This window comes from Proteus sp. G2674 (assembly GCF_009915195.1).
GTDB classification, from domain to species: Bacteria; Pseudomonadota; Gammaproteobacteria; order Enterobacterales; family Enterobacteriaceae; genus Proteus; species Proteus mirabilis.
Genome location: NZ_JAABLS010000006.1, coordinates 57,672 through 111,573 on the forward strand (window position 1 = coordinate 57,672; position 53,902 = coordinate 111,573).

Consider the following 53,902-nt stretch of genomic DNA (forward strand, 5'->3'; position numbering starts at 1 on the left):
ATCTGCTCATTGAGGTAGTACTCGCGCTGGCTTTTTTCCATCTGCTTTTTAACGCGGTTACGAATGCGTTTTTCAACTTGTAGCAGATCGATTTCTGATTCCATCATCGCCATTAAATACTCTAGGCGTTCTGTTACATCAGACATTTCAAGCACAGCTTGCTTATCTTTTAATTTCAAAGGCATATGCGAAGCAATGGTATCAGCTAACTTCGCAGATTCTTCAATCGCATGCAATGAGGCTAATACCTCTGGCGGAATTTTTTTATTCAGCTTGATATAACCTTCAAACTGATTGATCGCCGTGCGATTTAGTACCTCTTGTTCACGCTCATCAACAACGGGCGTGTCTAGATATTCCGCTTTAGCTTGGAAATACTCACCATTATCAGATAATGTGGTAATTTTTGCGCGGCGAATACCTTCAACAAGCACTTTTACGGTTCCGTCAGGCAGTTTCAGCATCTGTAAAACAGAAGCCACTGTCCCCACAGAAAAAAGATCATTAACACCTGGTTCGTCAGTAGATGCATCTTTCTGCGCAACCAGCATAATTTGTTTGTTGTCGTTCATCGCAGCTTCTAAGCAATGAATAGATTTTTCACGACCAACAAACAACGGGATCACCATATGTGGATATACAACGACATCACGTAATGGCAATACAGGTATTTCAATACGTTCTGGACGCTCAGGATTCATAGAGCTCTCTCTTCGTTTTTAGCTTAACGCTTTTACAGGTAATTTTATTCGCATCTCACCAAATAAAATTAATTCTACGGATTGTCAAAATATATAAGGGCAGTTTTCCGACATTCAATAGCATTCCCTATTAAAAAAACAAAATGAGGGAAAATTCCCTCATTTTTATTGCGTTGGCACGCGTTATCCTATTTTTTTGCCCTAAAAGGGAGAAAATAGATAATATCAGACAAGAGGTATTGCTGATTTTCGCTATATTATTCACCCGATGCCTGATTTTCAGGTTGACTATATATAATCAGCGGTTCAGATTTCCCATTGATTACATTTTCATCAATGACCACTTTCTCCGCATTTTCAAATGAAGGAAGATCGTACATTGTATCAAGTAATGCAGCTTCTACAATGGAACGTAAACCACGCGCCCCTGTTTTACGCGACATCGCTTTTTTAGCAATCGCGGTTAACGCATCTTTACGGAACTCTAAATCTACACCTTCTAATTTAAACAATGCTTGATACTGTTTAGTCAGGGCATTTTTAGGCTCTTGCAGAATTTGAATTAACGCATCTTCATTGAGCTCACCTAATGTTGCAACAACAGGCAAACGACCAATAAATTCAGGGATCAAACCAAATTTAATCAGATCTTCTGGTTCAACTTGCGCTAATAACTCCCCTTCACTCGCTTTCTCATTTTGGCTTTTCACTTCTGCACCAAAACCAATACCTGAATGGGTATTTAGACGTTGCGCAACTACTTTATCCAGTCCGGCAAAAGCACCACCACAAATAAAGAGGATCTTCGAAGTATCTACTTGTAAGAATTCTTGCTGTGGATGTTTACGTCCGCCTTGAGGAGGTACAGAAGCTACTGTCCCTTCAACTAATTTCAATAATGCTTGCTGTACACCTTCGCCAGAAACATCACGTGTAATTGATGGGTTTTCGGATTTACGAGTGATTTTGTCAATTTCATCAATATAAACAATACCACGTTGTGCTTTTTGCACATCGTAATCGCATTTTTGTAGTAGTTTTTGAATGATGTTTTCAACATCTTCCCCTACATAGCCCGCTTCTGTTAGCGTTGTCGCATCGGCCATGGTAAAAGGTACATCAAGATAACGTGCTAACGTTTCTGCTAATAATGTTTTACCACTACCTGTCGGGCCAATCAGCAGGATATTACTTTTCCCTAGCTCAACACCATCGGCTTTATCGCCATTACGCAGACGTTTATAGTGATTATAAACGGCAACTGCCAATACTTTTTTCGCCAGCTCCTGACCGATAACATAATCATCAAGATGTTTACGGATTTCATGTGGCGTTGGCAATTCACTGCGTTCATGATGAGGTGCTAATTCTTTTATTTCTTCACGAATAATATCAACACAAAGGTCGACACATTCATCACAAATATAAACCGACGGGCCAGCGATTAATTTCTTTACTTCATGCTGGCTTTTACCGCAGAAAGAGCAATACAGAAGCTTCCCAGAGCTATCTTTGCGCTTATCTGTCATCAGTTAACCTCACTTAGTTATTCCTCTTATCAGCGAATAAGAGGAAGAAAGACTTTTTTATCTAGAGATTAATAGCAGCTTTCTTTATATCAATCTATAACAAAGAAAACCTGTTAACTCCATAGCTATTACAACGGAATATGACTAGCTGCGTTGTGTATAAACTTTATCAACTAAACCATATTCTAACGCTTCGTTAGCGGATAAGAAACGATCACGCTCAGTATCTCTTTCTATTTCTTCAATAGATTTCCCCGTATGTTGAGCCATTAACTCATTCATACGCGATTTCACTTTCAAAATTTCTTGAGCGTGGATTTGAATATCTGTCGCTTGGCCTTGGTATCCACCTAAAGGTTGGTGGATCATGACACGTGAGTTAGGTAGACAAATACGTTTACCTTTTGCACCTGCAGATAATAAAAATGCACCCATTGAACAAGCTTGTCCCATACAAATAGTGCTAACATCCGCTTTGATATATTGCATTGTGTCATAAATCGACATACCTGCAGTGATCACACCACCCGGTGAATTAATGTACAGGTTAATATCTTTTTCTGGGTTCTCAGCTTCTAAAAACAACATCTGAGCAACAATGAGATTGGCCATATGATCTTCAACTTGGCCAGTCAGGAAAATGATACGTTCTTTTAATAAACGTGAATAAATATCGTAAGAGCGCTCACCTCGTGAAGTCTGCTCTATAACCATCGGCACCAAAGCCATATTAGGTGCGAATTGTTCCTGGGTGTCGTTAAATGACATATCTGTCTCCTATTGCATTCTTATTGGTGCCAATGACAACAATTTTACTTGAGATAATTGATCATGACCATTGCAAATGATCCAATCTCTCACAAGACATTCAAGGCGCCTCGCGAGGAGTGATAAAATGACTATAGAATTATCTGGAGATAATCGCTCAAATTTCAAGACAAAATTTGATAAATATACACAAACTGAAAAAAACCCGTGGTTTTTACCACGGGTTTTTGCTTAAAACCGATATCGCGGTTAAAAATTAACCCATCTGAACTTCATTCATTAGTTCAGTGAAGTTAGTTTCTTTTTCCGTTACTTTAGCAGTTGCTAAGATTTTTTCTACCGCTTGCTCTTCTAATGCTAAATTACGGATGTTATTCATCAGTTGTTCGTTCTTATTGTAGAACTCAACAACTTCTGATGGATCTTCATAAGCTGAAGCCATTTCGTCGATCAACGCTTTCACACGCTCGTCTTCTGCTTTCAGTTCATTACTATTGATCACTTCACCTAACAGTAATCCAACGATAACACGACGTTTTGCTTGTTCTTCGAACAATTCACGTGCTAATTGCAGAGCTTGTTTTTCATCACCACCGAAACGTTGTGCTGCTTGACGTTGCAGAACTTCAATTTCGCTATCTACTGCAGCTGCAGGTACGTCAACTTCGTTAGCTTTCACTAAGCCATCGATAACTTGTGATTTAACACGTGTACGGATCGCATTTTTCAGCTCACGTTCCATGTTTTTACGTACTTCGGCACGTAAACCATCAACTGAACCATCTGCAATACCGAAGCGTTTGATGAACTCTTCAGTTAATTCTGGCAGTTCACGCTCTTCCACTTTTTTCAGGTTGATAGCAAATTGTGCTTTTTTACCTTTTAGGTTTTCAGCGTGGTAATCTTCTGGGAAAGTCACATCGATAGTGAATTCTTCACCTGCTTTATGACCGATAAGACCTTCTTCAAAACCTGGGATCATACGGCCTTGGCCCATTGCTAGTACGAAATCTTCAGCTTTTCCGCCTTCAAATTCTTCACCGTCAATAGAACCATTAAAATCAACAGTTACACGATCTTCTGCCGCAACTTCACCTTCTTTATCTTTCCACTCTGCTTGTTGTTTACGCAGAGTTTCTAACATGTTATCAACGTCTTCGTCTTTAACTGTCACGATAGGTTTTACCACTTCAATGCTTTCCAGATCTTTCAGTTCGATTTCTGGGAAAACTTCGAATTCTACAGAGTATACAAAGTCTTCACCTTCTTTGTATTGCTCTGGTTTGTAATCAGGTGCACCTACTGGGTTAACTTTGTTTTCGATGATAGCGTTGATGAAATTACGCTGCATCAGATCACCCAGAACATCATTCAGAACGGACATACCGTAACGTTGTTTAACCATAGACATTGGTACGTGTCCTTTACGGAAACCATCAATGCGAACAGTTTTAGCAGCTTTTTTCAGTTCGCTGTCTACAGCTTTTTGGATATCAGCGGCTGGTACGGTGATTGTGACACGACGCCCTAGGCCTTGAGTCGTTTCAACAGAAACTTGCATCTTGTTACCTCAAAATAAGTTTTAGTGCTCGGTCTACTTTAAAGGAAGCTAATCTACGGCAAGTAGTATTAGACTTAATACTCCTTTCAGAACCGGGGCCGCCACATTTAAAAAAACGAGGATCCCTGATATCAGAAGCATCCCGAAACCTTACTGAAAATTAGACGCGACATTATAACGATCTAGAGGGGTTGAGTCGAGAAAGAGCCGTTTTATTCCTCAATTTTTTCATAAAAACAAGGTTAACACTGCTTTTTAGCCCCATAAAGAACAAAAAATACGCATCTTAGTCATCATTTACTCACGATTAACAATCTTCTTATTAATCTTGTTGGCTTCCACCACGACATCCTGGAGAGTGTAATGCTTTATCTTGTTGTTCATCCCACTCACTCAAGGTAAAAGTGTGCAGAGCTAAAGCATGAACGCCGTTATCTAATTCATGAGATAACGTTTGATAAACATCACGATGACGTGACACACTGCGTTTATCATTAAATAAGTCACTCACAATAACGACTTTAAAATGGCTCTCCGAGCCTGCAGGTACATTATGACGATGGCTTTCGTTAATGACTTGCAAAAAATGGGGAGAAAAGCGTGAAATCAGCTTATTCTCAATATCATCACGGATCATCTCAGTCCTTATAACATAACAATCAAAAAAAGAAGTTATCTGTTAGTTAAGTGAATAAATAACTTTTAGTAATACAGATAAATGGCTTTCTTGTCTTAAACATTACCTATGATAATCGCTTATTTTTTCTCTTGAGTAAAATGCTCACCTTAACAAGAGAAATGGAGTGAGTTATAAATCTGTTCTTATCACAATAAAACGCATTGATAAAAATCAGATAATTTCGTTCATTAAAGGGATATTAGCTACGCTTTTGCAGTGGTATGATAGGCAAAATAGCCACCCTTATCTGCTGAGAAAACGGCAGAATTACTTAATCGAGACACTATCATGATAAAAAATTTACTTTGTGCCGTGTTTGCGCTCACAATGCTGGCAGGATGTGCAACACCAAGCAATAAATTATCGATTGAGCCAGTGATGTCTGTACCACCATCAGATCCAACTATGCGCCCAATTACACTTAGTATCACCAGCCAAGATAAACGACCTTCGAAAAACTTAGCGGAAATGAGTCGTAATGGTAAGTTAGAGGTTTTAGTACCCACACGTGATTTAGCTTTTCTAATGCAAGAAATCGTTCAAAAACAGATGATGGCACGTGGCTATACTTTTGGCTCTCCAGCCGCAGCTGACGTAATTGTGGTGATAAATAAACTGAACGCAGATATTAGTGAAGGAAGTCTACGCCATAATATTAGTGCTAAAGCAGATATTTCCGTTGTTGTCAGCATGCCTAATGGTAGCACAAACACTAAAACCTATCGTACTAGCTACAATGTACAAGGCCCATTTGGCGCATCCAATGATAAAATAGCGGCAGCGATTAATAATGTTTTATCTGAGCTTGTCAGTGATATGGCAAAAGATCCTTCCGTCAGCCAATACATCAAATCTAACGCTCGTTAATTAATAAAAAAACGGCTTGTAAAGATAGCAAGAAACAAGCCGTTAAAAGGAATTTTGCATGCTTCAAGCCGCCTTTAAACAGACCACTTGGTATAAATCTTTTATTTTACTGTTACTTGGTTTCACTTCGGGCTTACCCCTTGCATTAACAGCAGGAACCTTACAAGCATGGATGACAGTAGAAGATATCGATTTAAAAACGATTGGTTTTTTCTCATTGGTTGGCCAAGCTTACGTATTTAAGTTCCTCTGGTCGCCGTTTATGGATCGCTATACACCTTCATTCTTAGGCCGCCGCCGGGGATGGATGTTGTTAACACAAATCGGTCTTGTGTTAGGTATTGCGGGTATGGGCTTTTTAAATCCTAGCCATCATTTATGGTGGTTAGCCTCGTTAGCCGTCATCGTCGCTTTCTGTTCTGCCTCACAAGACATCGTCTTTGATGCCTATAAAACCGATATCTTAAACGCTGATGAACGAGGCACAGGTGCAGCAGTCTCTGTGTTGGGCTATCGAATAGCGATGCTGGTTTCTGGGGGCATGGCACTATGGCTTGCAGATAAATATATTGGCTGGCAAAACATGTACTGGCTAATGGCTGCCTTAATGGGCATTGGTATTATCGCCACGCTATTAGCTCAGGAGCCAGAAACCGCCTTCAAACCTCCACGTACACTCTATGAAGCCGTTATAGAGCCTTTATATGAGTTTTTCTCTCGTAATAATGCATGGTTAATTTTACTACTTATTGTGCTTTACAAAATGGGCGATGCCTTTGCGTTAAGCTTAAGTACCACATTCCTTATTCGTGGCGCCGGATTTGATGCAGGTGAAGTGGGATTAGTCAATAAAACGCTTGGATTGGCAGCAACCATTGTCGGAGCCTTATTAGGCGGTTTATTAATGCGCCGTTGGACTTTATTCAAGGCGCTGATGATCTTTGGTATTTTGCAAGGAGGTTCAAATATCGGCTATTGGTATTTAGCTATCTCTGAGCAAAATATTTATAGCATGGGAGCGGTAATCGCTTTCGAAAATATTTGTGGTGGTATGGGAACGGCGGCTTTCGTGGCTCTACTAATGACACTATGCCATCAATCTTTTTCAGCAACACAATTTGCCCTTCTTTCCGCCTTAGCGGCTATCGGCCGTGTCTATGTTGGTCCTGTTGCAGGCTGGTATGTAGAATCCCATGGCTGGGAAGCGTTCTATCTTTTCTCTATTGTTGCCTCTGTTCCCGGTATTATTTTGCTGATGATCGCTAAAAATACACTCACTTATACGCAAAAAACTGGCGAATTTTTACAACGAACATTATTTATTAAACAATACCGTTTAGCGATTTATGGTTTACTCTTTGCCGTATTACTATTTTTGTGTAGCTTAATATTACTTATTATTAATTCGTTACCAAATTTAGAGATGTTTCAGTCAGTTGATTTTATACAATCTATTAATAATGAATTATTAAGCGAGCTTACTTCTACACTCTTCTTATATGGTGTCATTATTGGCGCTGTTAGCTTAATTATCGGGACTATTTTAGATTACTTGGCACTGAAAAAAACGGCTAATTAAGTTACTTCAATCTATCATCTATTCAAGGACAGCCTAGGCTGTCCTTTTTCTATGTTATCTCTTTATTCTCAAACAGAAAATAATAGGTGATATAACAAATTATCTAAACAGTCTGACTTTTACTGATTTACCTTTAATTTTACCTTGTTGAAGGCTTTTCCATACCTGTTTAGCAATGGACTGTTTTACCGCTACATAGGCATGAGTTGGATGGATATTTATCTTACCAATATCTTCTCCACTAAACCCTAAATCTCCAGTTAATGCACCAAGGATGTCCCCTGGACGCATTTTTGCTTTTTTACCGCCATCAATACATAGTGTTGCCATTGTCGCAACCAATGGTGTGATTGATAAACCTGAAGGGGCTGATTGCCAATCCAGTTTTATATTCAACATTTCTTCCAGAGCATTGGCGCGAGGGATCTCTTCTGGTGCGCAAAAACTAATCGCTAAACCACTTTCTCCCGCTCTGGCTGTTCGCCCAATTCGATGTATATGAACTTCCGGATCGTGTGATAATTCATAATTAATCACCATTTCTAGCGCTTTGATATCTAAACCTCGCGCAGCGACATCTGTGGCGACTAACACTCGACAGCTACCATTAGCAAAACGGATCAATGTTTGGTCGCGCTCTTTTTGCTCCATATCGCCATGTAACGCAAGGACACTTTGGTTGCTTTCGGTCAAAGCTTCATACACATCTTGGCAATCTCTTTTGGTATTACAAAATACCACACAAGAATTAGGTTGATGATGACTCAAAAGCTTTTGTAATAATCCCAATTTGCCATAACGGGAGATCTCATAAAATTGTTGTTCAACCGCTGGCAATTCATCCGGTGAATTAATCTCAATAGTGACAGGATCGTGTTGAATTTTTCGACTAATTTTAGCGATTTCATCCGGCCAAGTTGCAGAAAAGAGCAAAGTTTGACGTTGTGTCGACATTTGAGAAATGATGTCGCTAATATCATCAAAAAATCCCATATCCAGCATTCTATCTGCTTCATCAAGTACTAATGTTTTTACATCAGCAAGTGTGACAGTCTGCTTGTTTAAATGATCTAACAAACGTCCCGGAGTCGCGACAATAATATGAGCAGCATGAATTAATGAATCCCGTTGAATGCTAAAAGGCACCCCACCACACAGAGTCAGAATTTTAATGTTAGGCAGAAAACGAGCCAGTCGACGTAACTCATTAGCGACTTGATCAGCTAATTCTCGTGTTGGACATAATACTAATGATTGAGTATTAAATTGTTTTGCATCAATACGTTGCAATAAACCTAAACCAAAAGCTGCTGTTTTGCCACTTCCGGTTTTTGCTTGGGCTCGAACATCTTTCCCGGCAAGAATAGCAGGTAAAGACGCTTCTTGGACGGGAGTCATCGTTAAATAGCCAAGCTCATTAAGATTAGTAAGTTGCTCAGCAGGAAGTGCATGAAGATCAGCAAATGAGGTCACAATAAAATTCCGAATTAATAAGAAAAAAACAGTTATCTGTCATGATACTATCCCTTTTTTACGGTGTCGTGAGATATTTCACCTCACCTTCGTCATTTCTATTAATTAAAACTTATTGCCATCATTATTTTTCTTCTCCCACTCTATATTTTTTTCATTAACATACCAAAATAATAAAAACAAACTAATCAATACTAAACTTCCGATAAAGAAAATTCAGATCAATATTCTAGAATGTGATCATATTTTAGATACAAAATACTATAAAAAAACACTTTATAAATTATAGTATCAAAACAAACAGTGAGAATAATTCACACCACAAACAATACAACAGAAAAACTAATTATACGTTATGATAAGAAAATCAATTTTATTGTTTATTACAACAACATGCACTTTACCTGCACAGGCTAATTATCTCGGTGGATTTGCTAATATCAGTATCAATTATCTTGACTGGACGACACATACCACCCATAAAACAGGCCAAACTTCCCATAAAGATGATTTTGCTTATTTAGAACTTGAAGGGGGAGCCCACTTTTCATGGGGTGAGTTTTATGGCTTTTTTGACTTAGAAAATCCTTTTAATAATCGACAAACACAGCCCGGCGATAATCAGCGCTATACCGCCAAAGGAACTAGTCGTATTTATTTAGCTGACAGTGGGTTAAACCTTTATGGCCATGTATATGGTACTTGGTCACTGCCCGGAAAAGAATATGGCGGTAATTTCCATGAGGTTAATACACTTTATGGTATTGGGTATAACACACAATTAGCAGATATCTGGTTTAAACCTTTTATAGCTTTACATTATGTCGATCAAACTTATTATTCAGGAAATAATGGCTATGTGGTTGGCTGGGTCGCCGGTTATGATTTTAACTTGATAAATCAAAAATTTAGTATCACAAATTGGCATGAGATGGAGTTTGATCGTAATAAACGTTATGGCAATGGCGGAAAAAATGGCTTTAATGGAGCTGTCGCTATTTGGTGGCACCCCACGGCTTCCATTACTACAGGCATTCAATACCGCTATGCTTATAAAAAGTTAGGAGAAAACTTTTTACAAGATGGTGTGATCTATAGCTTAAAATATAACTTCTGATGGCTAATTGTTAATTTTTGTGACAGCGAATCACTTTTTATTCGCTGTTTGTCATTTTTAGCAGTTAATAAAAAAATTTCTTCTATAATAGAAATATTCAACAAACAATCAATCTGCGATATAAAAAATCATATAGCGATTAAATAAAGATACGAAACATCAAGATAAAACGAAATTTGCTTTCTAATACTCCTCAGACCTGTATTGTGTTTACTTTTTAAACAAAAAACGTTTTCTTACACTTTTTGCTGTAATTTTTTTTGTAAAAATATGTATTTATTTTAAAAACATGCTACTTTATGAAATTATAGTTAATTCACAATAATTAAATTAACATTTATTTAATAGTTTAATTACTTGTGATCACATTAACACAAAAGACTAACCAATCACTTACTTACCATTACAATTGTTTACACTGTCGCAACCTTACCGTAAAATGTCCTTACTGATACTGATGAAACAACAATAGAACCTTTATCATTTGGGTCGTTGGATGAGACTTATGAAATACATAAAAAGTATTGGGACACTCTCGCTATTAGCAGCCGCTGTTCTTTTAAGTGGTTGCGATATGGCGTTAATGAATCCCAAAGGCGCTATCGGCGCTGAGCAAAAAACATTAATCCTCATTGCGCTTGGTTTAATGTTGATTGTTGTGATACCGGTAATTCTGATGGTGATTGTTTTCGCTTATCGCTACCGTGAATCCAATACTAAAGCAACTTATCGCCCTAATTGGGCTCACTCAAATAAAATTGAGCTTGTCGTGTGGACCGTGCCGATTATCATTATCGTGATATTGGCAACCATCACATGGAAAACAACCCATGAACTTGATCCCTATAAACCACTAGTTTCAGATGAGAAACCGGTTACCATTGAAGTGGTTTCAATGGACTGGAAATGGTTGTTTATCTATCCAGAACAAGGTATTGCAACCGTTAACGAACTGGCTTTCCCAACCAATGTTCCTGTTAATTTCAAAATTACCTCTGATTCTGTCATGAACTCATTCTTTATCCCGCGCTTAGGTGGACAAATCTATGCCATGGCTGGAATGCAAACCAAACTTCACTTAATTGCTAATGAACCAGGTGAATACCAAGGTATGTCAGCAAGTTATAGCGGACACGGTTTCTCTGACATGAAGTTTACCGCCATTGCGACACCTGATCGTGCAGGCTTTGATGCATGGGTTGCAAAAGTAAAACAGTCATCAGATACGTTAAATACCACCGCTGCATTTGATGAACTTGCTAAACCAAGCCAGAAAAATCCAGTGACCTACTATTCAAGCGTGAAGCCGATGTTATTCCAAGAGACCATCTCTAAATTTGGTCATACAGGTCATGGCGCTCACACCGGTAGCAATCAGACTGAACACTCTGATGCAACAATGAATATGAACATGAGCCACGCGGCACATGCAGGAGCAGAGGAATAAAGGCATGTTCGGAAAATTAACTCTCGATGCAATCCCGCTACAAGAACCCATTGTTGTCGTAACCCTAATCGGCATCATTCTTGGCGGTCTTGCTGTTGTTGGCGCTTTAACCTATTTCCGTAAGTGGAAATGGCTATGGAGCGAATGGTTAACCAGTGTTGACCATAAAAAAATTGGTATTATGTATATCATCGTTGCAATGGTCATGATGTTCCGTGGCTTTGCCGATGCCATTATGATGAGAAGCCAACAGGCACTCGCCTCAGCGGGTGAAGCCGGTTTCTTACCACCTCATCACTACGATCAGATTTTTACCGCACACGGCGTTATCATGATTTTCTTCATGGCAACACCTTTCGTTGTCGGTCTGATGAACCTTGTTGTACCTTTACAAATTGGTGCGCGTGATGTGGCATTCCCATTTCTAAACTCACTGAGTTTCTGGTTCTTTGTCGTCGGTGTACTGCTTATCAATATCTCTTTAGGTATTGGTGAATTCGCACAAACAGGTTGGTTAGCTTACCCACCACTTTCGGGCTTGGAGTACAATCCTGGGGTCGGGGTCGACTATTGGATATGGAGTTTACAGATATCCGGTATTGGTACGCTTCTGACGGGGGTTAACTTCTTCGCCACTATCCTGCGTATGCGTGCACCAGGCATGACAATGATGAAAATGCCAGTGTTCTCATGGGCTGCATTATGTACTAACGTACTGATTATCGCTGCATTCCCAATTTTAACCGTCACTATCACACTACTGACGTTAGACCGCTATCTTGGTACACACTTCTTTACCAATGATATGGGCGGTAACATGATGATGTACATCAACCTTGTTTGGGCTTGGGGTCATCCAGAAGTTTATATTCTTATTCTGCCAGTCTTTGGTGTGTTCTCTGAAGTTACCGCGACGTTCTCTAAAAAACGTCTATTCGGTTATACCTCTTTAGTCGGTGCGACCGTTGTTATCACCGTCTTATCATTTATCGTTTGGTTACACCACTTCTTTACCATGGGCTCAGGTGCCAACGTTAATGCCTTCTTCGGTATAGCCACCATGATCATCGCTATACCCACAGGGGTTAAAATCTTTAACTGGCTGTTTACCATGTATCAGGGCCGTATCGAGTATAAAAGCCCTATGCTATGGACAATCGGTTTCTTAGTCACCTTCTCAGTAGGGGGGATGACTGGGGTACTATTAGCGGTTCCTGGCGCAAACTTTGTATTACATAACAGCTTGTTCTTAATCGCTCACTTCCACAACGTCATTATCGGTGGTGTGGTGTTCGGTTGTTTTGCTGGTATGACTTACTGGTTCCCTAAAGCATTTGGCTTCACGCTTAATGAAAAATGGGGTATCCGCGCATTCTGGTTCTGGTTTATCGGTTTCTTTATGGCCTTTATGCCACTGTATATCCTTGGCTTTATGGGTATGACTCGCCGTTTAAGCCAAAATATCAACCCAGAATTCCACCCAATGCTGATGGTTGCTGCTGGTGGTGCCGCTCTGATTGCTCTTGGTATTGTTTGCCAAGTTATCCAAATTTACGTCAGTATCCGCGACCGCCACTTAAACCGTGATTTAACAGGTGATCCATGGGGTGGACGTACTCTGGAATGGTCAATTTCTTCTCCTGCACCTTTCTATAACTTTGCCGTTGAACCGCAAGTGAAAGCTCGTGATGAGTGGTGGGATCAGAAAGAAAAAGGTACTGCTTATCAGCGCCCTGCAAAATATGAACCTATCCATATGCCAAAAAATACCGCAGCAGGCGTCATTATCTCTGCATTTAGCTTAGTGTTTGGCTTTGCCATGATCTGGCATATCTGGTGGTTAGCGATTGTTGGTTTCTCAGGAATGATAGTCACTTGGATCGCGAAAAGTTTCGATACAGATGTTGATTACTATGTCCAAGTACCTGAAATTGAAGCCATCGAGAATAAGCATTATGAAGAACTGAAAAAAGCAGGTGTGAAATAATGTCAACTCAAACTTTAAATAACGCAAACGCCCATGAGCATCATGGGCACCACGATGCAGGAGCGACGAAAGTTTTCGGCTTCTGGATCTATCTAATGAGCGACCTTATCCTGTTTGCCAGCTTATTCGCCACTTATGCGGTGCTTGTTAACGGGATTGCTGATGGTCCTTCTGGTAAAGAAATCTTTAGCCTGCCTTTTGTTTTAGTTGAAACCTTCTTACTACTGTTTAGTAGTATCACTTTTGGTTTCGCCATGCTTAGCATGAATAAAGGTAGTGTTAGCCAAGTCAATCTGTGGCTATTCGTTACCTTCTTATTCGGTTTAGGCTTCGTGGTAATGGAAGTATATGAGTTCCATGAACTTATCGCTGAAGGTTATGGCCCAGATCGCAGTGCATTCTTATCGGCATTCTTTGCCTTAGTATCAACACACGGTCTGCACGTAACAGCGGGATTAGTTTGGATTATTATTATGATGATCCAAGTATCACGCCGTGGTTTAACTGATGTTAATCGCACCCGTTTAAGTTGCTTAAGCCTGTTCTGGCACTTCCTTGATGTTGTCTGGATCTGTGTGTTCACCGTAGTTTATCTGATGGGAGCGATGTAATGAGTCATCCAAATACTTCTCCTTCAGGCGCAAGCCACGGCAGCATGAAGTCCTATCTGATTGGCTTTATTCTGTCCGTTATCCTCACCGTGATCCCATTTTGGATGGTGATGGAAGGAACAGCTACAACCTCAACTATCTTATGGACAGTCGTTGGTATGGCCGTCGTACAGATTGTTGTTCATTTAGTCTGTTTCTTACATATGAACACGTCCTCAGAAGAGCGCTGGAACGTTATCGCATTCCTATTCACCTTGTTGATTATCGGCATTGTTGTGATTGGCTCACTGTGGATTATGTACAACCTGAACATCAATATGATGATGGATTAAGAGTTGTCGCTATGATTAAGCAATACCTACAAGTCACCAAACCAGGAATTATTTTCGGAAATTTAATTTCTGTGATAGGTGGTTTCCTTCTCGCCTCAAAAGGCGAGATTGACTACCCCCTATTTTTCGCGACTCTACTTGGGGTGTCTCTGGTCGTTGCTTCTGGTTGTGTTTTTAACAACTATATTGACCGTGATATTGACCGTATCATGGAAAGAACGAAGAATCGTCCATTAGTTCAAGGATTAATCGACCCGCAAATTAGCCTTATTTATGCCTCAGTATTAGGTATTGCAGGTGTTGTGCTGCTCTATGTAGCAGCCAACCCACTTGCAATGTTTATCGCTGTATTCGGCTTTATTATTTATGTTGGGGTTTATAGCCTCTATATGAAACGTAAATCTGTTTATGGCACACTGATTGGTAGTTTATCAGGCTCTGCACCACCGGTTATCGGCTACTGTGCTGTTAGCGGTGAATTTGATGCGGGTGCAGCAATTTTATTACTTATCTTTAGTTTGTGGCAAATGCCTCACTCTTATGCCATTGCGATTTTCCGTTTTAAAGACTACCAAGCAGCCAATATCCCCGTATTACCTGTTATTAAAGGGATCTCAGTCGCTAAGCGCCATATTATTCTCTATATTCTGGCCTTTATGGTTGCAACGCTGATGCTGACTTTAGTGGGATATGCAGGGTATAAATACCTGATTGTTGCCTCTGCAGTCAGTATCTGGTGGTTGGGCATGGCATTATCTGGTTATAAAGCAACCAATGATAAAGTGTGGGCAAGAAAATTATTTATATTTTCTATCATTGCCATTACATCATTAAGTGTAATGATGTCTGTTGATCCCACCAGTTCAACAGAAACGGTTCTCGCTTATCTGAGATAATGTAATTTCAATTGCAAAAAATGCTAATGCCAGTCAATCATGACTGGCATTTTTAGTTTAAATGCCACATTCAGCCTTATCAGTACAATTTCGTCTTTTTTTGTATCCCATTTATTGATTAACCTCGTGACAAAATACTATTACAATGAGGTATCAGTAATACGAGGTAATCCATGAATGATAATAAAATGACTCCATTAGAGCGCAAAGCGACATGGGGACTAGGAGCTGTTTTCTCTCTTCGCATGCTTGGCATGTTTATGGTACTTCCCGTTTTAACCACCTACGGACTGCAACTACAACATGCGACAGAATCGCTAATTGGATTAGCTATTGGTATTTATGGATTAACTCAAGCAATCTTCCAAATTCCTTTTGGATTTTTCTCAGACAAATTTGGCCGAAAATCAATGATTGTTTTCGGCTTAATTATTTTTATTGTTGGTAGCCTTACTGCTGCTTTAAGTGACAGCATTTATGGCATTATTATCGGGCGAGCATTACAAGGTGCTGGAGCTATATCTGCCGCAGTGATGGCTCTATTATCTGATCTAACCCGCGAACAAAATAGAACCAAAGCAATGGCCTTTATTGGCATTAGCTTTGGTATTACGTTTGCCTTAGCCCTTGTTTTAGGCCCAATACTCACACATATTTTTGGCTTACAAGGTCTATTTTGGGGCATTGCCCTACTCGCTTTCGGCGGGATTATGATCACCCTCATTACCGTACCGAATAGCGAACATCATATACTTAATCGAGAATCAAGTTTTGTACGAGGAAGTGTCAAAAAAGTTTTATTTGATGCGCAATTATTAAAGCTTAATGTCGGGATTTTTTCACTACACACTTTATTGATGGCCGCTTTTGTCGCACTTCCTTTGATCATGCATAATGCCGGATTAGTTAATGAGAAACATTGGGTTGTCTATCTAGTCACTATGCTGATTGCCTTTATTTCAGTATTACCCTTTATTATCTATGCAGAAAAAAAACGTAAAATGAAACAAGTGTTCTTACTGTGTATCTTTCTGCTGATTATTGCTCAAGCTATCTTTATGATTTCAGGAACCAGCTTGTGGCTAATTATTTTAGGTATTCAGATATTCTTTATTGGTTTTAATATTATGGAGGCACTGCTACCTTCATTAATTAGTAAAGAAGCACCGGCAGGTTATAAAGGCACGGCAATGGGGATTTATTCCACCAGCCAATTTCTAGGTGTAGCATTAGGTGGTATTTTAGGTGGATGGCTCTACCAACATTACGATGCTCAAGCAGTCTTTGCTGGATGTTTATTGATTGGCTTAGTTTGGTTTGCCATTAGCTTAACATTACGTCAACCACCTTATGTTAGTAGCTTACGTATAGAATTGCCGGCACATTTATCAAATGCTCAACAACAACAATTAGAGCAGAAATTTAAGCAACAACCTGGTGTTAATGAAGTGGTAATTATGGCACACGAACAAAGTGCTTATATTAAAGTGGATACCAAGCAGACACCAAGAGCGACATTAGAATCGTTAGTGCTCGGCGTTTAAACCTCATATACCCTGTAAATGCGCTGAATAAACCAAACAGCGCATTTTTTTATACTTTCGTCATTAATCACGAAAATTGGTAAATTGGAAAGGCTGACCTAATTCACCCTCTCTAACTAATTTCATCACAGCTTGCAAATCATCACGTGATTTACCTGTTACTCGTACTTGCTCACCTTGGATTTGTGCTTGTACTTTTAATTTGCTGTCTTTGATCATTTTAACGATTTTTTTCGCTAAAGGAGTATCAATACCTTGCTTTAAGGTCGCTTCTACACTGTATGTTTTTCCGCTGTGAGTCATCTCTTCAGGGATATTTAAAACAGCACCATCAATCCCTCTTTTTGCCATTTTCTCACGCAGAATATCTAATAACTGCTGCACCTGAAATTCAGATACACTAGTTGTTTTTACTGACTCAGTTTTTTCGTTTAATTCAAAACTTGCTTCAACATTACGAAAATCCCAACGAGTAGTCAGTTCACGTTGTGCGTTCTCTACCGCATTGCGCACTTCATGCAAGTCAACTTCAGATACGATATCAAAAGATGGCATTCGTTCTTCCTCAATAAATAAAAACAACCTGAATAATAGCTGTTTTTCACTCAGCAAAAAAGCCATACTCATGTCATTACTCTTGACTTTCCATATAACAAAGCAGAGATAGCTTCAGCAAGTGAAGATAAACGATGTTATAATTTGATATAGCTCTCAATTTGCATTGATAAAATTACCGAACTGTTAATAATATTAGGTTAATGTTAGATGAATAATATGGAGCGCCTGTTTACCATTTAGCAGGAGAAAAATGATGAAAATAACCGTATTAGGATGTGGTTCAATTGGTAAACTTTGGATTGCAGGATTAACGCAACAAGCCCATGAAGTACAAGGATGGTTAAGAATACCTCAACCTGATTTTGACGTTAACGTTGACTCCATTAATGGTATCCCATTTCAACAACGCATTATGGCCAACCAAAAAACATGGCTACAACACAGTGAGTTACTGCTTGTTTGCTTAAAGTCTTGGCAAGTTTCAGACGCGGTTAATGCACTTATCCCTCACCTCTCTGCTGATTGCCCGATTTTACTGATCCATAATGGTATGGGAACACTAGATGAGCTCACCCTACCTGAAACACCGACTAAAAGAGCGATATTACAAGGTATAATCACTCATGGTGCTTATCAACAAGATCAAAAAGTGCTCCATACAGCAGAAGGGATCACCCACATTGGCCCACTAAATACAACAGCACGTCAATACGGTTATTTAGCTGAAATTTTACATCAAGCTTTACCGGATGTAGCTTGGCACAATGATATTCATACTATTAGCTGGCTAAAATTAGCCGTAAATTGTGTTATCAACCCTTTAACGGTGTTTTATCAATGTCGCAATGGTGATTTATTAAAATACCCTGAGCATATCCAGAAAGTCTGTGATGAAGTTTATCAGGTAATGGAGCGAGAAGGTGTTATACCTACCTCTAGATCACATTTACATGGTTATATTATCGATACCATAGAGCAAACTGCTAATAATTACTCATCTATGTATCAAGATGTGAAATATCAACGCCATACCGAAATCGATTATATTACAGGCTATCTATTACGTAGGGCATCAGAGCAAGGACTCGTGTTACCCGAAAATAAGCGACTTTTTCAATTTATAAAACAGAAGGAAGGCAATTATGACCATATCCGCACTCATCTGTCTAGCTAATGGTAGTGAAGAAACAGAGGTTGTTACCACCGCTGATTTACTCGTTAGAGCTGGAATTAAGGTCATACTTGCTAGTGCTGAAGATGATGTTGATGACTTAGTGATCACCTGCTCACGAGGGATCAAATTAATTGCTGATGTCCCATTAGTTCGTGTTGTTGATCACCATTATGATGCCATTATTTTACCCGGAGGATTAATAGGTGCAGAAACCTTACGAGATAGTCCTCTTGTGGTTGAAAAAGTACGCCGCATGCACAGTGAAAATAGACTAGTTGCCGCTATTTGCGCAGCTCCTGCGATCATCTTAGAGTCTCATAACCTCTTTCCAATAGGCAATATGACAGGTTTCCCCGGCTTAAAAGATAAAATCGAACCTAAAAAATGGGTTGATTATCGGGTTTACTTTGACGAAAGAGTCAATCTGATTACTAGCCAAGCCCCCGCTACCACTATAGATTTCGCACTTAAAATTATTGAGCGCCTAAAAGGTAAAGCAGTTGCAGCTGATGTCGCTAAACAACTTGTATTACCACCAGGTATTTATAATTATCAAGATGAAATTACTGGGTTTGGGGATAGGTAAATAATAATTGCTAACATATTATATTGAGCAAAAAAATAATATTTTTGCTCATTTTTATTCAGATATTCTTTATATTAGATCTATTTTCAGAATGATAACATTACTACAATAATAGAATTTAGTTATTTTAGTAATAAAAAGGTATAATATTCTGGGTATTGATATTTCTGAAAATAAAACTATTAGTTTTAACGCTCATCATGAACGAAGAGTAATTACTTCCATTAATAAAAATCCCAAAATTAGTATAATAGGTAAAAAGAATAAAATAACAATATATAGTATTTATCAACGAACTAAATTTGGTGATTATGAACGAGATGGTAATCCTCTAATATATTCATTAAAAGGTATTTTTAACTATACAATAACAATCAATGAACTATATAAATTCAAACCTTCTTTTTTAGCTATATTAAATAAAATAAGAGATAAAATAGTAAATCAAAATATTATATTTATCGCTATGCCTTCATCTAGTACAGTTCCATACCTATTGGCTAGGAGAGTTTCTCGTCATTTCAAGTCAACACTCTATAATGAGATATTTATAAAATGTACAGTAGAAGAAGTTATAAATCGTTATGCTAACAGCACAGTAAATAAAAAAGAAAATCATATAAAATTACTAAACAGAACGTTATCTGAATTACAATCTTTACCTCCCAATACGATTTTCAAAATGAAGCACATCCCTAATAAAATTAGGCATTATTTCTCTCCTTGGAAAATAGATCCAAACTTTAATATTAGAAAATTAAATAATTATAATATCATTTTAATTGATGATTTTCTTTCAACAGGAACAACATTAAATATGGCAACTATCGAGCTAAATAATTTAGGATTTACCTGTTCTACTGCAATATGTCTTCTAAGTAATCTTTGAAATTGCTATTTTTTTCTATTACTATATATTTATAGGATAAGATCTAGATGATAGTTTTAGATCTAAGAGCTAACATACACCCTTAGCTCTATAAATATGAAGCATTTTGTAAAAAATGTGGGTTCGCGCAAGCACCTTGATGATGGTCTAGCTATAAGAGCAAAGTAATCATCTGGAGAATGGCAGCGACATTCCCCAACATTATTGTTGTATAAAAAATAAAAGCCACTAATTTTAACTACTTAGTATGCAAAGTAGTTAAAATTAGTGGCTTTTTTATTAATAAAGCACAGTCTGCCAATATGTTACTTCTTACGATACACCTTTACGTTATTAAAGCCTTGTTCACGTAAATACAGTGCTTGTAAACGACTCATCATACCTCGCTCACAATAGAGCAAATAAGTTTTGCTGTTATCTAAATCACCAAATTGTGTACTTAATTTATAAAATGGTAATTCTTTAACATCTACACCCTCTAATTTTAGAGGTGAGTTTTCTTGTTCTTCTGGAGAGCGGATATCCAGTACAACGTCATTCGTTGCAAACTCAGAGACCATTTCAACTTCTGTTACTTGCTGTACCGTCTCTTCAGCAATACGGCGAATATCCATATTCTTAGCATTTTCAACAACACTATCGAGAATAGAAAAATCAAATTTTTCTTCTTCAGCTTCGATTTTGGCTTTAACCGCTTTTACTGTAGGATTCTTGGAGATAACACCACAAAACTCTGGCATAGTACGAGCAAAATCTTCCGTACCAATTTGGCGAGCGATATTAATGATATTTTCTTTATCGTGCGTGATAAGAGGACGCAGAATTAAGGTATCCGTCGCATTATCAATTAAACGTAGATTGGTTAATGTTTGGCTAGAAACCTGCCCTAATGCTTCACCTGTTACAATAGCTTGTACGCCATAACGCTCAGCAACACGAGATGCCGCACGCACCATCATACGTTTCAGAACAACCCCCATCTGGCCATCATCAATTTTCTCTAAAATTTCTGCCACAACGGGTTCAAAATCAACGGCAACAAAATGTACTTTATGAGAGCGTCCAAAGCGGTTCCAAAGATAATGTGCAACTTGTTTAACGCCAATTTCGTGGGCTGAACCACCAAGATTAAAAAAGCAGTAATGAACACGACTACCGCGGCGCATCAACATATAACTTGATACACCAGAATCATAACCACCAGAGATAAGTGATAATACATCTTCTTGTGTACCAATAGGGAAACCACCAATACCTTCATAGCGAGCATTAACTAGGATCAGCTTATCATCTTCAATTTCTAGATTAATGGTCACATCCGGACGAGTTAATTTTACTTTTGCACTTTCAACGTGTTGGTTAAAACCACCACCCACATAACGCTCTACTTCATTAGAAGTAAAACTGTGTTTACCACGGCGTTTAGCTCTTACGCAAAACGTTTTGTTTTCAACTAAATGACCAAAGGCAGCAAAGGTCTGTTCAAAAATATTATGTAAATCGGTATAGCTATGCTCTTCAACTTGTAAAAAGTGATGAATACCTGGGATACGAGTTAGCGCATCACACACCGCTTCGCTTTTACTTTCGTCTTTACTGACAACCACAATGTTGTCCCAGTGGCGAACAACCGTGATATCATCACCTAATGTACTTAATACATTGCGAATATTACTGGTCAGAATTTTGATAAAACGTATACGAACAGATTGGCTTTTGATCGTGATTTCGGGGAATAATTTAATAATAAACTTCATAGTCAATGGTCATAGGTTATTAAGTAGAGACATAAACTACAGTGATATTAATTGACTGGAGTTTATAAAAGTCACAAAGTATATCACCAATATTTAGGCCTCACCCGCAAAAATCGCTGACTGAATAAGAAATTTTCTTCTCAATTGTAGTAAGATGATCACTATTATTCAGCTAACATGCTTTATCATCAAAAATATTATGGCTAAAAAAACGACATCAATTAACCAAGACACCACGCAAACTCCAAGTTTTGAAGCTTCGATGCAAGAACTTGAGCAAATAGTTAACCGCTTAGAATCAGGTGAATTACCTTTAGAAGAGGCCCTTAATGAGTTCGAACATGGTGTTCGTTTAGCTCGTGTGGGACAAAAAACATTACAAGATGCTGAACAACGTGTTCGCATCTTACTCAAAGAGGATGATGACGCTACACCTGATGATTTTATCCAAGAGGCTGAATAATTGAGTAACGCAACTTTATGTACGGATGCGTTCCGTCAAAAATTACATTCTGCACATCAGCGTGTTGATGAAGCACTCAACCAAGCGCTACAAACGTTGCCTTTTTCTGATATGCCACTCAGCCAAGCAATGCGCTACGGAGCACTCTTGGGGGGGAAACGTTTACGCCCATTTCTTGTTTATGCGGTAGGAGAAATGTTTAACGTACCTGTTGCTAATCTTGATGTGCCAGCAGCCGCTATTGAGTGCATTCATGCATATTCACTGATCCATGACGACTTACCTGCAATGGACAATGATGATTTACGTCGAGGAAAACCCACTTGTCATATTGAGTTTGGCGAAGCCAATGCCATTTTAGCGGGTGATGCATTACAAACCTTGGCCTTTGAAATTTTAGCCAAAAATGCGATGCCTGATGTCGCCATTGCCGATCGCGTAGCCATGATTGCTGAATTAGCCACAGCCAGTGGTTTAGCGGGTATGTGTGGTGGACAGGCACTTGATCTTGATGCCGAAGATAAATCAATTGATCTTGCTGCTCTTGAGAAAATTCATTTACATAAAACAGGTGCGTTAATTCGTGCAGCGGTTCGCCTAGGGGCACTTAGCGCAGGGCAAAAAGGGCACGATGTGTTACCTGCACTGGATAAATATGCCCACACTATAGGCTTAGCTTTCCAAGTTCAGGATGACATTTTAGATGTTATTGGGAGCACTGAAGAGACTGGAAAGCGACAGGGAAGTGATCAAGAAGCAGGAAAAAGTACTTATCCGGCTCTACTTGGTTTAGCACAAGCACAAAAGAAAGCACAGGAATTGTATAACGAAGCATTGGATGCCTTAGCGTTTCTTGAACAATACGAGTACGATACCTCTACGCTAAAACAATTAGCGAATTTTATCGTAGAACGGAAAAACTAATAAAAAATAAAAAGAGCAGCTTACCTGCTCTTTCCCTATTACAAGTCATTAATTAATAGGCATCACATGAGCATTGATATCGAAAAATATCCCACATTGGCGTTGGTTGAAACACCCGAAGATTTACGCCTATTACCAAAAGAGAGTTTACCTAAACTCTGTGATGAGCTAAGGCTATATCTTCTTAACAGTGTCAGCCGCTCAAGTGGTCACTTCGCCTCAGGTTTAGGTGCTATTGAGTTAACGGTTGCGCTTCATTACGTTTATAAAACTCCCTTTGACAATCTGATTTGGGATGTGGGCCATCAGGCTTATCCTCATAAAATATTAACGGGTCGTCGTGATCGCATTGATACTATTCGTCAAAAAAATGGCCTACATCCCTTCCCTTGGCGTGAAGAGAGTGAATATGACAAACTCTGTGTTGGTCATTCATCCACCTCTATCAGTGCTGGGCTGGGTATGGCTGTTGCTGCAGAGCAAGAAAACCTAGGCAGAAAGACTGTTTGTGTGATTGGTGACGGTGCAATTACTGCAGGAATGGCATTTGAAGCCATGAATCATGCCGGTGATATTAATCCAGATATGCTAGTGGTACTTAACGATAATGAAATGTCGATTTCAGAAAATGTCGGGGCACTAAATAACCACCTTGCACAACTTCTATCTGGCAAACTGTATACCACGCTACGTGAAGGTGGCAAAAAAGTCTTTTCTGGTATTCCCCCAATTAAAGAATTACTGAAAAAGACAGAAGAACATATTAAAGGCATGGTTGTGCCCGGCACCATGTTTGAAGAGTTAGGTTTTAACTATATTGGTCCAGTTGATGGTCACGATGTTATTGCTTTAGTACAAACGCTCACGAATATGCGCGATCTAAAAGGGCCGCAACTTTTACATATTATGACCAAAAAAGGTCGGGGTTACGCTCCCGCAGAGCAAGATCCAATCAGTTGGCATGCGGTACCTAAATTTGATCCGAAGACAGGTACTTTACCTAAAAGCCCCAATGCACGCCCGACGTTTTCAAAAATTTTTGGGGACTGGTTATGTGAAGAAGCCGCCACTGATGAAAAATTAATGGCAATCACCCCTGCTATGCGTGAAGGCTCTGGTATGGTGCGCTTTTCTAAAGAGTACCCCGCACAATACTTTGATGTCGCAATTGCGGAGCAACACGCCGTCACCTTCGCTGCTGGATTAGCCATTGGTGGTTATAAGCCGATCGTGGCTATTTACTCCACCTTCTTACAACGCGCTTATGATCAAGTGATCCACGATGTGGCTATCCAAAAACTCCCGGTACTCTTTGCTATCGATCGTGGTGGCATTGTTGGTGCGGATGGTCAGACCCACCAAGGAGCTTTTGATCTCTCTTTTTTACGCTGTATCCCTAATATGATTATTATGGCACCTAGCGATGAAAATGAGTGTCGCCAAATGTTGCATACAGGTTACCATTATCAAGAAGGGCCTGTCGCTGTACGTTATCCTAGAGGTTCAGGGGTTGGTGCGCCATTACAACCGCTGAGCGAACTTCCTATAGGAAAAGGTATTATTCGTCGCCAAGGTAAAAGTATTGCAATTTTAAACTTCGGAACCTTATTACCCGAAGCCTTAGATGTTGCAGAAAAACTGGATGCAACAGTTGCAGATATGCGCTTTATCAAACCACTAGATAAAGAACTGATCCTTTCCCTTGCCAAACAACACGACATACTGGTCACCTTAGAAGAAAATGCCATTATGGGTGGCGCAGGTAGCGGCGTTAACGAGTTATTAATGCAAGAGCGTTGTTTAGTGCCCGTACTCAATTTAGGGTTACCTGATCTTTTTGTGCCACAAGGTGGACAAGAAGAGATCAGAGCCGATTTAGGACTTGATGCAACAGGCATTGAAAAATCGATTAAAGCTTATCAGGCTCATTCTTTGAGCTAATATTTCAAAAGTCTCTCTTGCTTGTAAAGCCGGAGAGACTATTGATAAGGTTAATAAATTCTGACTTTATTTTCTTGTAAAAACTGCCCTTATTTCTTTTCTTTTTTAATTATTTTCAAATCTTGTTAAAGATCACTTTTTAATGAAATTAACTGTAATTTATCAATTTTAAAATTGAATCCATTCAGCGTTAATTGATTCAATCAGTTAGATTTTTCCTTTTTTCTTTCCTTTAACGAAACGTTTCGATCACCTTCACAATATAAATAAATCCAACTTGTTTTCCTATTTTCATTTCCTACTATGTAGAACAGCGAAACGTTTCGCTGAGGAGGCAAAGATGAAAAAAGGTGTATTACTTAATAGTTCAATTTCTAGCGTAATTGCACGTTTAGGACATACTGACAAAATAACGATTGCAGATGCTGGATTACCCATACCCTCTTCTGTTGAGCGTATCGATCTTGCTTTAACTCAGGGGATCCCTGACTTTATGTCAGTGTTACAAACGATCACCCATGAAATGCAAGTCGAAGCCGTTATGCTTGCCATAGAAATTAAAAATATAAACCCACTTCTTTTTAGTGAGATAACCCGTTATTTGCATTTATTAGAACAACAACAAAAAAAACCTATCGAGATCATTTATGTCACTCATGAAGAATTTAAAAAACAACTTCCAGATAATAAAGCGGTGATAAGAACAGGTGAATGCTCTCCTTATGCCAATATCGTGCTGTTTTCTGGTGTGACTTTCTGAGGCCAATATGGAAGCATTACTTGAATTAAAAAATATTGATAAATCATTTCCGGGCGTAAAAGCATTATCTGGTGCGACGTTACGAATTTATCCTGGCCGAGTGATGGCACTTGTTGGTGAAAATGGCGCAGGTAAATCCACACTAATGAAAGTGCTAACAGGTATCTACCCAAAAGACGCAGGTGAAATTATTTATCAAGGGGAACGTTGCTCTTTTAATGGTCCTAAGTCTTCTCAAGAAGCAGGAATAGGCATTATCCATCAAGAACTCAATCTTATCCCTGAATTAACCATTGCAGAAAATATCTTTTTAGGTCGCGAGTTTACCCGTGCATTTGGTGCCATTGATTGGAAAAAAATGTATGCAGAAGCGGATAAATTACTTGTTCGCTTAAACCTTCCTTATCGCAGTCATCGCTTAGTTTCTGAATTATCCATTGGTGATCAGCAAATGGTTGAAATTGCCAAAGTACTCAGTTTTGGCTCTAAAGTGATTATTATGGATGAACCGACAGATGCATTGACAGACACCGAAACTCGCTCTCTGTTTAGTGTGATAACTGAATTAAGAAATCAAGGTTGTGGCATTGTCTATATCTCACATCGATTAAAAGAAATTTTTGATATTTGTGATGATGTCACTGTGTTGCGCGATGGTCAATTTATTGGCGAAAAGCCCGTTTCTTCATTACAAGAAGAGACACTTATTGAAATGATGGTAGGCCGTAAATTAGAAGATCAATACCCTCGCATCCATATTCCTGCAGGAAAAACTAAACTTAATGTCTCTCACTTAAGTGGTGCAGATATACATGATGTCAGCTTTTCCCTACATGAAAATGAAATTTTAGGTATTTCAGGGTTAATGGGCGCAGGCCGTACTGAATTAATGAAAATGATTTACGGTGCATTGCCAAAAACACAAGGTAGCGTGACGTTAGAAGGTAAAATTTGTCAGATCAAAAAGCCTGCAGATGCACTCGCCCAAGGTATTGTTTATATCTCTGAAGACAGAAAACGCGATGGTTTAGTGCTAGGTATGTCAGTAAAAGAGAATATGTCACTGACGGCGCTACCTTATTTTAGTCGCACTATGGGGATCTTAAATCATAAAGAAGAGCAATTAACTGTCAGTGACTTTATTAAATTGTTCAACATAAAAACCCCGTCCATCAATCAGATCATTGGTTTTTTATCAGGCGGTAATCAACAAAAAGTCGCTATTGCTCGCGGACTAATGACTCGTCCTAAAGTGCTTATTCTTGATGAGCCTACCCGCGGTGTCGATGTGGGGGCGAAAAAAGAGATTTACCAATTAATTAATAAGTTTAAACAAGAGGGATTAAGCATCATTTTGATCTCTTCAGAAATGCCAGAGGTAATGGGAATGAGTGACCGCATTTTAGTTATGCATGAAGGTCGTATCAGCGGTGAGTTTTCTGCCAATAATGTCACACAAGAGATGCTAATGGCGGCGGCTGTTGGTAAACAATATGGTGCTACAGTAGGAGTTTGAGATGAGTACAAAATCAATACCAGCGTCAAAACGATGGTTCTCTAAGGCTTGGTTATTAGAACAAAAATCACTCATTGCCTTATTGTTGCTTATTGTCGTGGTTTCAACACTCAGCCCGAATTTTTTTACCTTAAATAATATTTTTAACATCCTACAACAAACCTCTGTTAACGCAATTATGGCTGTAGGTATGACATTAGTCATTTTAACCTCTGGTATCGATTTATCGGTAGGCTCATTACTCGCTTTAACCGGTGCTGTTGCTGCTTCTATGGTAGGGGCTGATGTTAATGCGTTAGTGGCTGTTGTCGGTGCTTTAGCATTAGGAGCCGCTATTGGTGGCGTTACAGGTGTCATTATCGCTAAAGGTAAAGTGCAGGCATTTATTGCCACATTAGTGATGATGCTGTTATTGCGTGGTGTCACGCGTGTTTATACTGATGGCAGTCCAATAAATACAGGATTTAGCGATAATGCCGACCTGTTTAGCTGGTTTGGTATTGGACGCCCCTTTGGGATCCCCACCCCTATTTGGCTGATGATGATTGTCTTTTTAAGCGCGTGGTATGTATTGCATCACACACGCTTGGGTCGCTATATCTATGCCCTTGGAGGAAACGAAGCAGCAACCCGTTTATCTGGTATTAGTGTCGATAAAATCAAAATTATTGTTTATGCGCTTTGCGGTTTATTAGCGGCCCTTGCCAGTGTCATTGAAGTTGCTCGTCTTTCTTCCGCCCAACCAATGGCAGGCAATGGTTATGAACTGGATGCTATCGCCGCAGTCGTCTTAGGTGGTACCAGTCTTGCTGGCGGTAAAGGACGCATAATGGGCACACTTATTGGTGCGTTAATTTTAGGCTTTCTCAATAATGCACTCAATTTATTAGGCATATCATCCAATTATCAAATGATAGTCAAAGCTGTTGTCATCTTACTTGCCGTGCTGGTTGATAACAAAAAATAATACGCTTTCTCTTAATCCGAACCCCGACAGGAATATATTATGAAACTAAAAAAAATAGCAACGCTTCTCTCAGTGGTTGCTCTAAGCGCTACCATAAGTGCCAATGCATTAGCAAAAGAGTCTATCGCCCTTGTTATTTCAACGCTCAATAATCCTTTCTTTGTCACCATGAAAGACAGTGCACAAAAAGAGGCGGATAAATTAGGTTATGACTTAGTCGTGCTTGATTCAATGGATAATCCTGCCAAAGAATTGGCAAATGTGCAGGACTTAACCGTAAAAGGCACCCGTTTAATGCTCATTAATCCAACGGATTCTGATGCTGTAGGTAATGCCGTGTTAATGGCAAATAAAGCTAAAATTCCTGTAGTAACCCTAGATAGAGTAGCCAATAAAGGTGAGGTTGTTAGCCATGTTGCTTCTGATAACCGCCTAGGAGGAAAAATGGCGGGAGATTATATTGCGGAAAAAGTGGGTAATGATGCCAAAGTGATCCAACTAGAAGGGATCGCCGGAACCTCCGCTTCTCGTGAGCGTGGAGAAGGCTTTAAACAAGCTGTTGATGCTCACAAACTTAATATATTAGCAAGCCAACCTGCTGACTTTGACCGTACTAAAGGCCTTAATGTTATGCAAAATCTATTAACCGCTAATCCTTCAGTGCAAGCGGTATTTGCTCAAAACGATGAAATGGCATTAGGGGCATTGCGTGCATTACAAACAGCAGGTCGTACCGATGTCTTAGTCGTTGGCTTTGATGGCACAAATGATGGCATTAAAGCGGTTAACCGAGGTGTTTTAGGTGCGACTATTGCACAACGCCCCGATCAAATTGGTATTATTGGTATTCAAACCGCTGATAAAATTCTGAAAGGGGAAAAAGTGGATCCCACTATTCCTGTTGAGCTTGAATTAGTCACTCAAAAATAATCACCCATCTAACCACGTAGTACTTTCGCTGCGTGGTTAGTTTCGTTATAAACTAGGTTTTCAAAGGATAAAGGCTATGACAACTCCCCTCCTTGCTGTTTTAGGTAGCATCAACGTTGACCATATTATGAATATTGCACAATTTCCCAAGCCCGGAGAAACCGTGATTGGTCATGACTATAAAATAGCATTTGGTGGTAAAGGGGCAAATCAAGCCGTCGCTTGTGGACGTAGTGGTGCCGATATCACGTTTATAGCCTGTGTGGGAGATGATGCTATTGGTCGCGAAATCATCGCTCAATTAAAAACAGATAATATTGATACTGATGCAATTCGTATTATTCCCAAGACACCTACAGGTGTAGCAATGATCCTAGTTAATGAACAAGGCGAAAATGTCATTAGCATTGTTGCCGGAGCAAATAGTGCTCTCACTCCAAGCCATTTGCATCAGTATCGTCATATTATTGAACAAGCAGATGCTTTATTAATGCAATTAGAATCCCCTCTAGACACTGTCTTTGAGGCAGCAAAACAAGCCAAAGCACATCAAACAAAAGTGATTTTAAATCCCGCTCCTGCACAGCCGTTATCTGATGAATTTCTGAGTTTTATTGATATTATTACGCCAAATGAGACAGAAGCCGAAATATTAACCGGTATTTCTGTGCATGATGAAGTGGGTGCAGCTAAAGCGGCTAATATTTTGCACAGCAAAGGCATAAAACACGTTTTAATCACTTTAGGCAGTCGTGGAGTATGGTTTAGTGAACAAGGCACCGGTATGATCATTCCCGGTTTTCGTGTTGAAGCAGTTGATACTATTGCCGCAGGTGATACCTTTAACGGTGCATTTGTTACAGCGATATTAGAAGGTAAATCAGCTCATGATGCGATCCGTTTCGCCCATGCAGCCGCGGCAATTGCAGTGACACGTCATGGCGCGCAATCCTCCGTCCCTTGGCGTGATGAAATTAAGTCATTTTTAGCAGAGCGAGCATAATATTTTGGCAACAATGAAAGATGTCGCCCGTTTAGCGGGTGTTTCAACATCCACCGTTTCCCATGTTATCAATAACAATCGTTATGTGAGTGAAGGTATCCGCGCAAAGGTTAATCATGCAATAGCAACCTTAAATTACGCCCCTTCAGCATTAGCTCGTAGTTTAAAAATGAACTGCACACGTACCATAGGGATGTTAGTTACCGCCAGTAATAACCCCTTTTATGCTGAAGTCGTTCGAGGTGTTGAACGAAGTTGCTATGAACAAGGCTATAGCCTCATTTTATGCAACACCGAAGGCGACTATGAGCGCATGGATACTAGCCTTGAAACCTTGCTACAAAAGCGTGTCGATGGGCTGTTATTAATGTGTACTGAAGCCCGCGCACCATCAAGTGAAGTATTAAATCGTTATCCACGGTTACCCATGGTGATGATGGATTGGTCTCCATTTGAATACAGTTGCGATATTATTCAAGATAACTCCCTATTAGGGGGAGAATTAGCCACGAATTATTTAATTGAAAAAGGTTTTACTGACATCGCCTGTATTGCGGGTCCCCAAGATAAACTTCCCGCTAAACATCGTCTACAAGGCTACTATAATGCGATGCAACAAGCTGGGTTACCCATTCGTAAAGAGCTGGTTTTAACCAGTGATTTTGAGTTTGCGGGTGGCTTTAGTGCAATGCAAACACTGCTCTCACTCCCTATACAACCACAGGCCGTATTTACCTGTAATGATGCAATGGCGGTCGGTGCTTACCAAGCGATTTATCAAAAAGGACTACGTGTACCTGATGATATTTCTATCGTCGGTTATGATGACATCGATTTAGCCTCTTATATGATCCCCCCTTTAACGACTATTCATCAACCCAAAGATGAATTGGGCAAACTTGCTGTAAGCCAATTATTACGTCGTATGGAAGATATTGAAGCACAAGCCAATCTATTAGTGTTAACACCCAAACTGATTGAACGAGGCTCGGTGATAGCTCATAGGAAATAATCTTTTACATTAATAGGTTAATAGGTTGTGTATATATTTCACACAACCTATTTGGTATCCTATAAAAACTGCTATATGGCAGTTTTTATAGGAGCTATTACTATGATCCAGTATGGCAAAATATTTATGAGCAATAGAACACAAAATGTTCGATTACCCGCTGAGACTCGATTTCCGGATGATGTAAAAGAAGTTTTTGTTCGCGTCAAAGGCAACGAGAGAATAATCACACCTATACAAAATGCATGGGATAGCTTTTTCTTATCAGAAAAGTCTGTAACAGATGATTTCTTATCTGAAAGGCCTGATCAAGCTACAAGTGAAAGAGGATCCTTTGATGATTAAATACCTATTAGATACAAATTATTGTTATATTCACTATTAAACGCAAGCCTGAGTTTTTATTACCAAAATTCAACCAACATGCTGAACAATTAGCTATTTCTACAATTACACTCGCTGAGCTCATTTTTGGTGCTGAAAAAAGTGTAAATCCAGCCAAAAACTTAGCTACGGTTAACGACTTTGTTTCTCGACTGACTGTTTTATCTTACGATGACTTAGCAGCTTTTCATTATGGAGACATTAGAGCAACACTAGAAAAACAGGGAAAACACGTTGGTGATAACCACTTACATATAGCAGCACATGCTAGAAGTAAGGGGCTAATAGTCGTTACCAATAATACTCGAGAATTTGAAAGAGTTGATGGTTTAAGAATTGAGGATTGGACCGTTATTAACTCAGCCCCCCAAATTGATTGAACGAGGCTAGGTGATAAATTTTATAAAATAATAACAAGAAGATTAACACTATTATTACTGATACTCTCTTTTAAAGAGAGAGTAGTTATTTTATCTAAGTTAATAAAATAAATAATTATAAAATCAATAAGTTAATTTATGTTTTTAAATGATATTATTTCTTATTATTTTGTGTATTACCTTCTATATTTAATCTACTTTTTCTCATCTTTTATCCAATAATCCATGAAAGATGCAAAACTCTATTAGATCTATTATACTCTTATCCTTTCGCATTATCTGTGGCAATACTATTTTTGGTCATTTGGGTCATCATATTAGACTTTTTACGCTAAAACGATAATGTGTCCTTTTGTTTATCGGGCAAGTGTTATCCTCTTTGTGACGATTAATCACTTCCCATTTTGAAAAAATTTGAGAGTATTATTATGTCATTACCTTCTTGTCCTAAATGCAACTCAGAGTATACCTATGAAGATGGGGCAATGTATGTCTGCCCTGAATGTGCCCACGAATGGAACGATGCTGAGCCAACAACTGATAGCGATGAGCTGATTGTTAAAGATGCCCATGGTAATTTATTAGCCGATGGGGATTCAGTGACAGTCATTAAAGATCTAAAAGTAAAAGGTAGCTCAACGCCACTCAAAATTGGTACAAAAGTTAAAGGGATACGTTTAGTGGAAGGCGATCATAATATTGATTGTAAAATTGATGGCTTTGGACAAATGAAATTAAAATCTGAATTTGTGAAGAAAAGCTAATCTTGAATTATCATTAAAATGATTAATAACATTATTTTGATTTCAGAGGCGCTCATTAAGCGCCTTTTGTTTATAGCGATATGATTTATTTATTATCACCAAAGTGATCAAACCCTTTCAGATTAGGGTGCACTTCTTTACCTTCACGTAAATAACGTATACCTTCTGCAATTGGCATAATTTGCCCTATGCAATGAAAGTCAGCTCCCGTATGGGCTAAAGCAATATCTAAAGCCCCACGATTTATTTCAGGCACGGTAAAGCATAGTTCATAGTCTTCGCCACCACTTAATGCCCAAATTTCAGCTTGCTCTTTACTCACCTGTGATTTCATTGCCGCAGAATAAGGCAACGCATCTAAGTTAATACGAGCACCACAACCACTTGCCGTTAAAATATGGTTTAGATCTGAAATAAGACCATCAGAAATATCAATAGCAGCACTTGCTAAAGATCTTAATGCTTGCCCCTGTAAAAGACGAGGCTGCGGACGCAAATGCCTAGTAATAAAATAGTCTCGGCTTTCTGGTTGACTAGGTTGTAATCTATTTTGTAAAACCGCGAGTCCTGCCGCGCTATCCCCTAAAAAGCCTGTAACATAGATCCAATCACCAATTTTAGCCCCTGAGCGTAATAGTGCCATACCTTGAGGAACCAAGCCTTGTATTGTGATGGTTAAGCTCAATGGCCCTTTGGTTGTATCCCCACCAATCAATTGAATAGAATAATACTCTGCTAATGCAAATAGAGAGCGACTAAAAGCCTCAAGCCAATCATTATCAACTTTTGGCAATGTTAAAGCTAATGAGGCCCAAGCAGGATCTGCCCCCACCGCGGCTAAGTCACTAATATTGACCGCTAATGCTTTATACGCTAAATCTTCAGGGGAAATGGTTGGCAGGAAGTGTATTCCACTGACTAAGGTATCAGTACTAATTGCCACTTGTTGCTTTTCAGGTACAGTCAATATTGCACAGTCATCCCCAATTCCCGTACTCACATCTTTGCGTTTAACTGGCTGAGAAGTGAAATATTGTTTAATGAGGGAGAATTCACCACAAGGCATTATCAATTTCCTATGAAGCAATGCTTACTAAATAAAAGGCCGGAGTAACCGGCCTTGGATTATTAATTTACCATAGAGGAAACGTGAAGAACGTTATTTTTTACGTACAGTTGGTGCAGCTTTATCTAACACACCATTGACAAATTTATGGCTGTCATCAGCACCAAACACCTTAGCCAATTCAATCGCTTCGTTAATGGCTACTTTATAAGGAACATCTTCACGGAAGCTGAGTTCAAACATAGCTAAACGTAAAATCGCTTTTTCAACTTGGCCTAGCTCTTCCAGTTGACGTGATAAATAAGGCTCCATCGCCTTATCTAAACGTGCTGCATTGATTGCAACACCCACTAAAAGCTCACGGAAATAAGCAATATCTACACCTTGGGTATCCTGCTCGGATAAAAACTCCAATTCCACATCCGCGATGTCATTTCCGGATAATTGCCATGAGTAGATAGCTTGTACAGCACACTCACGAGCACGACGACGAGCAGCAGGTTTCACAAAATTCCCCTTTAGTTAAAACAGATGATTAGCCTTTAATGGCTTTAAGTACATTGATCATTTCAAGTGCTGTCATTGCAGCTTCAGCACCTTTATTGCCCGCTTTAGTACCAGCTCGTTCAATTGCCTGCTCAATGCTTTCAGTGGTTAATACACCAAAAGTCACAGGGATCTCACTTTGCATTGCAACATGAGAAAGGCCAGAGCTGCATTCGCCAGCAACGTATTCAAAATGTGCGGTTCCACCACGGATAACAGTGCCTAACGCGATAACTGCATCATATTTGTCGCTTTCTGCTAATGCTTTTACAGTTAATGGCAACTCATAAGCGCCAGGAACCCAAACGACGGTAATATTTTCTGAGGAAACTTGTCCGATACGCTCAAGTGCATCAACGGCACCTTCTAACAAGCTATCATTAATAAAATTATTAAAACGGGCAATTGCAATCGCTACACGTGCGTTTGGCGCCGCGACAACACCTTTGATTACGTTCATAGGTTACCTTTTTCTCCTATCCGCGGGGCGCGGATTTTATCACATTCTTTCCTTTACTGCGCTCAGTTTTATGATAACACAGCAAAGGAGCCAAAAATCCTTGATAAATCAAGGTAGTTAGTTGGCTGATAACAATGTCGTAACGACAGGGAATAACACACACGGCGCTATTTTACTACAAATAGCGCCATAGACACACATATTTGCATCTATTAATAACGAGGTTTTAAACAAACGCGGATATCAGGACCGATTTGTTGAAGAGAATCTATTGTAAATTCAGGGGCTTCAGATAATGACGACAGTGGTGAAATGGATAATAAACCTCGAGCATCATTGCCTAAAATTTTCGGAGCAATATAAATGATAAGCTCATCAACAAGACCAAGCTCTAATAATGCGCCAGCAAAATGTGCGCCACTCTCAACCCATACACTATTAATATTGCGTTTACCTAACTGCATCATTAATAACACTAAATCGACACTACTATTTTTGCCATTAGTAGGAAGCAAAATTTCTGAGACATCACCTTGCCAATCTTCTTGCTGAGAGTGAGTCCGAGCAAGCAAGCACTCACCTGCAAGTTGTGTAATTTTATAGTCGGGAGTTACCCTATTTTGGCTATCGGTAATAATGCGAATAGGCTGGCGTAATGACTCTAGTGGATAAATCGCTTTTATCTCATCGGATAATGCTTCCCAACGCACATTCAATGCAGGATCATCGGCTAAAACAGTGGCACTCGTTGTTAAAATAGCACTAGCTTGCGCGCGAAAGTTTTGTACATCTTGTCGCGAAGCGTTAGAGGTTATCCATTGACTTTCCCCTGATGCTAATGCCGTTTTACCGTCTAAAGAGGCGGCCAGTTTTAATTGGATATAAGGAAACCCTGTTCTCATACGTTTAAAAAAGCCGATATTCAATTTTTCAGCTTCTTGCATTAATACGCCATGAGAAACATCAATACCTGCAGCGACTAATTTATGTAAACCACGTCCTGCCACTTGAGGATTGGGATCTTGCATTGCAGCAACAACACGTTTTACCCCGGCGTTGATTAAAGCATCAGCACAAGGAGGCGTTTTACCAAAGTGGCTACATGGCTCAAGCGTAACATAGACGGTAGCACCTTTGGCATTTTCACCCGCCATATTTAATGCATTCACTTCGGCATGTGGACCACCTGCATGATGGTGATAACCTTCACCTATAATCTTCCCTTCTTTAACAATCACGCATCCCACATTTGGGTTAGGTGATGTTGTAAAACGTCCTAATGCAGCTAACTCTATCGCTCGACGCATATAGGTTTCATCATTAGCCAGCTCATTGCTCGTAGGATTGTTGCTGTTGTTAATTGTCATCATAGATTTATTATTTATCGTTATTTTCAAATAGTCGTGTGAAGCGAATGATTAATCTTGTAATTTTGCAATTTCTTCGCCAAAATCGCGCACATCTTCAAAACTGCGATAAACCGAAGCAAAACGGATATAAGCAACTTTATCCAGTTTCTTTAGTTGTTCCATAACAAAATTACCGATCTGTTTGGAAGGTATCTCTCTTTCGCCCGTTGCCCTTAATTGTGATTTGATATGATTAATGGCAGCTTCAACATCATCAGAACTCACAGGGCGTTTTTCTAATGCTTTGAGCATTCCTCTACGTAGCTTTTCTTCATCAAAAGGCTCACGGATTTCATCACTTTTCACAACACGAGGCATCACAAGCTCTGCGACTTCAAATGTAGTAAAGCGCTCATGGCAAACAAGGCATTGACGACGACGGCGCACTTGTGAGCCATCACCAACAAGTCTCGAATCAATTACTTTGGTATCTACGGCTGTGCAAAATGGACAATGCATAGTTATTCCTACTGTTGACAAAACTCCTAAACAGTGTACCTGTTCAGTGAACAAAAAACACCCTGTCAGTCATTAACTGGCAGGGTGTTTGCGATGTTTATGTCAGAAAAACGCTCTATTAAGGTAAGAGTGTTGTCTGATCTGCACCCTCTTTTTCCACTTTTTGAACAATCAGGTGTTCGCGTTTCATGCCCATTTTCAGTGCTAATGCAGAAGCCACATAAATAGATGAAACAGTACCGAATGAAACACCGATTAACATCACTAAAGAGAAGCCTTTAAGCATTGAACCACCAAAGATATAGAGCATCAACACAACTAATAATGTTGTTGCTGATGTCATGATGGTACGGCTTAATGTCTGTGTTAGTGAAACGTTCATGATCTCATAAGAGGTACCACGACGAATTTTACGGAAATTCTCACGAATACGATCTGATACCACGATACTATCGTTCAAGGAATAACCGATAACAGACATCAATGACGCCACAATGGTTAAATCAACTTCAATTTGGAAGAGTGATAAAATACCCAAAGTGATCACCACGTCATGGGCAAGTGAAATAACAGCCCCTAATGCTAGACGCCACTCAAAACGGAATCCAACATAGATCAGAATACAGATAAGTGCAGAAAGTAACGCCATTGCCCCTGTTTGAGCCAATTCACTCCCGACACTTGGCCCAACAAATTCAATACGTTTGACTGTTGCATCATTATCAATTTCAACATTGATAATATCGATGACTTTCTTACCTAATTCTTGACCAGCCTGTCCTTCAACAGGAGGCATACGCACCATAATATCGCGGCTGCTACCAAAGTTTTGTAACAGAGGATCTTTATAGCCGGCGGCTGCCAAGCTATCACGCATTTTATCTAGATCGGCCGGTTGACTGAGATTGATCTCAATAACCGTTCCTCCAGTAAAATCTAATCCCCAGTTAAATCCTTTCACGGAAATGATAGCGATGGATGCTACCAAAAGCAGAAACGAAATAGTAAAGGCGACGTTGTCCCAACGCATAAAGTCAATGACTTTACGACCATGGTTTAATTGTTCAACAGTATAATCCTGTGCCACAACGTGCTCCTTAAATAGACAGTTTCTTGATGCGTTTACCGCCATACAGCAGGTTTACAATCGCACGTGTACCCACAATAGCGGTAAACATGGATGTCGCAACCCCGATAGCAGTTGTGATAGCAAACCCTTTAATGGAGCCAGTACCGACTGCATAAAGGATCACGGCAGTAATTAACGTGGTTAAGTTCGCATCAATAATACTGGAGAAGGCACCTTTATAACCTTCATGGATAGCTTGTTGTACTGAGCGACCATTACGTAACTCTTCTTTAATACGCTCGTTGATCAGTACGTTAGCATCGACCGCAACCGCAAGGGTTAAGACAATACCCGCAATACCAGGCATGGTTAACGTTGCACCGGGTAATAATGACATGACCCCCACAATTAACACCAAGTTTGCTAATAGCGCCGTACTCGCGATCACACCAAATTTACGATAATAAATAATCATAAAGGCAACAGAGGCTATCAGACCCCATAAACAAGCTTCTAAACCTTGAGTTATGTTCTGAAGACCTAATGTTGGCCCAATGGTTCTCTCTTCAACGATTTGAATAGGTGCAATCAATGCCCCAGCACGTAATAACAGAGATAATTGACGTGCTTCATTCGCATTAGAGATACCAGTAATGCGGAAGTTATTACCTAAACGGGTTTGAATATTAGCCACGTTAATAACTTCTTCATTTTTTACCAAAATTGCGCGATCGTTTTCATCACGTTTACCGCTGTCTTTATACTCTACAAAAAGAGTAGCCATCGGTTTACCGACGTTATCTTTGGTAAAGTTAGACATAATAGAGCCACCAGCACTATCAAGTGAAATACTTACTTGAGGCTGGCCGTACTCATCGGCTTGTGACGTTGAATCGGTAATATGGTCACCGGTCAATACAACACGTTTATAAAGAATGGTTGGTCTACCATCACGAGTGTATTTCACTTCTGAGTCACCCGGGATGCGTCCTGTTTCTAAGGCTGAAGGATCAACGTTAGTATTCACTAAACGGAATTCTAATGTTGCTGTTGCACCTAGGATTTCTTTCGCACGAGCCGTATCTTGAATACCCGGTAATTCAACAACAATGCGGTCAGCACCTTGGCGTTGAACTAATGGCTCAGCAACCCCTAATTGGTTGACACGGTTACGTAGGATGGTGATATTTTGTTGTACCGCATAAGTACGCGCATCACGTAAACGCTCGTCGGTAAAAATAGCTTTTAACGAGTTATTATCCCCATTTCTAAAAATGAGATCTTGGTTACGACGCGCAAGATAATCTGATGCTTTAGAACGGTCATCAGCGTTGCGGAAACGGATTTCAACACCATAATTATCCGTTTTGCGGATAGAAGAATATGGAATGCCTTCGTCACGTAATAAAGTACGTAAACTATCAACATTTTGTTCTTGAAGTTTACCTAACGCGGTTTCCATATCAACTTCCATTAAGAAGTGAACACCACCACGTAAGTCTAACCCTAATTTCATCGGCTCACCGCCAATGGCTTCTAACCATTTTGGCGTAGCTGGTGCAAGGTTAAGTGCAACAACGAACTTGTCACCTAACGCAGGTAACAACGCTTCACGGGCACGTAACTGAATGTCAGGGTTACTGAAACGAGCCAAAATCGCACCATTTTCAAGGGCGATTGATTTCGCTTCAATTTTTTCTTTATCTAATAAAGATCGAACTTGATCCAGTGTTTGCTCATTGGCGGCGGTTCCCCGCGCGCCAGTGATTTGAACAGCCGGATCCTCACCATATAGGTTAGGAAGTGCGTAAAGCAGACCGATGAGGATAGCGAATATCAACATCAGATACTTCCACAAAGGATAACGGTTTAGCACGGCAGTTCCCTTTTCCCTTTGGGGAAATCAAATTAAATAGCTTTCATTGTGCCTTTTGGTAATACAGCGGCAACAAAGTCACGTTTGATAGTTACTTCAGTTGTTTCATTCAGAGCAACAACGATATAGCCGTTATCTGAAACTTTAACAACGCGGCCGATTAAACCACCAGTAGTTAACACTTCATCACCTTTACCGATAGATTCCATCAGTTTACGGTGTTCTTTAGTACGTTTTTGCTGAGGACGTAGGATCATAAAATAGAAAATTAAAATAAAGATCACTAACATCGGTAAAATAGACATAAAGCTTGCTTCAGGTGCTGCTTGTCCAGCAGAAGCAACAGCATCAGAAATGAAAAAACTCATTCACTTTTTCCTCATTGTTGTCGATATCGACGATACTCAAGTTATAAGCCCAATATCATACACAGAATTGGGCTTTCTCGTATACATTAATCGCACTTACTCGCACTGCTATTTAGCGGTGGAACTGGTTTACCAATACGTTCGTAGAACTCATGCACGAAATCTTCGAAACGTGACTCATCAATTGCTTGACGAATTTCAGCCATTAGACGCTGATAATAGCGTAAGTTATGGATAGTATTCAGCCTTGCACCTAAAATTTCGTTACAGCGATCAAGATGATGTAGGTAAGCGCGACTATAATTTTTACAGGTGTAGCAATCACAATGTTCATCCAGAGTTGATGTATCTGAACGATGTTTAGCATTACGAATTTTAATGACACCATTTGTTACAAACAGATGTCCATTACGTGCATTTCGTGTTGGCATCACACAGTCAAACATATCGATACCACGACGAACACCTTCAACTAAATCTTCAGGTTTACCTACACCCATTAAATAACGAGGTTTATCCGCAGGGATTTGTGGACAAACATGTTCTAAAATACGGTGCATATCTTCTTTAGGTTCACCAACAGCTAGGCCCCCAACAGCGTAACCGTCAAAGCCGATTTCCACTAGCCCTTTCACTGAGATATCACGTAAATCTTCGTAAACGCCGCCTTGAATAATACCGAATAATGCATTTTTGTTGTTTAATTCATCAAAGCGTTGACGACTACGTTTAGCCCAGCGTAATGACATCTCCATGGAATTTTTAGCATAATCCCAATCTGATGGATATGGCGTACACTCATCGAAGATCATCACAATATCTGATCCAAGATCGTACTGAATTTCCATTGATTTTTCTGGGCTTAAGAAAATCTTTTCGCCATTAATTGGGTTACGGAAATGCACACCTTCTTCTTTAATTTTACGCATTGCGCCTAAACTAAAGACTTGGAAACCACCTGAATCGGTTAAAATTGGCCCTTTCCACTGCATAAAGTCATGCAAATCACCGTGTAATTTCATGATCTCTTGACCAGGACGTAACCATAAATGGAAAGTATTGCCTAAAAGGATTTGCGCACCTGTGGCTTCAACTTCTTCAGGTGTCATCCCTTTAACTGTACCGTATGTCCCTACTGGCATAAATGCAGGTGTTTCAACGACACCGCGTTCAAACTTAAGACGACCACGACGGGCATGACCATCTGTTTTATCTAATTCGTATTTCACTCATCCTCCAAGCATCAGAAAAACAGTCCAATGCATAATAAAAACAGCACATTCTAATCATTTGTTAGACGGCTGTATATGTTACATCAACAAAAGCTGTGCTTAGTCAAAGAGATCAAGCAGCAAAATTGACATAACCGGTCATAAAATGAAAAAAAACGTTAAAAAATAGAATAAAGCCCTACTCTTCACCCACTTTTTCATTGATAGCTAAAGGATTACGCGTAATAAACATCGCATCACCATAACTGAAAAAACGATACTTTTGCTCAACCGCTACGTTATAAGCATTCATGGTATTTTTATAACCAGCAAATGCAGAAACCAGCATAATTAAGGTTGATTCTGGCAAATGGAAGTTAGTTATCAAAGCATCAATAACTTGATATTGGTAACCTGGATAAATAAAAATTTGCGTATCATCAAAAAAAGGGGCTATTAATGCATCTTTGGCTGCTTTAGCCGCACTTTCTAAAGAGCGAACAGACGTTGTACCCACGGCAATCACCCGATTACCTCGTGCCTTACAAGCGAGCACGGCATCTACCACCTCTTGAGGGACTTCAGCATACTCGGAATGCATAGTGTGCTCTTCGATATTATCCACACGAACAGGCTGGAAAGTGCCAGCACCAACATGCAAAGTGACAAAGGCCATCTCAACGCCTTTGTTACGTAACGCTTCTAATAACGGCTCATCAAAATGCAATCCAGCTGTGGGTGCAGCTACTGCACCGGGACGCTCATTATAGACCGTTTGATAAAGCTCTTTATCGGATCTTTCATCTGGACGATCAATATAAGGAGGAAGAGGCATATGACCGATACTATTTAAAATAGTCAGCACATCTCTTTCATCATCAAAACGGATTTCAAATAGTGTATCATGGCGTGCAATCATGGTTGCTTGTACACTTTCGTCTTCCCCTAAAATCAGTGATGCGCCCTCTTTGGGTGACTTTGATGCACGAACATGGGCTAACACACGATGTTCATCTAGCATACGCTCCACTAATACTTCTATCTTGCCACCGGAGGCTTTACGACCATAAATACGCGCGGGGATCACTCTAGTATTATTAAATACAAGTAAATCACCGGCATTGAGTTTATCTAATACATCCGTAAAGACACCGTGAGATAAATTGCCCGTTTTCCCCTCTAGGGATAATAATCGGCACCCACTACGTTGGGGGTGAGGATAGTGAGCAATTAAGGACTCAGGCAGGTCAAATCTAAAATCGGATACACGCATAATTAAACGACTACTTTCATAAAAAACAGGCGCACTAGTCTAGTGCTGCATGTTAATCAGTGCAACAAAGAAGCACTTTTTTATTTAAAAAGCGCTATGATAGTACAATGAACTATCTTGCTCACTTACACCTCGCCTTTAGAGCGAAAAGCTCCTTATTAGGCAATATGATGGCGGACTATGTAAAAGGTACGCCGAGTAACGATTACAGCCAAGCGGTAATTGACGGCATTCGCATGCATAGGCGTATTGATGTGTTGACTGATACTCATCCATTAGTTAAACAAGCTCGACGACTTTTTCCTAATGAATACCGCCGCGTTGCTCCCATTACTTTGGATATATTTTGGGATCATTTTCTCTCACTACATTGGGATAAATTTGAGCCTGACATACCGCTATTGGAATTTGTTACTTATGTGCGCAACACCATTGAACCGGATTTGTGGCGAACTCCAGAAAAATTTCAAGAGCTCAATGAATATTTATGGCCCCAAGCGTGGTTGACTCGTTATGCTGATAAAACTTATATAGCACAGACGTTAAAAGGCATGGCAAAAAGAAGACCGCGTTTAAGTGCGCTTGCAGGCTCTTATATTGCACTAGAAACGCATTATAAAGAGTTAAGTGAGATTTTTTGGCAATTTTATCCACAATTGTTAGAAAGAGCACAACATCATCAGCTGGATGACTGATACATTAAGGCTCTTTTTATTCATCTGTTTGTCATGGTTAGACATTACATTAAGTCGAGCAAACAGAGACTACGTCAATTTACCTTTTTATTAATAACGTTCTGTTAACAAGCGTAGTATTCATTTATAAAGTTGATTAGAATAGATAGTTATACAAGGAGTCATAAATAAGTCATTTTTGTTGTATAAAATTCATCGTTATAACCTATCAAATAGATTGTTCTGTATGATTTTATCAATAACGATTGATTATTTATGCTGTATACATCATTTAAAAACAGGGCATCACCCTAAATTTAAAAACAGGGTATCCCCTAAATTTACTCTAAATAGTTCGAGTGAACGCAGTCAACAACGCGACAACTTGAAATATGACGAGTATAAACTCTTTCAATTTACAGGAGTACATTATGGTTCTGGTTACTCGCAAAGCCCCAGATTTCACAGCAGCTGCTGTTTTAGGTAACGGTGAAATTGTTAATGATTTCAACCTGCATTCATTTATCAAAGGCAAACCTGCGGTTATTTTCTTCTGGCCAATGGACTTCACTTTTGTTTGCCCTTCAGAACTGATTGCATTTGATCACCGTTTTGAAGAGTTCCAAAAACGTGGTGTTGAAATCATCGGCGTTTCTATGGACTCAGAATTCGTACATAACGCATGGCGTAAAACAGCTATCGATGATGGCGGTATTGGTAAAGTAAGATACCCAATGGTTGCTGATATCAAACACGATATCATTAAAGCATACGGTATCGAACATCCAGAAGCGGGTGTTGCACTACGTGGTTCATTCCTGATCGACAAAGAAGGTGTCGTTCGTCACCAAGTGGTAAACGACCTGCCATTAGGCCGTAATATTGACGAAATGATCCGTATGGTTGATGCACTACAATTCCACGAAGAGCACGGTGATGTTTGCCCTGCACAATGGGAAAAAGGCCAAGAAGGTATGGGCGCATCTCCAGACGGTGTTGCTAAATATCTGAAAGCGAACTCAGGCAAACTGTAATATTCCAGTAAGCTAAACAAATATTTGCTAAAAGCCTGTGAAAACAGGCTTTTTTATTAATACTCCATCTATTCTTTTGCCTTTCAACTCAATTTATTAAGATTACTATTTGTACATAACATTATTATTTATTCGCTTAAAGATGATTTTGTGATCATCTCTTCAAAAAAAATTCTCGTCATTAATAACTTCTCTCTATACTTATTGTTACGTAATTGTTAACCAACATTAATACTATCGTATACACCCCTATTATCACTTATCTCTATTGAAACTAACCCACTGTTATTAATGGATATAATCATGATTACTATAAAAAAAACGCACCTGCTGTTACTTACCACACTTTTTTCACCTGCACTCTATGCCGCCTATGAGCCAGCGGTTGAAGCACAACAAGGTATGGTGGTCTCTTCACAACATTTAGCCTCACAAGTAGGGAAAGATATTTTACAAAAAGGAGGGAATGCCATTGATGCAGCTGTTGCTGTTGGCTATGCACAAGCTGTGGTAAATGCTTGTTGTGGAAATATTGGCGGTGGTGGCTTTATGACTATACACCTTGCTGATGGCACCAATACCTTTATTAATTTTCGAGAAACGGCGCCTACGGCTGCGTCTAAAAATATGTATTTAGATAAAGACGGTAACTTGATTAAAGAGGCAAGCCTATACGGCTATCTTGCCTCAGGGGTGCCGGGTACAGTGAAAGGACTTGATGCAGCATTAGAAAAATATGGCACACTTTCACGCCAAGAAGTGATGGCTCCCGCTATTAAACTAGCCAGAGAAGGCTATATTTTAACCCGTGCTGATACTGACGTATTAGACACCACCACAGAGCGATTTAAACAAGATCCTGAATCAGCAAAAATTTTCTTAAAGCCTGATGGAACACCATGGCAGCCTGGCGATCGTCTCATTCAAACGGACTTAGCCAATACGCTTGAACTTATCGCCAACCAAGGTGCTGATGCTTTCTATCAAGGGGAAATCCCTAAAAAAGTAGAACAAGCTTCAAAACAGCATAATGGGTTATTAACCAAAGAAGATTTTGCGAACTTCACTATTACCGAAACACCTCCCATTACTTGTACTTATCGAGGTTATGAATTTATCTCTGCTCCTCCTCCCAGTTCAGGAGGCGTCACTATTTGCCAAACACTGAATATTTTAGAAGGCTACGATCTGAAATCGATGGGTTTTAACTCTGCCGAATATGTTCACACGCTCACAGAAGCTATGCGTCATGCTTATATGGATAGAAACACCTTTCTTGGCGATCCGCAATTTATAAACAATCCAACAGAAAAGTTATTAAGTAAAGCCTACGCCGCAGAGCTTCGCCAACAAATTACACCGAATAAAGCCACCCCATCAGAAAAGGTACAACCCGGTATTGCACCTCATGAAAGCCCTGAAACCACCCATTATTCGGTGATTGATAAAGATGGTAATGCCGTTTCAACCACTTACACCATCAATGGTCGTTTTGGTGCTGTCGTTATCGCCCCGGGGACTGGCTTTTTCCTCAATAATGAGATGGATGATTTTACAACTAAAGTTGGCGAGAAAAATCTTTATGGCTTAGTACAAGGTGAACGAAATAGTATTGCCCCATTAAAACGTCCACTGTCCTCAATGAGCCCAACCATTGTGACTAAAGATGGCAAACCCTTTCTTGTATTAGGCTCACCGGGAGGCTCTCGTATTATCTCAATCACCTTACAAACGGCACTTAATATTATTGAGTTTGGTATGTCCCCCCAAGAAGCCGTCAATAGCCCTCGAATTCATCATCAATGGCTACCTGATGAGGTTTATTATGAACAACGAGGATTATCAAAAGATACCTTAGAAAAACTTTCTGCCATGGGATATAAAATGGTCGAACAAACGCCATGGGGCGCGGCTGAATTGATTATGGTCGGCCTTCCAGGAGAACAAGGAGTGATCCCTGCTTCGTCAGGTAATGATTCTGCTGTTTCAGGGGCGATACGCGAAGGTTATCTTTATGGTTCAAATGATGTTCGACGTCCAGCAGGTAAAGCCGTGGGCTACTAACCATAAAATCATATAATACCATTGGCAAAAGGAACCTTCTCTTTATTAGACAAGGTTTCTTTTTTTATGAAAATGATCTCGTCACTGTTTTACAATTTATTAATATCTTTTTTTATTAATAATAATCAAGATTCATTTTTCATTAAATAAATTATTAATATTAAATATCAATTTATCATTAAAACAATAATTTCAAACGTAATATAAGAACAAATATCTTTATATTCTATTTAAATAATAGAATATATATAAACAATATTAATTATCCTTCGTAATTACAGATAAGAACAATAATCACTTAATTTAATTTTTTAACTAACGATAATTAATTTTATTTCTATGATTGCAGTCACAGAATAAATTTCTTAATAACCACAATATCATAATGGTTAATGAAAAATACGTAAAAACCGAATGTAACATATTGTAAATACAAATATTTAACAATTCACCACAAGCTATTTTCAGTAATAAAAAGTGTTGATAACTATTATATCTATTCTAAACCAATCGTTATTATATTTTATATACAACGAAAAACAAGTAGAGAAAAGAACACATTTATCATCACAACTTATTTCTTATTTAAATTAGTTAAGCGGAGATAAATATTAATGTCTGATACACATCATCGTCCTATATTAGATATTGGACTATCAAGACTAGAGTTTCTGCGAATATCCGGTAAAGGGCTGGCAGGGATCACCATAGCACCCGCACTACTTTCTCTTTTAGGTTGTAAGCAAGAAGAAATAGACAGTGGCGTTATTCAACTGACAACCACACCTAAAGGTGTATTAGTGACTAATCGTGCCCGTTGCACTGGCTGTCATCGTTGTGAAACAGCATGTACAACATGGAATGATGGTAGCGTTGGATCTTTCTTCTCCCGTACTAAAATCCATCGTCATTTCTATTTTGGTGATAAAGGCATTGGCTCTGGAGGGGGCTTATATGGCGACTTAAACTTTACCACTGATACTTGTCGCCAATGCAAAACACCCGAGTGTATGAACGTCTGCCCAGTAAAAGCTATCCGTTATCAAGAAGAGTTTGGCTGTATTGTCGTTGATACTCGTCGTTGTATCGGCTGTGCCGCTTGTACAACAGCTTGCCCGTGGATGATGGCAACCGTCAATCCACAAACGAAAAAATCCGGTAAATGTAATTTATGTGGTGAATGCGCCTCAGCATGCCCAACAGGGGCATTGCACATTATTGAATGGAAAGAAATTACCGTTTGATTTTTCTTAGCAATCACCTCATTGACCCCTCTTTAGATTAGGAAGCAATATTATGATTAACGGCTGGACTGGCAATATACTAAGAATTAATTTAACTACCGGTGCCATCTCTCGCGAAAGCTCAAGCCAATACAAATCCTTAATTGGTGGTATGGGCTTTGGCTACAAAATTATGTATGAAGAAGTTGCACCCGGTGTAAAACCTTTTGATGAAGAAAACAAAGTGGTATTTGCGGTAGGCCCGCTAACAGGATCAGGCGCCCCCTGTAGCTCTCGCGTCAATATCACCTCTCTTTCAACCTTTACTCGCGGTAATTTAGTGGTTGATGCCCATATGGGAGGCTTTTTTGCCGCATGGATGAAATTTGCCGGCTATGATGCGTTGATCATTGAAGGTCAAGCAGATAAACCCGTGTGGATCCATATTGATGATGACCAAGTTTCTATTGAAGATGCCTCTTTTTTATGGGGAAAAGGAACTCGTCAAACAACAGAAGAACTTTGTGCTCAAACAAGCCCAGAAGCGTGTGTTGCTGCTATTGGCCCTGCGGGTGAAAACCTTGTCCCTCTTTCAGGACTTATCAATAGTCGTAACCACAGTGGTGGTGCTGGAATTGGTGCCGTACTTGGTGCTAAAAAATTAAAAGCGATTGTGGTTGAAGGAAGCCGTGGCGTTAATGTTGCCGATCGTAAAGCGTTAAAAGAGCTTAACGACTATATGATGACACAACTTATTGGCGCAAATAATAATCACGTCGTACCAAGTACCCCACAATCTTGGGCAGAGTATTCACATCCGGGTTCACGCTGGACTGCACGTAAAGGGCTTTATTGGGGAGCAGCTGAAGGTGGTCCCATTGAAACAGGGGAGATCCCACCGGGCAATGCCAATACTGTCGGCTTTAGAACCATGAAATCAACCTTCGATCTTGGCCCAGAAGCAGAACAATACACGGTAAAAATGGGGGGATGCCACTCATGCCCTATTCGCTGTATGTCACAACTTAATGTCCCGCAAGCGAAAAAATTTGGCGTACCTCAAACAGGCGGAAACACTTGTGTCGCCAACTTTGTTCATACCACCATTTTCCCTAATGGCCCGAAAGATATTGAGAAAAAAGGCGATGCCAATGTTGTTGGTAATCTTGTCGGCCTCAATATTTTTGATGATATGGGCTTATGGTGCAACTACGGTCAGCTTCATCGTGACTTTACTTATTGCTATACCCACGGCGTTTTTAAACGCGTTCTTTCTGAAGAAGAGTATAACGATATTCCTTGGGATAAACTTGAAGAAGGTGATCCCGCATTTATCAAAGATTTCTATTACCGCTTAGCCCATCGTAAAGGTGAATTTAGTCACCTTGCTGATGGCTCTTATTTAATTGCACAACGCTGGAATTTAGGTGAGGAATATTGGGGTAATAAGAAAAATAAACTTTGGTCACCGATGGGTTTCCCTATTCACCATGCAAATGAAGCTTCTGCTCAAGTAGGCTCCATCGTCAACTGTATGTTTAACCGCGATGCGATGACACATACTCATATCAACTATATCGGTAGTGGTTTACCGCTAAAATTACAAAAAGAGATTGCAGGTGAACTATTTGGCTCTGGTGATGCTTTTGATGAAACCAAAAACTACACACCGATTAATAAAGCAAAAATCGCCTATACTAAATGGACCATTTTGCGTAGTTGCCTACATGATGCCGTGACATTATGTAACTGGGTATGGCCAATGACCGTATCACCTCATAAAAGCCGCAACTATCGTGGCGATTTAGATATGGAAGCAAAATTTTTCACTGCCATTACCGGTGAACCAACCACTTCTCAAGATCTTGATTTAGCCTCAGAACGTATCTTCACTTTACATCGTGCTTACACGGTTAAGTTAATGAACACAATGGATATGCGTAATGAGCATGACCAAATCTGTTCATGGGTATTTGATAAAGATCCTGATATTCCTGTCTTTACGGAAGGGACAGACAAAATGGATAGAGAAGATATGCAACTCTCTCTCACCCTATTTTATGAAGAAATGGGCTGGGATCCACAATTAGGCTGTCCAACAAAAGCAACTTTAGTACGCCTTGGATTACAAGATGTTGCTGACGATTTAGCATCACGTGGCTTATTACCCAATTAATAGGTAAAGGAGATCATGATGAATAAACAGAATGCATCAGCCTCTATACCACCTGATATTGCTCATGATGCTGATATTACTTTAGAACAACCGGATATTTCTCTTCGTCGTTGGCTATTGCCGTTATCAGAGAGAGGTATTGGGCATGGTACTCACACCTTAACGGATACCACAGAAGAGCAAACTGAAGATATCGCGCAATTATCGGCTGAACAACATCTAGCCAATGCAATCCGTCAATGTTCAAAAGAAGGTGAACTGTTAGCTATTTCCACGCTGTATGACGAACCTTATTCACTCTCTGAAGAAGAGGTAATGCAATTAAGAGTCGCGTTGAAAGAGGATACTTTCGTTGATATTACTTATTTAACACATAATGGTGAGGATTATTTCTATTCTGACACTGTTATGTCAGATAACTATGCACAATTACAGCTTCTCAATAGATATACCGATATTTGTACTGCCATTGCAGGTTTAGTTCGCTTTGAATGCGAAACCTACCCTCGACCATTGAAGCAAAGCATGTTGATGTTGGAGCCTTTTTATTACACCGTTGCAGAAATAGACGATGCATTGACGCTGATGAAAACTCACCCTGATTTTCAAGATATTCAGCAAATATTCGCCTCTAACAATGCCCCTTACCTATTTAGTAGCACCCTAATGAGTTATGGCAAGGCGAGAGGGTTAACAGAATGGCTGGAGGTAGAACAATATGAAAATCCTTAATGCTCTACCTTGTCGACGAAATGTTCTGTGGGTATTACAACAGCATCAGATTGAGGAGCAAAAATAATGCATGTTTCTCGCCGTAAATTTGTAGCAGGTATAGGTTCTGTGATCTTTTTCAGTGCGCCACTGGGTAGTGCCTTAGCGGCAGCCACAGATAAAAAACCGATACGCTATGCCATGATCCATGACGAAACACGCTGTAATGGCTGTAATATTTGTGCCACAGCGTGCCGTCGATTAAATAAAGTACCAACCGGAATGGCGCGAATGGATATTGCACACATTCCATTAAGCTTAAAAGAAGATAACGATAAGTACCATTTTTTTAGACACTCATGTCAGCAGTGTGAAGATGCTCCTTGTATCTCGGTTTGTCCTACGGGCGCATCTTGGCGCGATGAAAGCAATGGTATTGTTCGCGTTAATAAAGAGAAATGTATTGGCTGTAGTTATTGCATATCAGCCTGTCCTTACCAAGTTCGTTATCTTAATCCCGTAACACATGTTGCTGATAAATGTGACTTTTGTCTTGAGTCTCGATTACAAAAAGGGTTCCCACCGATTTGTGTCAGCGCTTGCCCACAAAACGCCCTACTCTTTGGTAGAGAAGATAGCCCACAAATTCAGCAATGGCTAAAAACACATGACTACTATCTCTATCAACTTGATGGAGTAGGAAAACCGCATCTTTATCGACGTGTTGGACCTCATGTACAAGGGGGAGATAACGTATGAGTGCAATAAATATCATGCCAAATGCAGCACAATTTCAAGCCTCACTCAAACAGTATGTCTTAATCTATACACCGGACTATTTACCACTTTGGTTAATTGTTGCCGGCGTATTATTTGTCGGCATGCTACTTGTACTCGCACTTCATGGTTTTTTACGTTACCGCTTTGCCACACCCCATGGAGAGCATCATCAAGAAGAGAAGCTCTATCTTTACTCAAAAGCGGTACGTTTATGGCATTGGAGTAATGCAACTTTATTTATCTTACTCCTTCTCAGTGGCGGGATTAACCATTTCGCCCTACTCTCGGCACATGACACGGCGTTACTCGTCAATGTGCATGAAATTTGTGGTTATCTACTCTTAGTATGCTGGTTGTCCTTTGTGTTAATTAATCTTGTTGGTGGCAATGGTAAATTTTACCGTATTGACAGTAAAAACTGGTTGCAACGAGTATTAATGCAAACACGTTTTTATCTTTACGGCATTATTAAGGGGGAAGATCATCCTTTTCCAGCCACTCCCAAGGTTAAATTTAATCCACTGCAACAAATGGCTTATTTAGGTGTAATGTATGCATTAGTACCATTACTTTTAATCACTGGGATCTTACTGCAAAATCCCATGTTTATCCCTGCTGATGCTGTGCTATTTAAAGCTTGGTTATTAATAATTCACCAAATACTAGCTGTATGTAGTGTCTTTTTTATCTTTGGTCACCTTTACCTGTGTACCACCGGAAGAACGCCATTCCAAACCTTTCGCAGTATGGTTGACGGCTACCATAGACACTAATAAATAGATGGATCAAGGAGCTTATATGTCAGTCCCTTCACAGGAAAATATCACACTAACCAAAGAAGACTTACGCCAACTGCATGTTTCAAGTTCACTTTATCGTTGGTTTTTGCGTTATTTTCCCCATGGAGGTACTTACCGTGCTATCCATAATGAATTGATAAAACAACGTCAAACACAATGGATAGAAAGCTTAATTCAATATATTTATCTGCGTCATTTTAGTCAGTCCTCTTTTGCCAAACAGGAACAAGAAGTGATAGAAAACATCTTGTCCCTGTTAGGCAATGAAAAACAAACCGGTGTGACATTACAACGTTTGCCCTATCACCAACCGCAATCTAGCGACGAAAACATCCAGTTTTCCACCGAATGGCATCAACTGATTGTCAAAAGCCAGCAATTTAATACCGCTCTCGCATTATGTGGTCGTGATAATATTGTCGCCTTTTCCGGTGATGAAAACAGTATTGCTAACACTGGTTATAGTAACCAATTAATCAACAGCGGATTTGCTGGAAAGATCAGTAATACGGCAGATCAATGTCGTATTGGTAGCTTAGGAGGACGCTCTCGTATTTGTAATAGTGGCAACGATGTTAAAATTTACGCTTCTGGCCAAGGGGCGCATATTGCCAATAGTGGCATAAGAAACTTTATTAATGCGACTCAATCCCGTACAAAAGTCACCAATACTGGTGATTTAGCACATATTACTGTTACTGGCGATAACGCCATTGCTATCAACACAGGTGATAACTGCACACTCTCTGTATCTGGGGATAACAGCGTGTGTATCTCAACAGGGCATCTTCAGCAATTTTGCTTAGGAAAAGGCGGTAGTGCTGTGATTGCCTATCACGATGGAAAACGCACCCGCTTTAACGTTTTCTATGAAGGTGAAGATAATATTGAGGCCGGCATTCACTACTACTTAGATGAAAAACAGCGCCCTGTTGCAATGGATAATATTACTTAACTCAATAATTAATAAAAAATTCTCATAGAAGCTATTGGGCAAATATGGAGACGAAACACGATAACTTCGCATTGTTTCACAAAGATTTAGCGTTATATTTTTAATATAAACAGCAAAATATATTTTTAAGCATAAAATGTGAATAAGCTATTATCACCACTTGTGACCAAGTTATGCATTAGGGACTACTGTGATAGTTGTATTAGTATCCTTGTCTTTCTTTATAAAAGAACCATTTTTATCTTTAATATATGCAGAATTACCGATCCTAATTTCCTCTTCATTTAAAGAATACATTATTGACATTACTTTATCTTTTTCTATACATTTTTTGTTACTTTTAATTTCAGTAAAACATAATCGATCGTATTTTCCTTCTTCTAAATATCCATCACCATAATTCCATATAGAAATCAAAAATAAACTATTTTTATTCTTAAATAAATCATACTTTTTATCTAAAACATCTTGATTGTTTTTCCACCATATTATTTTTCCATAATCAGTTATCGGAAAATCCTCAACCAGAATAGAGGTGGTATACGTATCTTTATGTACTCCCATGACTTTAACGGGAATAAAAAACTCATACACTACAAAAAAAATAAAAGATAGCAAAAATATGATTATTGTTATTTTATATTTAAAA

General features: G+C 39.4%; 50 protein-coding genes and 1 pseudogene (1 of these 51 running past the window's edge). 32 read left to right on the forward strand and 19 right to left on the reverse strand.

Translation table 11 applies throughout. From position 1 onward, the window contains the following. The 5 genes from lon to bolA all read right to left on the reverse strand — a co-directional run. Positions 1–701, reverse strand: the 5' end (the start) of a protein-coding gene (gene lon, locus GWI58_RS01735; protein ID WP_094959401.1) for an endopeptidase La. The gene continues 1,654 nt to the left of window position 1, outside the view; 701 of the gene's 2,355 nt are visible here — the first part of the coding sequence; it begins with the start codon at positions 699–701; its stop codon lies beyond the left edge, outside the window. A gap of 257 nt (positions 702–958) precedes the next feature. Next, complete coding sequence (clpX, locus tag GWI58_RS01740) at positions 959–2,230, reverse strand: ATP-dependent protease ATP-binding subunit ClpX (RefSeq protein ID WP_004245087.1); 1,272 nt, start codon at positions 2,228–2,230, stop codon at positions 959–961. 144 nt (positions 2,231–2,374) lie between these two features. Next, the gene (gene clpP / locus GWI58_RS01745; RefSeq protein WP_004245088.1) at positions 2,375–2,998 is read right to left on the reverse strand and encodes an ATP-dependent Clp endopeptidase proteolytic subunit ClpP; all 624 of its coding nucleotides are present in this window, start codon (positions 2,996–2,998) and stop codon (positions 2,375–2,377) included. Positions 2,999–3,254: 256 nt separating this feature from the next. Beyond that, positions 3,255–4,559 carry a trigger factor gene (gene tig, locus GWI58_RS01750; protein WP_161768859.1) on the reverse strand — a complete coding sequence of 435 codons (1,305 nt, stop codon included), beginning with the start codon at positions 4,557–4,559 and terminating at the stop codon, positions 3,255–3,257. A 322-nt stretch (positions 4,560–4,881) separates the two neighbouring features. After that, the gene (gene bolA, locus GWI58_RS01755; protein WP_004245090.1) at positions 4,882–5,196 is read right to left on the reverse strand and encodes a transcriptional regulator BolA; all 315 of its coding nucleotides are present in this window, start codon (positions 5,194–5,196) and stop codon (positions 4,882–4,884) included. A 330-nt stretch (positions 5,197–5,526) separates the two neighbouring features. On the opposite strand from bolA, the gene GWI58_RS01760 reads away from it, so the two are divergent. After that, a complete protein-coding gene (locus tag GWI58_RS01760) occupies positions 5,527–6,105 on the forward strand; it encodes a lipoprotein (protein ID WP_012367480.1) in 579 nt (192 codons plus the stop codon). A 58-nt stretch (positions 6,106–6,163) separates the two neighbouring features. Continuing rightward, a complete protein-coding gene (gene ampG, locus GWI58_RS01765; RefSeq protein ID WP_094959402.1) occupies positions 6,164–7,684 on the forward strand; it encodes a muropeptide MFS transporter AmpG in 1,521 nt (506 codons plus the stop codon). A gap of 99 nt (positions 7,685–7,783) precedes the next feature. Here the strand turns inward: ampG and dbpA are convergent, their stop codons facing one another. Beyond that, positions 7,784–9,157 (reverse strand): ATP-dependent RNA helicase DbpA, encoded by a 1,374-nt coding sequence (gene dbpA / locus GWI58_RS01770; protein WP_049218669.1) that lies wholly within the window; start codon positions 9,155–9,157, stop codon positions 7,784–7,786. 355 nt (positions 9,158–9,512) lie between these two features. Between dbpA and GWI58_RS01775 the strand changes: the two genes are divergently transcribed. The 7 genes from GWI58_RS01775 to GWI58_RS01805 all read left to right on the forward strand — a co-directional run bounded on the left by GWI58_RS01775 (position 9,513) and on the right by GWI58_RS01805 (position 17,091). Beyond that, positions 9,513–10,274, forward strand: a complete 762-nt coding sequence (locus GWI58_RS01775) for a nucleoside-specific channel-forming Tsx family protein (protein WP_094959403.1) — start codon at positions 9,513–9,515, stop codon at positions 10,272–10,274. Between the two features lie 496 nt (positions 10,275–10,770). After that, positions 10,771–11,721, forward strand: coding sequence for a cytochrome o ubiquinol oxidase subunit II (cyoA, locus tag GWI58_RS01780; protein ID WP_004245101.1), 951 nt, complete (start codon positions 10,771–10,773; stop codon positions 11,719–11,721). A gap of 4 nt (positions 11,722–11,725) precedes the next feature. Then, a complete protein-coding gene (gene cyoB / locus GWI58_RS01785) occupies positions 11,726–13,708 on the forward strand; it encodes a cytochrome o ubiquinol oxidase subunit I (RefSeq protein ID WP_094959404.1) in 1,983 nt (660 codons plus the stop codon). Then, positions 13,708–14,319, forward strand: coding sequence for a cytochrome o ubiquinol oxidase subunit III (locus GWI58_RS01790; protein WP_004245104.1), 612 nt, complete (start codon positions 13,708–13,710; stop codon positions 14,317–14,319). The genes cyoB and GWI58_RS01790 overlap by 1 nt, the downstream gene beginning before the upstream one ends. Beyond that, complete coding sequence (locus GWI58_RS01795) at positions 14,319–14,651, forward strand: cytochrome o ubiquinol oxidase subunit IV (protein ID WP_004245105.1); 333 nt, start codon at positions 14,319–14,321, stop codon at positions 14,649–14,651. The genes GWI58_RS01790 and GWI58_RS01795 overlap by 1 nt, the downstream gene beginning before the upstream one ends. An 11-nt stretch (positions 14,652–14,662) precedes the next feature. Continuing rightward, the gene (gene cyoE / locus GWI58_RS01800; protein WP_004247221.1) at positions 14,663–15,547 is read left to right on the forward strand and encodes a heme o synthase; all 885 of its coding nucleotides are present in this window, start codon (positions 14,663–14,665) and stop codon (positions 15,545–15,547) included. A gap of 173 nt (positions 15,548–15,720) precedes the next feature. After that, a complete protein-coding gene (locus GWI58_RS01805; protein ID WP_060555255.1) occupies positions 15,721–17,091 on the forward strand; it encodes an MFS transporter in 1,371 nt (456 codons plus the stop codon). A gap of 63 nt (positions 17,092–17,154) precedes the next feature. Here GWI58_RS01805 and GWI58_RS01810 read toward each other — a convergent pair whose 3' ends face one another. Further along, on the reverse strand, positions 17,155–17,646 hold the full coding sequence (locus GWI58_RS01810) for a YajQ family cyclic di-GMP-binding protein (RefSeq protein WP_004245110.1): 492 nt from the start codon (positions 17,644–17,646) through the stop codon (positions 17,155–17,157). Between the two features lie 256 nt (positions 17,647–17,902). On the opposite strand from GWI58_RS01810, the gene panE reads away from it, so the two are divergent. Continuing rightward, positions 17,903–18,823 carry a 2-dehydropantoate 2-reductase gene (panE, locus tag GWI58_RS01815; protein ID WP_172409580.1) on the forward strand — a complete coding sequence of 307 codons (921 nt, stop codon included), beginning with the start codon at positions 17,903–17,905 and terminating at the stop codon, positions 18,821–18,823. Further along, positions 18,792–19,409: a protein deglycase YajL gene (yajL, locus tag GWI58_RS01820; RefSeq protein WP_046335235.1), complete on the forward strand. Its 618-nt coding sequence runs from the start codon at positions 18,792–18,794 to the stop codon at positions 19,407–19,409. Before panE ends, yajL begins: the two co-directional genes overlap by 32 nt. A gap of 1,194 nt (positions 19,410–20,603) precedes the next feature. Here the strand turns inward: yajL and thiI are convergent. Further along, positions 20,604–22,055: a tRNA uracil 4-sulfurtransferase ThiI gene (gene thiI, locus GWI58_RS01825; RefSeq protein WP_004245118.1), complete on the reverse strand. Its 1,452-nt coding sequence runs from the start codon at positions 22,053–22,055 to the stop codon at positions 20,604–20,606. Between the two features lie 199 nt (positions 22,056–22,254). On the opposite strand from thiI, the gene xseB reads away from it, so the two are divergent. The 12 genes and pseudogenes from xseB to GWI58_RS01885 all read left to right on the forward strand — a co-directional run bounded on the left by xseB (position 22,255) and on the right by GWI58_RS01885 (position 33,099). Continuing rightward, positions 22,255–22,518: an exodeoxyribonuclease VII small subunit gene (gene xseB, locus GWI58_RS01830; protein ID WP_004247215.1), complete on the forward strand. Its 264-nt coding sequence runs from the start codon at positions 22,255–22,257 to the stop codon at positions 22,516–22,518. After that, a complete protein-coding gene (gene ispA, locus GWI58_RS01835) occupies positions 22,519–23,442 on the forward strand; it encodes a (2E,6E)-farnesyl diphosphate synthase (RefSeq protein ID WP_110229766.1) in 924 nt (307 codons plus the stop codon). 66 nt (positions 23,443–23,508) lie between these two features. Then, positions 23,509–25,383 (forward strand): 1-deoxy-D-xylulose-5-phosphate synthase, encoded by a 1,875-nt coding sequence (dxs, locus tag GWI58_RS01840; RefSeq protein WP_004252568.1) that lies wholly within the window; start codon positions 23,509–23,511, stop codon positions 25,381–25,383. Positions 25,384–25,723: 340 nt separating this feature from the next. Continuing rightward, entirely contained in the window at positions 25,724–26,143 is a 420-nt protein-coding gene (gene rbsD / locus GWI58_RS01845) for a D-ribose pyranase (RefSeq protein ID WP_020945202.1), read from the forward strand. A gap of 7 nt (positions 26,144–26,150) precedes the next feature. Beyond that, a complete protein-coding gene (gene rbsA / locus GWI58_RS01850; RefSeq protein ID WP_110229765.1) occupies positions 26,151–27,659 on the forward strand; it encodes a ribose ABC transporter ATP-binding protein RbsA in 1,509 nt (502 codons plus the stop codon). A gap of 1 nt (position 27,660) precedes the next feature. Continuing rightward, positions 27,661–28,626, forward strand: a complete 966-nt coding sequence (gene rbsC / locus GWI58_RS01855) for a ribose ABC transporter permease (protein ID WP_004245124.1) — start codon at positions 27,661–27,663, stop codon at positions 28,624–28,626. Positions 28,627–28,665: 39 nt separating this feature from the next. Beyond that, positions 28,666–29,556, forward strand: coding sequence for a ribose ABC transporter substrate-binding protein RbsB (gene rbsB, locus GWI58_RS01860; RefSeq protein ID WP_004247214.1), 891 nt, complete (start codon positions 28,666–28,668; stop codon positions 29,554–29,556). Positions 29,557–29,632: 76 nt separating this feature from the next. Next, complete coding sequence (gene rbsK, locus GWI58_RS01865; RefSeq protein WP_110229763.1) at positions 29,633–30,559, forward strand: ribokinase; 927 nt, start codon at positions 29,633–29,635, stop codon at positions 30,557–30,559. A 4-nt stretch (positions 30,560–30,563) separates the two neighbouring features. Next, positions 30,564–31,571 carry a ribose operon transcriptional repressor RbsR gene (gene rbsR, locus GWI58_RS01870; RefSeq protein ID WP_165315253.1) on the forward strand — a complete coding sequence of 336 codons (1,008 nt, stop codon included), beginning with the start codon at positions 30,564–30,566 and terminating at the stop codon, positions 31,569–31,571. Positions 31,572–31,673: 102 nt separating this feature from the next. After that, complete coding sequence (gene vapB / locus GWI58_RS01875) at positions 31,674–31,916, forward strand: type II toxin-antitoxin system VapB family antitoxin (RefSeq protein WP_094959409.1); 243 nt, start codon at positions 31,674–31,676, stop codon at positions 31,914–31,916. Continuing rightward, positions 31,909–32,335, forward strand: a pseudogene (gene vapC, locus GWI58_RS01880) (type II toxin-antitoxin system tRNA(fMet)-specific endonuclease VapC). Before vapB ends, vapC begins: the two are co-directional and overlap by 8 nt. 428 nt (positions 32,336–32,763) lie before the next feature. Next, positions 32,764–33,099 (forward strand): zinc ribbon domain-containing protein YjdM, encoded by a 336-nt coding sequence (locus GWI58_RS01885; protein WP_004245134.1) that lies wholly within the window; start codon positions 32,764–32,766, stop codon positions 33,097–33,099. 85 nt (positions 33,100–33,184) lie between these two features. Here the strand turns inward: GWI58_RS01885 and thiL are convergent, their stop codons facing one another. The 10 genes from thiL to queA all read right to left on the reverse strand — a co-directional run bounded on the left by thiL (position 33,185) and on the right by queA (position 42,836). Beyond that, a complete protein-coding gene (thiL, locus tag GWI58_RS01890; protein ID WP_012367469.1) occupies positions 33,185–34,165 on the reverse strand; it encodes a thiamine-phosphate kinase in 981 nt (326 codons plus the stop codon). 93 nt (positions 34,166–34,258) lie between these two features. Next, positions 34,259–34,672 carry a transcription antitermination factor NusB gene (nusB, locus tag GWI58_RS01895; RefSeq protein ID WP_004245136.1) on the reverse strand — a complete coding sequence of 138 codons (414 nt, stop codon included), beginning with the start codon at positions 34,670–34,672 and terminating at the stop codon, positions 34,259–34,261. A 28-nt stretch (positions 34,673–34,700) separates the two neighbouring features. Then, entirely contained in the window at positions 34,701–35,171 is a 471-nt protein-coding gene (gene ribH / locus GWI58_RS01900) for a 6,7-dimethyl-8-ribityllumazine synthase (protein WP_004245137.1), read from the reverse strand. A 212-nt stretch (positions 35,172–35,383) separates the two neighbouring features. Then, positions 35,384–36,499, reverse strand: coding sequence for a bifunctional diaminohydroxyphosphoribosylaminopyrimidine deaminase/5-amino-6-(5-phosphoribosylamino)uracil reductase RibD (ribD, locus tag GWI58_RS01905; RefSeq protein WP_187357466.1), 1,116 nt, complete (start codon positions 36,497–36,499; stop codon positions 35,384–35,386). A 90-nt stretch (positions 36,500–36,589) separates the two neighbouring features. Then, on the reverse strand, positions 36,590–37,039 hold the full coding sequence (gene nrdR / locus GWI58_RS01910; RefSeq protein WP_004245139.1) for a transcriptional regulator NrdR: 450 nt from the start codon (positions 37,037–37,039) through the stop codon (positions 36,590–36,592). 118 nt (positions 37,040–37,157) lie between these two features. After that, positions 37,158–38,126 (reverse strand): protein translocase subunit SecF, encoded by a 969-nt coding sequence (gene secF / locus GWI58_RS01915; protein WP_004247209.1) that lies wholly within the window; start codon positions 38,124–38,126, stop codon positions 37,158–37,160. A 10-nt stretch (positions 38,127–38,136) separates the two neighbouring features. Then, positions 38,137–39,984: a protein translocase subunit SecD gene (gene secD, locus GWI58_RS01920; RefSeq protein ID WP_012367466.1), complete on the reverse strand. Its 1,848-nt coding sequence runs from the start codon at positions 39,982–39,984 to the stop codon at positions 38,137–38,139. A 32-nt stretch (positions 39,985–40,016) separates the two neighbouring features. Then, positions 40,017–40,352, reverse strand: a complete 336-nt coding sequence (gene yajC, locus GWI58_RS01925; protein WP_004245142.1) for a preprotein translocase subunit YajC — start codon at positions 40,350–40,352, stop codon at positions 40,017–40,019. Between the two features lie 86 nt (positions 40,353–40,438). Next, entirely contained in the window at positions 40,439–41,581 is a 1,143-nt protein-coding gene (gene tgt, locus GWI58_RS01930; protein WP_004245143.1) for a tRNA guanosine(34) transglycosylase Tgt, read from the reverse strand. A 181-nt stretch (positions 41,582–41,762) separates the two neighbouring features. Next, positions 41,763–42,836 (reverse strand): tRNA preQ1(34) S-adenosylmethionine ribosyltransferase-isomerase QueA, encoded by a 1,074-nt coding sequence (gene queA / locus GWI58_RS01935; protein WP_004245144.1) that lies wholly within the window; start codon positions 42,834–42,836, stop codon positions 41,763–41,765. Positions 42,837–42,943: 107 nt separating this feature from the next. Between queA and GWI58_RS01940 the strand changes: the two genes are divergently transcribed. The 9 genes from GWI58_RS01940 (at position 42,944) to ydhT (ending at position 53,253) form a co-directional block, all read left to right on the forward strand. Beyond that, positions 42,944–43,531, forward strand: a complete 588-nt coding sequence (locus tag GWI58_RS01940) for an acyl carrier protein phosphodiesterase (RefSeq protein ID WP_094959452.1) — start codon at positions 42,944–42,946, stop codon at positions 43,529–43,531. Positions 43,532–43,941: 410 nt separating this feature from the next. Then, on the forward strand, positions 43,942–44,544 hold the full coding sequence (locus GWI58_RS01945) for a peroxiredoxin C (RefSeq protein WP_110229761.1): 603 nt from the start codon (positions 43,942–43,944) through the stop codon (positions 44,542–44,544). A gap of 303 nt (positions 44,545–44,847) precedes the next feature. Then, positions 44,848–46,608, forward strand: coding sequence for a gamma-glutamyltransferase (ggt, locus tag GWI58_RS01950; RefSeq protein ID WP_036894229.1), 1,761 nt, complete (start codon positions 44,848–44,850; stop codon positions 46,606–46,608). 614 nt (positions 46,609–47,222) lie between these two features. Continuing rightward, positions 47,223–47,852 (forward strand): ferredoxin-like protein, encoded by a 630-nt coding sequence (locus GWI58_RS01955; protein WP_004245149.1) that lies wholly within the window; start codon positions 47,223–47,225, stop codon positions 47,850–47,852. Between the two features lie 52 nt (positions 47,853–47,904). Next, positions 47,905–50,007 (forward strand): aldehyde ferredoxin oxidoreductase, encoded by a 2,103-nt coding sequence (locus GWI58_RS01960; RefSeq protein ID WP_017827756.1) that lies wholly within the window; start codon positions 47,905–47,907, stop codon positions 50,005–50,007. 18 nt (positions 50,008–50,025) lie between these two features. Continuing rightward, the gene (locus GWI58_RS01965) at positions 50,026–50,739 is read left to right on the forward strand and encodes a YdhW family putative oxidoreductase system protein (protein ID WP_237611659.1); all 714 of its coding nucleotides are present in this window, start codon (positions 50,026–50,028) and stop codon (positions 50,737–50,739) included. 66 nt (positions 50,740–50,805) lie between these two features. Continuing rightward, entirely contained in the window at positions 50,806–51,477 is a 672-nt protein-coding gene (locus GWI58_RS01970; RefSeq protein WP_094959414.1) for a 4Fe-4S dicluster domain-containing protein, read from the forward strand. Next, complete coding sequence (gene phsC, locus GWI58_RS01975; protein ID WP_004245153.1) at positions 51,474–52,271, forward strand: thiosulfate reductase cytochrome B subunit; 798 nt, start codon at positions 51,474–51,476, stop codon at positions 52,269–52,271. Before GWI58_RS01970 ends, phsC begins: the two co-directional genes overlap by 4 nt. A 7-nt stretch (positions 52,272–52,278) precedes the next feature. Then, entirely contained in the window at positions 52,279–53,253 is a 975-nt protein-coding gene (gene ydhT, locus GWI58_RS01980) for a protein YdhT (protein ID WP_017628261.1), read from the forward strand. 171 nt (positions 53,254–53,424) lie between these two features. Here ydhT and GWI58_RS01985 read toward each other — a convergent pair. Next, positions 53,425–53,902 (reverse strand): DUF943 family protein (locus GWI58_RS01985; protein ID WP_161768860.1); only part of this gene is annotated, 478 nt, incomplete at its 5' end.

Bases quoted from the DNA above. Each gene is read 5' to 3' on its own strand.
- xseB (WP_004247215.1), top strand. From the start codon at position 22,255: ATGGCTAAAAAAACGACATCAATTAACCAAGACACCACGCAAACTCCA.
- GWI58_RS01965 (WP_237611659.1), top strand. From the start codon at position 50,026: ATGAATAAACAGAATGCATCAGCCTCTATACCACCTGATATTGCTCAT.
- GWI58_RS01960 (WP_017827756.1), top strand. From the start codon at position 47,905: ATGATTAACGGCTGGACTGGCAATATACTAAGAATTAATTTAACTACC.
- GWI58_RS01790 (WP_004245104.1), top strand. From the start codon at position 13,708: ATGTCAACTCAAACTTTAAATAACGCAAACGCCCATGAGCATCATGGG.
- thiL (WP_012367469.1), bottom strand. From the start codon at position 34,165: ATGCCTTGTGGTGAATTCTCCCTCATTAAACAATATTTCACTTCTCAG.
- rbsB (WP_004247214.1), top strand. From the start codon at position 28,666: ATGAAACTAAAAAAAATAGCAACGCTTCTCTCAGTGGTTGCTCTAAGC.
- GWI58_RS01760 (WP_012367480.1), top strand. From the start codon at position 5,527: ATGATAAAAAATTTACTTTGTGCCGTGTTTGCGCTCACAATGCTGGCA.
- ggt (WP_036894229.1), top strand. From the start codon at position 44,848: ATGATTACTATAAAAAAAACGCACCTGCTGTTACTTACCACACTTTTT.
- yajL (WP_046335235.1), top strand. From the start codon at position 18,792: ATGACCATATCCGCACTCATCTGTCTAGCTAATGGTAGTGAAGAAACA.
- ribH (WP_004245137.1), bottom strand. From the start codon at position 35,171: ATGAACGTAATCAAAGGTGTTGTCGCGGCGCCAAACGCACGTGTAGCG.
- rbsA (WP_110229765.1), top strand. From the start codon at position 26,151: ATGGAAGCATTACTTGAATTAAAAAATATTGATAAATCATTTCCGGGC.
- thiI (WP_004245118.1), bottom strand. From the start codon at position 22,055: ATGAAGTTTATTATTAAATTATTCCCCGAAATCACGATCAAAAGCCAA.
- nrdR (WP_004245139.1), bottom strand. From the start codon at position 37,039: ATGCATTGTCCATTTTGCACAGCCGTAGATACCAAAGTAATTGATTCG.
- rbsD (WP_020945202.1), top strand. From the start codon at position 25,724: ATGAAAAAAGGTGTATTACTTAATAGTTCAATTTCTAGCGTAATTGCA.
- GWI58_RS01940 (WP_094959452.1), top strand. From the start codon at position 42,944: ATGAACTATCTTGCTCACTTACACCTCGCCTTTAGAGCGAAAAGCTCC.
- ampG (WP_094959402.1), top strand. From the start codon at position 6,164: ATGCTTCAAGCCGCCTTTAAACAGACCACTTGGTATAAATCTTTTATT.
- vapB (WP_094959409.1), top strand. From the start codon at position 31,674: ATGATCCAGTATGGCAAAATATTTATGAGCAATAGAACACAAAATGTT.
- queA (WP_004245144.1), bottom strand. From the start codon at position 42,836: ATGCGTGTATCCGATTTTAGATTTGACCTGCCTGAGTCCTTAATTGCT.
- cyoB (WP_094959404.1), top strand. From the start codon at position 11,726: ATGTTCGGAAAATTAACTCTCGATGCAATCCCGCTACAAGAACCCATT.
- dxs (WP_004252568.1), top strand. From the start codon at position 23,509: ATGAGCATTGATATCGAAAAATATCCCACATTGGCGTTGGTTGAAACA.
- GWI58_RS01955 (WP_004245149.1), top strand. From the start codon at position 47,223: ATGTCTGATACACATCATCGTCCTATATTAGATATTGGACTATCAAGA.
- panE (WP_172409580.1), top strand. From the start codon at position 17,903: ATGAAAATAACCGTATTAGGATGTGGTTCAATTGGTAAACTTTGGATT.
- clpX (WP_004245087.1), bottom strand. From the start codon at position 2,230: ATGACAGATAAGCGCAAAGATAGCTCTGGGAAGCTTCTGTATTGCTCT.
- GWI58_RS01970 (WP_094959414.1), top strand. From the start codon at position 50,806: ATGCATGTTTCTCGCCGTAAATTTGTAGCAGGTATAGGTTCTGTGATC.
- yajC (WP_004245142.1), bottom strand. From the start codon at position 40,352: ATGAGTTTTTTCATTTCTGATGCTGTTGCTTCTGCTGGACAAGCAGCA.
- GWI58_RS01885 (WP_004245134.1), top strand. From the start codon at position 32,764: ATGTCATTACCTTCTTGTCCTAAATGCAACTCAGAGTATACCTATGAA.
- GWI58_RS01775 (WP_094959403.1), top strand. From the start codon at position 9,513: ATGATAAGAAAATCAATTTTATTGTTTATTACAACAACATGCACTTTA.
- rbsC (WP_004245124.1), top strand. From the start codon at position 27,661: ATGAGTACAAAATCAATACCAGCGTCAAAACGATGGTTCTCTAAGGCT.
- GWI58_RS01810 (WP_004245110.1), bottom strand. From the start codon at position 17,646: ATGCCATCTTTTGATATCGTATCTGAAGTTGACTTGCATGAAGTGCGC.
- clpP (WP_004245088.1), bottom strand. From the start codon at position 2,998: ATGTCATTTAACGACACCCAGGAACAATTCGCACCTAATATGGCTTTG.
- GWI58_RS01795 (WP_004245105.1), top strand. From the start codon at position 14,319: ATGAGTCATCCAAATACTTCTCCTTCAGGCGCAAGCCACGGCAGCATG.
- bolA (WP_004245090.1), bottom strand. From the start codon at position 5,196: ATGATCCGTGATGATATTGAGAATAAGCTGATTTCACGCTTTTCTCCC.
- cyoA (WP_004245101.1), top strand. From the start codon at position 10,771: ATGAGACTTATGAAATACATAAAAAGTATTGGGACACTCTCGCTATTA.
- phsC (WP_004245153.1), top strand. From the start codon at position 51,474: ATGAGTGCAATAAATATCATGCCAAATGCAGCACAATTTCAAGCCTCA.
- tig (WP_161768859.1), bottom strand. From the start codon at position 4,559: ATGCAAGTTTCTGTTGAAACGACTCAAGGCCTAGGGCGTCGTGTCACA.
- cyoE (WP_004247221.1), top strand. From the start codon at position 14,663: ATGATTAAGCAATACCTACAAGTCACCAAACCAGGAATTATTTTCGGA.
- GWI58_RS01945 (WP_110229761.1), top strand. From the start codon at position 43,942: ATGGTTCTGGTTACTCGCAAAGCCCCAGATTTCACAGCAGCTGCTGTT.
- ydhT (WP_017628261.1), top strand. From the start codon at position 52,279: ATGGATCAAGGAGCTTATATGTCAGTCCCTTCACAGGAAAATATCACA.
- GWI58_RS01805 (WP_060555255.1), top strand. From the start codon at position 15,721: ATGAATGATAATAAAATGACTCCATTAGAGCGCAAAGCGACATGGGGA.
- rbsK (WP_110229763.1), top strand. From the start codon at position 29,633: ATGACAACTCCCCTCCTTGCTGTTTTAGGTAGCATCAACGTTGACCAT.